At 62.0% G+C, this 57,671-nt stretch carries 53 protein-coding genes and 1 pseudogene (1 of these 54 cut by a window edge); 28 read left to right on the plus strand and 26 right to left on the minus strand.

What is annotated here, in order from left to right; genetic code table 11:
* Positions 1–85: 85 nt before the first annotated feature.
* On the minus strand, positions 86–1,009 hold the full coding sequence (locus BH95_RS26745) for a DNA processing protein DprA (protein ID WP_052047799.1): 924 nt from the start codon (positions 1,007–1,009) through the stop codon (positions 86–88).
* Positions 1,010–1,296: 287 nt separating this feature from the next.
* On the opposite strand from BH95_RS26745, the gene BH95_RS26750 reads away from it, so the two are divergent.
* Together BH95_RS26750 and BH95_RS26755 are read left to right on the plus strand one after the other, a co-directional pair.
* Positions 1,297–1,824, plus strand: coding sequence for a hypothetical protein (locus BH95_RS26750; protein WP_015586057.1), 528 nt, complete (start codon positions 1,297–1,299; stop codon positions 1,822–1,824).
* A gap of 40 nt (positions 1,825–1,864) precedes the next feature.
* A complete protein-coding gene (locus BH95_RS26755; protein WP_072692241.1) occupies positions 1,865–2,866 on the plus strand; it encodes a hypothetical protein in 1,002 nt (333 codons plus the stop codon).
* A 13-nt stretch (positions 2,867–2,879) separates the two neighbouring features.
* Here the strand turns inward: BH95_RS26755 and BH95_RS28000 are convergent, their stop codons facing one another.
* From BH95_RS28000 to BH95_RS26805, 10 genes are all read right to left on the minus strand, one after another.
* A complete protein-coding gene (locus tag BH95_RS28000; protein ID WP_015586059.1) occupies positions 2,880–3,500 on the minus strand; it encodes a DUF2637 domain-containing protein in 621 nt (206 codons plus the stop codon).
* Positions 3,500–4,384, minus strand: a complete 885-nt coding sequence (locus BH95_RS26765) for a CPBP family intramembrane glutamic endopeptidase (protein WP_015586060.1) — start codon at positions 4,382–4,384, stop codon at positions 3,500–3,502. The genes BH95_RS28000 and BH95_RS26765 overlap by 1 nt, the downstream gene beginning before the upstream one ends.
* Before the next feature lie 100 nt (positions 4,385–4,484).
* Complete coding sequence (locus tag BH95_RS26770; RefSeq protein WP_037185687.1) at positions 4,485–5,123, minus strand: hypothetical protein; 639 nt, start codon at positions 5,121–5,123, stop codon at positions 4,485–4,487.
* Positions 5,124–5,129: 6 nt separating this feature from the next.
* Positions 5,130–5,255: a hypothetical protein gene (locus tag BH95_RS29870; protein ID WP_254924250.1), complete on the minus strand. Its 126-nt coding sequence runs from the start codon at positions 5,253–5,255 to the stop codon at positions 5,130–5,132.
* A gap of 103 nt (positions 5,256–5,358) precedes the next feature.
* A complete protein-coding gene (locus BH95_RS26780; RefSeq protein ID WP_015586063.1) occupies positions 5,359–6,009 on the minus strand; it encodes a helix-turn-helix domain-containing protein in 651 nt (216 codons plus the stop codon).
* 3 nt (positions 6,010–6,012) lie between these two features.
* Complete coding sequence (locus BH95_RS26785) at positions 6,013–11,385, minus strand: telomere-binding protein (protein WP_032364989.1); 5,373 nt, start codon at positions 11,383–11,385, stop codon at positions 6,013–6,015.
* Between the two features lie 223 nt (positions 11,386–11,608).
* Positions 11,609–11,779, minus strand: a complete 171-nt coding sequence (locus tag BH95_RS28940; protein ID WP_015586065.1) for a hypothetical protein — start codon at positions 11,777–11,779, stop codon at positions 11,609–11,611.
* Between the two features lie 460 nt (positions 11,780–12,239).
* Positions 12,240–12,959, minus strand: a complete 720-nt coding sequence (locus BH95_RS26795; protein WP_015586066.1) for a hypothetical protein — start codon at positions 12,957–12,959, stop codon at positions 12,240–12,242.
* Positions 12,956–13,870: a ParA family protein gene (locus tag BH95_RS26800; protein ID WP_015586067.1), complete on the minus strand. Its 915-nt coding sequence runs from the start codon at positions 13,868–13,870 to the stop codon at positions 12,956–12,958. Before BH95_RS26800 ends, BH95_RS26795 begins: the two co-directional genes overlap by 4 nt.
* Positions 13,871–14,747: 877 nt before the next feature.
* A complete protein-coding gene (locus tag BH95_RS26805; RefSeq protein WP_015586069.1) occupies positions 14,748–15,446 on the minus strand; it encodes a hypothetical protein in 699 nt (232 codons plus the stop codon).
* Between the two features lie 689 nt (positions 15,447–16,135).
* On the opposite strand from BH95_RS26805, the gene BH95_RS26810 reads away from it, so the two are divergent.
* The 15 genes from BH95_RS26810 (at position 16,136) to BH95_RS26880 (ending at position 31,461) form a co-directional block, all read left to right on the plus strand.
* The gene (locus tag BH95_RS26810) at positions 16,136–16,696 is read left to right on the plus strand and encodes a hypothetical protein (protein ID WP_139278540.1); all 561 of its coding nucleotides are present in this window, start codon (positions 16,136–16,138) and stop codon (positions 16,694–16,696) included.
* 168 nt (positions 16,697–16,864) lie between these two features.
* Positions 16,865–17,413, plus strand: a complete 549-nt coding sequence (locus tag BH95_RS26815) for an SAF domain-containing protein (protein ID WP_230591630.1) — start codon at positions 16,865–16,867, stop codon at positions 17,411–17,413.
* A 3-nt stretch (positions 17,414–17,416) separates the two neighbouring features.
* Complete coding sequence (locus BH95_RS26820) at positions 17,417–18,241, plus strand: hypothetical protein (protein ID WP_015586073.1); 825 nt, start codon at positions 17,417–17,419, stop codon at positions 18,239–18,241.
* A gap of 32 nt (positions 18,242–18,273) precedes the next feature.
* Positions 18,274–19,902: a CpaF family protein gene (locus BH95_RS26825; protein ID WP_015586074.1), complete on the plus strand. Its 1,629-nt coding sequence runs from the start codon at positions 18,274–18,276 to the stop codon at positions 19,900–19,902.
* On the plus strand, positions 19,902–20,780 hold the full coding sequence (locus BH95_RS26830; protein WP_052047795.1) for a type II secretion system F family protein: 879 nt from the start codon (positions 19,902–19,904) through the stop codon (positions 20,778–20,780). Before BH95_RS26825 ends, BH95_RS26830 begins: the two co-directional genes overlap by 1 nt.
* Entirely contained in the window at positions 20,777–21,700 is a 924-nt protein-coding gene (locus tag BH95_RS26835; protein ID WP_032364991.1) for a type II secretion system F family protein, read from the plus strand. The genes BH95_RS26830 and BH95_RS26835 overlap by 4 nt, the downstream gene beginning before the upstream one ends.
* A gap of 169 nt (positions 21,701–21,869) precedes the next feature.
* Positions 21,870–22,100, plus strand: coding sequence for a hypothetical protein (locus BH95_RS26840; protein ID WP_015586077.1), 231 nt, complete (start codon positions 21,870–21,872; stop codon positions 22,098–22,100).
* A 38-nt stretch (positions 22,101–22,138) separates the two neighbouring features.
* Complete coding sequence (locus BH95_RS26845) at positions 22,139–22,564, plus strand: type II secretion system protein (protein WP_015586078.1); 426 nt, start codon at positions 22,139–22,141, stop codon at positions 22,562–22,564.
* On the plus strand, positions 22,561–23,019 hold the full coding sequence (locus BH95_RS26850) for a TadE family protein (RefSeq protein ID WP_015586079.1): 459 nt from the start codon (positions 22,561–22,563) through the stop codon (positions 23,017–23,019). Before BH95_RS26845 ends, BH95_RS26850 begins: the two co-directional genes overlap by 4 nt.
* A complete protein-coding gene (locus tag BH95_RS26855; protein ID WP_015586080.1) occupies positions 23,019–23,486 on the plus strand; it encodes a pilus assembly protein TadG-related protein in 468 nt (155 codons plus the stop codon). The genes BH95_RS26850 and BH95_RS26855 overlap by 1 nt, the downstream gene beginning before the upstream one ends.
* Before the next feature lie 124 nt (positions 23,487–23,610).
* Positions 23,611–27,273, plus strand: a complete 3,663-nt coding sequence (locus tag BH95_RS29875) for a LysM peptidoglycan-binding domain-containing protein (protein WP_015586082.1) — start codon at positions 23,611–23,613, stop codon at positions 27,271–27,273.
* Positions 27,274–27,388: 115 nt separating this feature from the next.
* A complete protein-coding gene (locus tag BH95_RS26865) occupies positions 27,389–28,012 on the plus strand; it encodes a hypothetical protein (protein WP_015586083.1) in 624 nt (207 codons plus the stop codon).
* A 1,060-nt stretch (positions 28,013–29,072) separates the two neighbouring features.
* Positions 29,073–30,587 (plus strand): hypothetical protein, encoded by a 1,515-nt coding sequence (locus BH95_RS26870; protein WP_015586085.1) that lies wholly within the window; start codon positions 29,073–29,075, stop codon positions 30,585–30,587.
* 46 nt (positions 30,588–30,633) lie between these two features.
* Positions 30,634–31,263, plus strand: a complete 630-nt coding sequence (locus BH95_RS26875) for a hypothetical protein (RefSeq protein WP_139278539.1) — start codon at positions 30,634–30,636, stop codon at positions 31,261–31,263.
* Between the two features lie 9 nt (positions 31,264–31,272).
* Entirely contained in the window at positions 31,273–31,461 is a 189-nt protein-coding gene (locus BH95_RS26880) for a hypothetical protein (RefSeq protein WP_015586087.1), read from the plus strand.
* A 636-nt stretch (positions 31,462–32,097) separates the two neighbouring features.
* Here the strand turns inward: BH95_RS26880 and bcmE are convergent.
* Positions 32,098–33,366 carry a thiamine pyridinylase gene (gene bcmE / locus BH95_RS26885; protein ID WP_032364993.1) on the minus strand — a complete coding sequence of 423 codons (1,269 nt, stop codon included), beginning with the start codon at positions 33,364–33,366 and terminating at the stop codon, positions 32,098–32,100.
* A 241-nt stretch (positions 33,367–33,607) separates the two neighbouring features.
* A pseudogene (locus BH95_RS26890) lies at positions 33,608–34,314 on the minus strand (transposase); the annotation flags it as partial.
* 110 nt (positions 34,315–34,424) lie between these two features.
* Between BH95_RS26890 and BH95_RS26895 the strand changes: the two are divergent.
* Positions 34,425–36,053: a hypothetical protein gene (locus BH95_RS26895; RefSeq protein ID WP_052049375.1), complete on the plus strand. Its 1,629-nt coding sequence runs from the start codon at positions 34,425–34,427 to the stop codon at positions 36,051–36,053.
* A gap of 34 nt (positions 36,054–36,087) precedes the next feature.
* On the opposite strand, the gene BH95_RS26900 is transcribed toward BH95_RS26895, so the two are convergent.
* Complete coding sequence (locus tag BH95_RS26900; protein ID WP_015586093.1) at positions 36,088–36,387, minus strand: hypothetical protein; 300 nt, start codon at positions 36,385–36,387, stop codon at positions 36,088–36,090.
* A 64-nt stretch (positions 36,388–36,451) separates the two neighbouring features.
* Between BH95_RS26900 and BH95_RS26905 the strand changes: the two genes are divergently transcribed.
* The 3 genes from BH95_RS26905 to BH95_RS26915 all read left to right on the plus strand — a co-directional run bounded on the left by BH95_RS26905 (position 36,452) and on the right by BH95_RS26915 (position 37,734).
* Positions 36,452–36,994: a hypothetical protein gene (locus BH95_RS26905; RefSeq protein ID WP_015586094.1), complete on the plus strand. Its 543-nt coding sequence runs from the start codon at positions 36,452–36,454 to the stop codon at positions 36,992–36,994.
* Between the two features lie 177 nt (positions 36,995–37,171).
* On the plus strand, positions 37,172–37,459 hold the full coding sequence (locus tag BH95_RS26910) for a type II toxin-antitoxin system Phd/YefM family antitoxin (RefSeq protein ID WP_230591632.1): 288 nt from the start codon (positions 37,172–37,174) through the stop codon (positions 37,457–37,459).
* Complete coding sequence (locus tag BH95_RS26915) at positions 37,456–37,734, plus strand: type II toxin-antitoxin system RelE family toxin (protein WP_015586096.1); 279 nt, start codon at positions 37,456–37,458, stop codon at positions 37,732–37,734. The genes BH95_RS26910 and BH95_RS26915 overlap by 4 nt, the downstream gene beginning before the upstream one ends.
* A gap of 21 nt (positions 37,735–37,755) precedes the next feature.
* Here BH95_RS26915 and BH95_RS26920 read toward each other — a convergent pair whose 3' ends face one another.
* Positions 37,756–38,376, minus strand: coding sequence for a hypothetical protein (locus tag BH95_RS26920; RefSeq protein ID WP_032364994.1), 621 nt, complete (start codon positions 38,374–38,376; stop codon positions 37,756–37,758).
* Positions 38,377–38,689: 313 nt separating this feature from the next.
* Here BH95_RS26920 and BH95_RS26925 point away from each other — a divergent pair, with 313 nt between their 5' ends.
* The 4 genes from BH95_RS26925 (at position 38,690) to BH95_RS26940 (ending at position 41,969) form a co-directional block, all read left to right on the plus strand.
* A complete protein-coding gene (locus BH95_RS26925; protein ID WP_015586098.1) occupies positions 38,690–39,193 on the plus strand; it encodes a hypothetical protein in 504 nt (167 codons plus the stop codon).
* Positions 39,190–39,819, plus strand: coding sequence for an RES family NAD+ phosphorylase (locus tag BH95_RS26930; protein ID WP_015586099.1), 630 nt, complete (start codon positions 39,190–39,192; stop codon positions 39,817–39,819). The genes BH95_RS26925 and BH95_RS26930 overlap by 4 nt, the downstream gene beginning before the upstream one ends.
* A 63-nt stretch (positions 39,820–39,882) precedes the next feature.
* Positions 39,883–40,953: an ATPase AAA gene (locus BH95_RS26935; protein ID WP_015586100.1), complete on the plus strand. Its 1,071-nt coding sequence runs from the start codon at positions 39,883–39,885 to the stop codon at positions 40,951–40,953.
* The gene (locus tag BH95_RS26940) at positions 40,950–41,969 is read left to right on the plus strand and encodes an ATP-binding protein (protein WP_032364995.1); all 1,020 of its coding nucleotides are present in this window, start codon (positions 40,950–40,952) and stop codon (positions 41,967–41,969) included. Before BH95_RS26935 ends, BH95_RS26940 begins: the two co-directional genes overlap by 4 nt.
* 325 nt (positions 41,970–42,294) lie before the next feature.
* Here the strand turns inward: BH95_RS26940 and istB are convergent, their stop codons facing one another.
* Both istB and istA read right to left on the minus strand, forming a co-directional pair.
* On the minus strand, positions 42,295–43,050 hold the full coding sequence (istB, locus tag BH95_RS26945) for an IS21-like element helper ATPase IstB (protein WP_032407552.1): 756 nt from the start codon (positions 43,048–43,050) through the stop codon (positions 42,295–42,297).
* A 58-nt stretch (positions 43,051–43,108) separates the two neighbouring features.
* Positions 43,109–44,653 (minus strand): IS21 family transposase, encoded by a 1,545-nt coding sequence (gene istA, locus BH95_RS26950; RefSeq protein ID WP_037185688.1) that lies wholly within the window; start codon positions 44,651–44,653, stop codon positions 43,109–43,111.
* 875 nt (positions 44,654–45,528) lie between these two features.
* Between istA and BH95_RS28005 the strand changes: the two genes are divergently transcribed.
* Positions 45,529–46,158 (plus strand): TetR/AcrR family transcriptional regulator, encoded by a 630-nt coding sequence (locus BH95_RS28005; RefSeq protein ID WP_015586103.1) that lies wholly within the window; start codon positions 45,529–45,531, stop codon positions 46,156–46,158.
* 351 nt (positions 46,159–46,509) lie between these two features.
* Here the strand turns inward: BH95_RS28005 and BH95_RS29730 are convergent, their stop codons facing one another.
* A complete protein-coding gene (locus BH95_RS29730) occupies positions 46,510–46,875 on the minus strand; it encodes a histone-like nucleoid-structuring protein Lsr2 (RefSeq protein ID WP_015586104.1) in 366 nt (121 codons plus the stop codon).
* A 38-nt stretch (positions 46,876–46,913) separates the two neighbouring features.
* Positions 46,914–47,525, minus strand: coding sequence for a hypothetical protein (locus BH95_RS29735; RefSeq protein ID WP_230620873.1), 612 nt, complete (start codon positions 47,523–47,525; stop codon positions 46,914–46,916).
* Positions 47,526–47,844: 319 nt separating this feature from the next.
* On the opposite strand from BH95_RS29735, the gene BH95_RS28945 reads away from it, so the two are divergent.
* The gene (locus tag BH95_RS28945) at positions 47,845–48,009 is read left to right on the plus strand and encodes a hypothetical protein (protein ID WP_155289035.1); all 165 of its coding nucleotides are present in this window, start codon (positions 47,845–47,847) and stop codon (positions 48,007–48,009) included.
* Positions 48,010–48,110: 101 nt separating this feature from the next.
* Positions 48,111–48,578, plus strand: coding sequence for a hypothetical protein (locus tag BH95_RS26970; protein ID WP_139278538.1), 468 nt, complete (start codon positions 48,111–48,113; stop codon positions 48,576–48,578).
* A gap of 842 nt (positions 48,579–49,420) precedes the next feature.
* Here the strand turns inward: BH95_RS26970 and BH95_RS26980 are convergent.
* The 7 genes from BH95_RS26980 to BH95_RS27015 form a co-directional block, all read right to left on the minus strand.
* Complete coding sequence (locus tag BH95_RS26980; protein ID WP_015586110.1) at positions 49,421–50,419, minus strand: aldo/keto reductase; 999 nt, start codon at positions 50,417–50,419, stop codon at positions 49,421–49,423.
* The gene (locus BH95_RS26990; RefSeq protein WP_015586111.1) at positions 50,416–52,077 is read right to left on the minus strand and encodes an FAD-dependent monooxygenase; all 1,662 of its coding nucleotides are present in this window, start codon (positions 52,075–52,077) and stop codon (positions 50,416–50,418) included. Before BH95_RS26990 ends, BH95_RS26980 begins: the two co-directional genes overlap by 4 nt.
* Positions 52,074–53,717: an MFS transporter gene (locus tag BH95_RS26995; RefSeq protein ID WP_015586112.1), complete on the minus strand. Its 1,644-nt coding sequence runs from the start codon at positions 53,715–53,717 to the stop codon at positions 52,074–52,076. Before BH95_RS26995 ends, BH95_RS26990 begins: the two co-directional genes overlap by 4 nt.
* Positions 53,714–54,415 (minus strand): HAD family hydrolase, encoded by a 702-nt coding sequence (locus tag BH95_RS27000; protein WP_052047793.1) that lies wholly within the window; start codon positions 54,413–54,415, stop codon positions 53,714–53,716. The genes BH95_RS26995 and BH95_RS27000 overlap by 4 nt, the downstream gene beginning before the upstream one ends.
* A 2-nt stretch (positions 54,416–54,417) precedes the next feature.
* Positions 54,418–55,389 (minus strand): ScbA/BarX family gamma-butyrolactone biosynthesis protein, encoded by a 972-nt coding sequence (locus BH95_RS27005; RefSeq protein WP_015586114.1) that lies wholly within the window; start codon positions 55,387–55,389, stop codon positions 54,418–54,420.
* Positions 55,390–55,660: 271 nt separating this feature from the next.
* Complete coding sequence (locus BH95_RS27010) at positions 55,661–56,743, minus strand: alpha/beta hydrolase (RefSeq protein WP_015586115.1); 1,083 nt, start codon at positions 56,741–56,743, stop codon at positions 55,661–55,663.
* 55 nt (positions 56,744–56,798) lie between these two features.
* On the minus strand, positions 56,799–57,671 hold the end of the coding sequence (locus BH95_RS27015) for an MMPL family transporter (RefSeq protein ID WP_052069823.1). Its footprint extends 1,329 nt past the window's final position; only the last 873 of its 2,202 coding nucleotides appear in the window; its start codon lies beyond the right edge, outside the window; it ends in the stop codon at positions 56,799–56,801.

The following is a 57,671-nucleotide window of genomic DNA, read 5'->3' on the forward strand; positions in this document are numbered from 1 at the left end:
CTCCTCGGGAGCGGAGTCGGCTTCCGAGGCCCATCTAGGGCTCACGTCCATACCCGACCACACTTTCGGATCGGTGTCGAGCCGATCAGGAGACGTTCGGATCAGCACACACGCCAGCAGCCGACATTGCAAGACGCGCCACACCGTCGATGATCAACGTATGGCATCCGTTCGACGCTGCGGAGGTGACCGGCCCTGGTACCGCGTACACCGCCCGCCCGAGCCTGTGCACTTCCCTGGCCACAGACAGTGCACGTCCGCGTGACCCGGCCTCGGGCACCACTACCGCATCGGAGAGAGCCGCCAGCAGCGCGCCACTCCCGTTGAATCGTTCTCGTCGAGGCTCTGCACCGAACGAGTACTCGCTCACCACCACACCCTGTTCCGCGACGCGCTCGAGCAACCGAGCGTGACCGGACGGATACGCCCGATCCAAGCCGCACGGCATTACCGCTACCGGTCCTGCACCGACCCCCAACGCTGCCCGCAACACCGCTCCCTCGATCCCGAACCCGCTGCCCGACAGGACCGCCACCCCACGCATCGCCAGATCCCCGGCAAATTCCGACGCGACATGCTCGCCGTAAGCGGTCGCAGCCCGGGTGCCGGTGAGCGCCACCGCCGACACATCAGCACCGGGCAGCGCGCCCTGTCCACGAACCCACAGAGCGACCGGAGTCGATCCCTCCAGCCATCCGGCCATCCGCAGCCGCTGCGGCCACTCAGCGTCCGCAGGAGTGACCAATCGTGCTCCCAGCGTTGCCGCCGTCTCGAGGTCTGCCTCGGCACCTGAGTAGTCCCACGAGCGAGCCGTCGCACGCAACAAGTCCTCCGACACCTCCCGATGCCGCACAGCCTCGGCTGCAGCCTCCACGCCCGATAAGGACACCGCCAGATGCACCAACGAGCCCTGCCCCCGCGCCACGTGAGCGAGATACGCCCACGCAACACGCTCACGCCACACCATCTCGCTACCCGACACCGCGTTCTCGCTCGACACACCGCTCACGACGAAACCCTCCCAGGGCTAACACAAGGGCAGATGGTCAGTCCGCCCGATCAACAGAACAACTCGAACCTACCCCGACACACCGACAAAAACAGCACCTGACAAGCGAAAATGTCCCCGGCGCACCCGGTGCCGGGGACAGCGGGTGCGCCGGGCGGTAAGTTCACGAAGCGGCCAAAAGAGCAGACCGAAGTGTCCTGTTCGAGTGATACAAATACCGGAGCAGATCTCACGGGCCGCCGACGAAAAACGCACCAACCGCGACGTTCGAGAGGGAAGCTGCACACATGACCGAGCCCGAGCCATGGCGTCGAAGCAAGACGCCGGCCCCGCTCCCCTCGAATTCCGCCGACGCCCGAGCGATCAGCGAACTGACGGACCCGGAACTGGCTGCGATCATTCGTGACAACCTCCTGCCGCGCTCGAACACCGCCGGCGATACAGCCAATTGGCGTGCATTCTGGAACACCCTCACTTTCGATCCGCAGCTCAACGATCGCGCAAACGCGATCATCGATGTCTACGTCGAGCAAGCAGCAGCAGCGCTCGATACCGGCGAACTCGACGACGCCCAATACAAACGTGCCGGCAAGTTCCACGACCTGTGTATCCACGCCCTCGACAGGCTCGACAAGGTGGTCGACGACCCCCTGGCCTGGGCTGGTGCGCGAGCTGCCGGATTCAATCCACGCTCTCGTGAGGTCATCAACACCCTCGTGCAGGCCATCGCCGATCACCGAGACGACGGCGACGACGCCAAGCTCTGGGCGATTCTCGCCGAAGTTCGTTTGGATCCAGGCCATCGACGCCGGTAAGCGCTCCGCTCAACATGGCCGCCCGCGGAGCCTCTGACCGATGAGCTTCTGGGATTCACTTGCGGCCGGCCTCTCGGAGGAGCCGCCGCGACGGGTGATCGTGTCGACCAGAACGCTCAGGTCGGCGATCGAGGACACCTTGATCTATGGGTTCTCGCGAGCCGCCCTCGAAGTGGTCCTACCCGACGAACTCGACCTGACGTGGGCAGGTACAGGTACCCCGGTTGAGGCCGACACCAAGCGGTCGCTGATCGATGGTTACCTCGTAGGATTCGAGATCCCCCAGCTCGTCGCACTGGCGCGTCGCGTGCTTGCAGAATGCGACGTCGCGGACCACGGGCTCGCGGTGCTGATCGCAGAGTACGAAAAGGGCTCCAGCGGTGTCGATTCTCCCGCAAAGAACCTCATTTTCGCGGCCAATGGTCCCAAACCGGAGATGGTGCTCCGCGACGCGGTCAGCAACGACATCCTGATCACCAAGAATGCTGAGTTCTGCCTGGTCTACGACAGACCGATAACCGAGGCCGGCCTGTCCTTTCAGGAGCTGATTCAGTGGTGGCGTGAGCACCAAGCAATGGCAGACACGGACGATCGCGATGTCGGGCGGTCACTGTACAAACGGCTGCGAGAGAGCCTCGGTAAGAACGAACCCGAGCGGATGGTCTTGGACGTCTACTCACGTCGATACGGAGAGCACGGCTTCGGTATTCCCGCTCTGATCCCGCAGGTCTACCTCCACTACGACCCGTACACCAAGTATCAACGCAAGGGCAGCAGTCCCCTCGAACGCCAACGCATGGACTTCTTGCTGCTCTTCAGTGCAAGAAAACGCGTCGTCATCGAGGTCGACGGTCGTCAGCACTACGCCAACGAAGACGGCCGCGCCAGCACGCAGCTGTACGCCGAGATGGTCACCGAAGACCGACGTCTCCGGCTAGCGGGATACGAGGTCTATCGGTTCGGGGGCAAAGAGTTCGAGAGCCCCGACGCGCCGTCGATGCTCGCAGCATTCTTCGACGAACTGAGCTCGCGAATGAAGTAGACCGACGGGGAACTCATGCCGGGGCGAGGTATCGATCCTCCTCAGAGCCGATCTGGAGTTCGTCCTCGGCGGCTGCGATGACTGCGTCGACGACCTCAATGGGTAGCCCGGTCTTGGTGGCCACTGCAGCGTGCTCGTGGCCTTCGCTGGCCAGTTTCAGGACGTGGACACACAGAACGGCTGTTTCGGCCTCTGTGGAGCTGTTCGGGGCCGAGTGACGCTGGTCGGTGCTGTCGTCTACAGCTGATGCTTCGAGTCGGACCAGCTGGATCATCAGGTGCGTGGTGACCAGCAGCACCAGCGGCGGCGCAGCAGCGGCCAGCGCGGCCACGGTGAAGGTCGAGCTGTAGTCCACCATCGAGACGTGCACGATGTTGCCGGCCGTCGATGCGATCGACCCGAGAATCAGCAAGGCCCACGCGAACCAGCGGTGTGAGGCGTCGACGACGAGCATGAGTGTTGCGAGGATTACCATTCCGTCGAGCACCAGTGGCAGAACCCATCCCAGTGTTGCCGGGTATCCGCTGGCAGTAGCGAGCTGCCACAACGATATTCCGCTCTTTGTGAAGGCGCTGATACCGATCACCGCATTGCCGATCACCGCGCAACGTTTGATGGTTGTCAGATTCCTCATCAATGTCCTTCGCTGGTGGTGATCGAAAAGTGGCCGGCCGCTGCCGTCGGGCGTGCTAGATCGGCGTGCTTGAGGGTGGGTGTGTTCGACAGTCGGTAAATCGACCACAGGGCGGTGAATGCGATACACCCGCCGATCACTATCTGAGCCGCGGTGTAGTCACCATTGTTCGCAATGACGAATGCATTCCAAGCTGTATGGGCCAGAACGAGTCCCGTGAGACTGCGGAGTCGATAGTAGACGTAGACGGCCACAGCGCCCCATACGAACGCCGACAACGCTTGCCCTGTTCCCTGGTACAGATGGATGGAGGCTCGAAACAGAGCTGAGCTCGCGATGACGATGCCGAGCATCCACGGCTGGACGCGCCAGACCAGTCCGACGACCCCGAAGAGCAACAAGACCGGAAGCGCACTGAAGAACGGTTCCTCGGCCAAGCCGGCGACGAGAAGGTGCGCACTGTTCCACCATTGTGCCGGGTTGCCGTAGTCACTGGTGCGCGAAAGGTTTTCGGCATCCTCGGGGGACAGCAACGAGGCCATGCACAGGCCGATGGGGAACAATCCTGCACTCATCAGCGTCCGCGCTCGCCACGTCCCAGGGAAGCTGTTCGGTTCGGTCTCGTTCGGTTCGATGAACCGGCGCACCGCCGCGACGAGAGCGAGACCGGCAACTGCGGCGAAGAAGAGAATTAGGAAGCCAATTTGAGCGCCGGGCATCGTCGGCGGGGTCGACTCGGTGACTACCTCGGATCCGGTACCGAGATGCCTCTGAACCGAGACTAATGCCTCGAAAGGCCAACACACGACTAGGTAGGCGGCAGCAAGCCCGAGCGGAACAGCAGCGATATACAGGCTTGAGTTCCAGTTGTTGTTGCGATTCATCGCGATTCACTCTTTCTTTGACATTCTCTCGTCGCGGCGACACAGGACAGTCATGGGTGCGGATACGAGTACTGAGCGTGGGTACGGCGGTCGAGGCTGATCAGTTGTCGAGTAGGCCCGCACCGCGGGCAATAGCGGGTAGGTCGATCGGTGGTGCCCATGCGGCCCACACGCGGGTTCGGCCGAGCTCGACGACACGGTCGTCCGGATAGAGCCGCCATGGGCCGACGCGGTCGAGCAGTTCACCGACGAGGGCGTCGGCGTGGAAACGGGTGGGAACGGTGACGAAGTCATCGAGCGGGCCCCGCTTATGTAGTGCCGCGACGGGGCGTGGTGCGCCTCTGGCGATCGCTACCTGCCGCAGGTCCGGAGAGCCGTGGGGACGGAGGATCGCCACGACATGGGGGTCCAGCCATCGTCGCTCTCGCCATTCCTTGCGGACACCGCGGCCACGGGGAAGATCGAGCCCGGTCAAGACAGTTCGTGCATTGTCGAGGGTCTGCTGTTCGACACGTCGGATTTCAGGAAGGGGAAATTGAAGTTGCTGCAACCGGCGGACGGGAATGGCCGCTCGAGCGCGAGGTGAGCCCTGCAGCCAACGCTGAACGGTACGGCGAGTCACCCCGAATGCCGCTGCGACATAGTCGATATCGACACCATCGTTGACCAAGGGGCCGTAGCACGCGGTGAATGCGACCTCGAGCTGTCGTTTGGTCCACCGCGGCCGCTTCGGGTTCATGTCGCTCTAATGGAGTGGTCCGAGAAAGACGCCGTATCCCATTTTGGCCTGCACAGCCATGCTGACGAGGATCAGACCCGCCAACGCAGAAACGACGCGGGTCTTCCACTGCTGAGACTTGGTCTCGAACATGTCTTTCTGATCCCTCCTGCAGAGCGCTGCCGTGCGCGATTCCACCGATACCGTAGCGGTTGCACCGGACACTCCGAACACCTGAACTCGCAGACTCTTATGGTCAGACCGGGTCGATGGAGATGTTGTCGATGCTCTCGAAGGTCCATCCGTCGACGTACCGATCGCTGGCGTAGCCGCTGAGCCACTTCGAGAGCGCTTTGTCGCCGCCGCGTTCGTACGCCGACCACATCGACTCGACATCGGATGGCGACATACCACTCTGATCCGGGGGGATCTGGATGGAACGATTGCGAATGTAGAACCCTCCCCCACCGGCGACGCCTTGTCGGCCCTTGATCTGTACGCGCGCACCGTATTTGGCGATCGACTTGCCCTGTTTGCTCTCTCGGACAGCTTTGATGGCGGCGCGCCGGCCCTGTTGCGTCGTCGCTGCCTGCCGCGACTTGGTGGTGAGCTTGCTCAGAGTCTCGGCCTTCGGCTTCGAGATTCGCTGGCGTCCCTCGGCGGCAACCCAGCGTTCCACCGTACGACGTGAGACTCCGAGATCGCGCGCAGCTGCGGCAGTGTTCACCCCGCCCCGAGTGCCCGGGCCGTACGCGGCGAGGAGCATCCCACGCATGTCAGGGGTGGTGCCGGCCTTGCCGGAGACATCGGCACCACGCCTGCCCGTCAAGCCCTGGAACAGTGAGCTGCGTCGGCGTTCGTCTGCTTCCAGGTTCTCTTTGAAGCCAGCATGCTTGCGCCCGGCCATTGGCTATTCCCCCTTGCCTGTCGTGGCATCCCAGTTCATCGTCAGCGCTTCCTTGCCCTTGTAGCGGCCACCGACGAGGAACTCGAGATGATCGCCGAGTCGAGCGGAGCCCTCCCACTTGTATTGGCCGAACCCTCGACCGAGCTGCTTGTCCTCCCCAGGCCAGGACGCGATCGGATCCGGATCGTTGCTGGTGTAGAGAACCGTGTCGTTCGTGATGGCCACCGGCCACCGGTCGGAGACGGTGCCGATCTTGACGATGCGACGAGTGATGTTCGCCCGCGCTTTGGCGATGATGTGATGGCGTCGCTCAGGCGAGAAACCTGCTCGTCCGGTCATATGAACCGAGGACCCCATCTGGCCGATCGTGCGCGTGTAGACGCCCTTGAGCAGATCTCTGGCCAACTGAGCGTCGACGTCGTCGACGTCCAAAGCTGTTCGTGCGTCCCGGATTCGCTCGTACCACGGATCGAGTACTCGGCCATGTTCGTTCCACACGTAGGCCTCGACAGGTTCGAGCTCGTAGCCGAGTTCTCCGGCGACCTGCAGACTCGGTGTGGTCACCCACAGCAGGCCCGGCCGGCCGCCGAGAGGCATCAATGGATGTGGGATGCGCCAGTCCCCTGCCTCGGGAACCTCTACCCGCCAATAGCCCGGCAGCTTCTTGTCGAACGCTCGCCCGTCTGGATGATGAGTGGCCGATCCGATCGGCATCTCCAAACCGGCGATTCCCGCAGCATGCGAGCCTCCTCGGTCGTACGCGTGGACGTAGATCATCGATGTCTCGTCGCTGGTCGGTTTGCGGGACCATGCGTAATCGTCCTCGAGGGAGCTGATGGTGGCCGGGCCGACGGGAGTCTGTGCCCCGAACATCCGCTCGCGGTCCTTGAATCGAGTCGAGATCATCAGGTCGAAACCTGTGGACTGCGGGGTGATCACCCACGGCATCTTCAACGCGCTGGCGAACAGCGACAATCGACGCGCGAGTTTGCTCGGGGACGGTCGGTCTCCGAGAATAGGGATATCGCGTGGATCGGCGTTCATGCCGGCAGCCAGGACGACCCACACACCGCGGTGCTCGCCCTGGGTGCGCCACACACGGGTCCACGCACCGAGCCGGTCACCGGGCTTGCCCAGGGTCCAACCGTCGGCGATTGCATCTGTGACGAACGCTGTGCCGGCAGTGGCCTCGCCGACGTCTTTGCGTCGCTGCGACGGATCGTCGCTCAGCGTGCTCAGATCCACCCCGAACTTCTCGGTCATCGCCGCGGTCACCCAGATCTGTCCCGGTTCGCTCTGCCACGACGAAGTCTGAGTGCCCAGACGCAGCTCCTGCACCAGCGCGGCGACATGACCGACGTGAGAGATGTTCTGTGGCAAATTGATTCGACTTCCGTCGGGCATCCAAATGCCATCGACGTCCAGGACGGCGGCAGGGGCAGCGAACGGGTTGGCCGCGGTCTTCGCGGGAGCTGAACGCCGAGGCTGCGTGGTCTCGAGCGGCGCACTGGGTTGCGCAACCGTAGGAGCACTCGACTCGGCGGCCTCGGAAGCAGCTCGACGAGCAGGTTCGTTCGACGGCCGCGGGCCAGTGGAGGCGGGTGCAGGCGGCTTCGCTGCGGCTGCGGTATCGGCAACCAGTGCAGCGCGGGAGGCAGCTGTGCTTCCGAACCAGCACTGCGCGTGCAGAACGTGGCCATCGAAGCGAAGGCCCGAGCCCACTCCGCACTTCACGCACGGGACGCTCGGCGAAATATGTTCTGCCACAGCGATATGGCCCTCGGCATCGGGGTAGCTTCCCACTGGAATGTCCTCCTGTTCGGAGTTGTCAGACGTAGCTTCCGCGTCGTTGGCACGAGAGCTGCCCGTCGTCGATGAGGTGTCGCTGTTCGATACCGAGAACAACGTCGCGAGGTCGGCCACTGCGGAGGTCGAACCCGGAACGTCGCTCGGTGTCGTACCGTCCGGTGCATCGTCGGGTCCGCCATCAGCGTCGAAGATGCCGATCTGACCGTCGTCGGGGCCGTCGCCGAGGATCGCCCACAGACGGAGAGCGGTCATCCGCTGCCGCCGTTCCTCACAATGGATGGTGCGTTGGACGGTGTAACGGGGTGTCTTGCCTGCGCGTTCCTCGGCGATCAGAACTCCCTCGTCGTAGAGGGCCCGCAGCGCCGTGCCTCGATCGATCTGTGGAGCATCGGACATCGTCGATGCCGCGGCTTTCAGAACCTGTTCGAGGGCAGTCGATTCGATCAACAGCTGCGCTTCACCGTCGCGTGGTCCGGGGTCGGTGAGCACGTACCCCAACCGGATCCCGCGTGCGTCTTCGCGGTACTTCTTGACGTCCTGATAGTCCGAGACCAACGTCCGTCGCCACCCCAACCGGCCGGCGAGCGGGCGGTCGGGTGCTTCACCGGTACGAACGTCGTCGACGTAGGCCAACCCGGTACGCAGTGCGTGCGCAAGGAGCTCGCGCACCCGCGCCCCGGTACGTGAAGGCAGATCGGGATCGGCCGCAGCGACGACCGCGTCGTGCAATCCGCCGTCGACGACGTCGAGAACTTGCTCGACCTCATCGGCATCGAGCGCGCCGACATCGAGCAGAAAAGCGGTGAACGCCTGCCACCCTGCCCACACTGCACCGACCGCTTCGGCCTGGCGCACGGTCTCACCCTGCTCACGTAAGCCCTCGGCGTAGTGCGCGCCCTCGTTGAAGACCTTTTCCCGCAGTTCCTCGAGGCGGGGGCACAACCACTGCAGGAACGAGGCCATCAGCAGGGCGCGTCCATGTCGAGACTGCTCACTGTCGAGTCGAATCAGCTCGTCGAGTTCGATCTCGTCGGACTGCAACGGCACCACCAACATGCGCTGAGCGCCGGACCCTGGTCGAGGCATGACCTCGGAGGTCACCATCGCGGACGATCGGGGGGCGGTGCCGTCGAGGATGCTCAACCCGTCGCGACTGGAACGGCTCCGTTGTTCGCCGTTGTGGACCATGCGCGCGAACTCTTCGAGCGCTTTCTGTGCAGCCCCCCAGTCTCGTGTGGGAGCGACATCATCGGCCCAGTACAGCGCATCTTTCGACGAATTCAGTTTGATGCGAAGCGCATTGAGAGTGTCACCGTTACCTGACATCGACGATGCCGGCCGCCGACGATCCCACAGCTCACCGAAGTGATGCATCGCGATCGACGCGATCGAGGTCTTGTACGAACCGGGCGAACCAATGAGCGAAAGAACCCAGGGGTTGGGTCCCAAGGCCGCGCGAAAGACGTGCCCGAGCAACGGAGCAGCGATTCGCACCGGCAGACGCGTCAGCATCGATCCCGAATCGACCATGAAGGCATCACGCAATCGAGGTGCATCGGCGATCGGGCACGGCAGGTCGTAACGCGAGAGCGGTCCACTGAGCAGAACCGGCGCAACACGGGCACCGGCAGCACTGATAGCGCCACCCGCGTGCACGTAGAACCACTCGTCGTTTCGGTCCTTACGCCAACCGGTGGAACGGAATCGAACCGTCCGGGCAATCGTCACTCCACCCGCCACTTTCAGGGCGTCGCGAAGTTTGGCGATTCCAGAGGGTTTGGAGTCGTACGTCGGCGGCCCGGGAAGAGAATCCGCCCAGGTGCAGTCCCGATAGTCCTGTGCGTCCACCCGCATACGCATGAACTCGCCCGTATCGGGATGGGTGTACCCGATGACGACAGCGGAAAGCTGTTCGGGCGACGGCGGATTGGCTTCCCGCTGCCCGACGATATCTTCGCGTCCGAGCAGGGTCGGTGCGTCGACGTCGAGGCCGTCGTCCTGCGATTCGAGGTATTCCATCTCCACGATCCGAGCATCGATGCTGAGCACCATTTTGGCGGTCTGCTCGCCATCTCGGTTGGTGACGATTTCGACGAGGCTTCCCTCTACGACCCGATACGTCGGTGCAGATATCTGAGCGCCGCGGGTGGCCGCCCCGACCAGGTGCAGTCGGGGTCCGTCAGGGAGCGGATGTGTCGATTCACCGGCGTCGATGTGGCTGGATCCGGTCGCCGGCGGCACCGCGTCGTGCTCGTCCTCGTCGTGCAGCAGCGGTGGAATCGGAGTGCGCGAAATATCGTGTGCGGCACGGGCAGCCGTGCGGGCAGTACGCCACACAGCGGTAGCGGCATCGACCGCTTCTTGCGACCACTTCGTGCCCTCAGCGGCAGCGAAACTACGCACCGCATCGACGGCTTCGCTCAACGGCTCGAACAGGCGCTCCGCCTCGACGGCCCAGCGCCCAGCGAGGCGGATCTCGTCTGCGCACTCATCCTGGTGACCTGATACTCGCCCGCGCTCGGCACGCGCAGCCGCTTCCTGAGCCGCCTTTTCGACCTCGGCGGCCTTGCCGCGCAGCTTGGCCAGCGCAGCATGTGCCGCAACCTCACCGACATGGACGGGAATCAACCCGTTCCACATATCGTCCGGATCCCACAGCTGGGCCTCGACGTGATCTGTGAAGTCTGATTTGTCATCTGTTGTGCCGGGTAGCAGCAGTTGTACCTCGGCATCAACTGCGCCGAGCAGCGACGCCAGTTCGATGCCGCGCTCGTATCCTGCGGCGTCACGATCGAGCACAACGCGCACTGCGGCACCGGCGAACACCTCGGCGAGCTGTGGCGGAAAGTTCAGGCCACCCTGGGCATTCGTGGTCGCGCACAGACCGAGACGCATCGCGGTCTCGACATCCTTTTCGCCCTCGAGCAGCCACACCGGCTGGCCGGCCGACAGCGCCGCTTGCAGCTGCGGCATCGCGAACAGGACCGGAGTGAACACCGCAGGCTTACGTTTGACGTACGTGCGATTCGGACCGACGAACAACTGCCGGAATCGTTTGTGTTTGACGCCGCACGAGGTGCACTCCTCGCGGATGACCTCCTGCACCAATACGCTGTCGGCATCGGTGTAGGGATAGCGCGCAACTTCCGACCAAGAGTGCTCGACCTCGGGCTCCGGCATCGGACCGGCAATCCGAGCAGGCAGACGCCCCAGACGCCCACGTCGTTTGCCCGCTGCCCGTTGCTGCGGGGATCTACCGACACGCGGTGCGCTCGGATCCCGACTCGGCAAGGGTTCGTCGAACAGATCGGACACACCGATATCGAGACGCTCGGCGATTTCTGCGGCCGTCGCTGAGCAGCCATGGCACCGCAGCAGCACCATTCCAGAACCGTGGTGGCCCGGAGTCCAGGTGACAGACAGCGAAGCGTGACGGTCGTCGTGAACGGGGCATCTCGCCTGAAACTGGGTACTCGATGTGGCTTTGAAGCCGCCGAGCTGCTCGAGGCGTGGACGGATGTTGTCCATCGACCACATGTGGCCGCGGTTGGGAGTCGGTGACGTCACGACTCACCGCCGACACGTAGATGTACGACGCGCGCTGGGTTCGGAGCGCAAATCACGGCGAGGCAGGGGTACTGAGCTATGATGTCAATACACCTCCTGTCGTGTTCGTGGTTGTTCCCGGTGGGTGGTTGGAGCGGAGCGATTCGCTCACTTGTGAATCCGGAAGACCCCCCTTCTCGCCGCCAAGCACGAGGGGGGTTTTTCACTGTCTAGGGGTAGGTCATCACGCGCCCAGCTTGTACTGTGCGGGATCGATTCGATCTTGGATGTAATGCGGCATGGGTAGATCATGGTGCAGCGCCATGACATAGACGTAGTAGTCGCTGAGGTCGAGGCCAAGGGCGTCGGCCTCGTTTTTGTAATGCGCATACTGCGTGTCGGGCGTGCGCACCATTGCGGGTATGCGAGGGCCCTTCGACTCTCTCCCAGGTTTGCTTCCAGCCATGCGATCACATTAAACGGATTCGGTAACAGAAACAGGGAGGCCGCGACATCCGGTGTGTCGCCTGCCTGTCGTGCCACGTTCACATGTTCCTCCGCACCTCGTCCGTACCCGCCCTCGCACCACACATGACAGGTAGATCCGTCTCGATCTACCTCTGTGACAGAAGTGGCGAAATCTCTCGACATTGTCTCTGCGGCACCGGACACGACGAACACCCCAGCTCGTCGAACCGACCCGCTGCGCAAGCCCCTTCATCGATATACGCGTGACCTTGGCTCTTTTATGTGGGGAGCATGGGGAGCATGGAGATAAGGGCAGCTCAAAGGCAAAAAAACGCTCCCCACCGGAGTGGGGAGCATGGTGGGGAGCACGGTGGGGAGCCAGGAGCAAGACGCTCTGGCCCGGCGGATCAAGAGATCAGATAGTCCTCAACGACCGCAGCAATCAGCGCGCTTCGTGAGGGGATGAGCGGACTTGCTTCTACCTGCTCGTCTATCCATCGGGTCTGGGCTACCCACAGATGTGGACGCACCTCCACTCCCCCGCTCGCGACCTTCGGGCGGGCCAGACGCGGCATGCCACCGCGTGGCGATTCGACGGCGCGAGGGGCGAAGAGGCGAACCAAGGTTTCCGGGGTGTGCGCGGCGAAGGCATCCTCGACGATCTCGCCGTAGGACTTCTTCTCCCGCTGAGATCGCGTCTTCCAGGCCTCTTTGACCGTCGCGGGAACGTAGACCGCGATCGGGCGCACATCTTCATCACCGACAATCGCAGCCAACGGCTCCGCTGTAGCGGTGTCGGCCCCGGTTTCGGGTGTGGTGGCTACGTCCTCGGTTGCGGCAGTGCTGCCCCCGGAGGGCGAGGCAGATGTAGCAACCTCGGTCGGAGGCTCTGGTGCAGGTGCTGCAGGAGCATCCGGTGCAGATGTCACGTCCGGAGCCTGTACGTGCGGCTCGTCGACGGCTCTTTCGGCAGCCACGTCGGTCGAGCGTGGTTCCACTGCGGCAGGCCTGGCGAGGGAACCCGTTCCATTGCGAGGGAAAATGTTGGCGAGGCCAGATCCACGGGGAGCGGGCTTGTCGAATTGGTCCGCCAGGCTGGGTCGCTTCTTGCGATCAGTGGTGCTCATGCGGGTGCTACCTCTTCTGCGTGATCGGCTTCGGCAGCAAGCTCGGCCAAGCGTTGCAAGACCTCAGCTGCTAGGGCCTCGTAGTCATCCGCCAACCCGGTTGCATCCCGAGAGAGCAGAAGGCTGGGTGGTTTCACCTTGTCCCTCAGCGCTTTCAACCGAGCCTTCTTTGCGCTAGCAGTAGCGCCTTCGAGTTCGTGAGCTAGGAGCCCATGCCGCCGCGCGTCGGCAGCGGCGCTCTCCATGTAGCGGATTGTCGTGCCGAAGATGGGGGCAATGGTGTCAGGAATGGCTTGCGTAATACTTTCCCTCACCTGGTCCTGGAGCCGTTGTGACCTACTGCCGACCGCAAACAGAAGCATGCCAGCCAATCTCAGTTGCGGATTGTGCTCCCGGGCACGCGCGAAGCGCTCGGCGACGCGGTCGAGGCCGTCGAGGCTGCCATCGTCGGCGCGAGTAGGGATGAGAACGGACGACGTGCAGTACAGCACCGCATCACCGATGATCACGTCGCCTGGCGGGGTATCGAAGAGAACAATGTCGTAGTCGGGAACGATCGGGGCAAGGACTTTGTGGAGGATCTGCCCCAGCGATTCGCCCCCGCGGCTGAGCCTGGAGAGCATCATGCCAGCAACGTCGACGAGCGCAGGACCAGCGGGAATGACGTCTAGACCGGGTCGGACGTCTTTGATGATCGGGGGTTGTCCGCCTGACATCAACGACATCAGAAGTTCTTCACCGGACTGCTTTTCGTAACCGAAATCGCGGGCCAGGTTGCCCTGAGGGTCGAACTCCCCGACGAGAACACGGTAGCCGGCAGCGGCGAACAGGCCTGCGAGGTTGGCAACAACCGTCGTCTTGCCCACTCCCCCTTTACCTTGGGTGACTGCGAGGGAATTTGATATTGCCATCGATAGAACCTTCCTTCCAGAGTCCTGGATCCGCGTGCATCTATTCGAGCGCTGCCGTGGAGAAGCGTGACCGGGAGGCGTTCACGGTGCCGAATCGGTACGTGCGAGCGGCTCGACTTGTCCCGCACGCTCTTGTGCGGGCGGATGCGCAGGTTGTCGTGCGTGGTTGTGTGCGCGAGAGTACGCCCAGTCACGCACGTCAGTCAACACGGTCTAAGTCGCGTAACACCATGCGTATCAATGCTCGCACTCTTACGCGGCAAAACACGCGCAATAAAACATGTAGTGCTGCGCCCTAGTAACAGCGTACCAATACGCACGTTAAGTCGCATATCAACACCCTTGTTAACACGTGAAGAAACACGGGCATTGATGTGCTGACCAAAACGGTATTTAACCCGCGTGTTGACGTGCGGAGTTCTACCCGGTATTGCATGCGTAGTATTACGCGTATTAACCAACGGTGTAACAAGCGTATTTGTACGCCCTCAAACACGCGGTTTAGTACGCGATGAAACCAACGCTTTACTGCGCGAGGAGTACTACGAAGTGCTACGCCCATTGTGTTGGGATGATTGCCCGGTAGACGGTAACGGAGGTAGGGGAGCAGAGCACTGGGATGATGAACGGGATCGAGAGTGGGTAGTTATGTCGGATCAACAAAGCGTCGATATGTGCGAATCAGCGTGCGATTCGAGCTGCGATCATGGCCGCGACTCCCAATCCGCAGGCTCTGCTGGCTTCGCGAAGGCTCAAGCGAAGTGTTGAGGGGAGAGGTATCGGTAGGGGAGTGCGAGGATTGCTACGTAGTTCGACGCGAGCCTGGCACGAATTTCACATAAGACGCCAGGTCAACGGGGGACTGTTCGCGTTCCAATCAGCGTAGATCCGAATAGCTCTGACGCAGTCGGCGGCGGGGATCGCCAGGCTCTCCGCGGGTCGTTCGCTGTTCGGCTATCCGTTGTTCCAGACCGATCTTCGACGCCATTTGGGTGGCCCACAGCAGGGTGGCGTCAGGGACTGATTCTGAGAGTTCAACGGTGAGATCTACAAGGGTGTCTTCGAGCAGTGTCTCGGCGGCTCGGTAGAGGCTCCACAGGTGGCTCAATTCCCAACTAAGAATGAGGGGATTTCCGAACATCATGCGCTCACAGGAACGTTGAATGCGCCGGACTTGAGGGTTGCTCAGAGCTGTCGGATCGTGCGGGTCGGCCCAGGTCGCAAGGTAGCTGCTCTGCTCGCATGTCCACGGCAACAGCAGGAGCGCATCAGTCGCGAAAGTCCAGCTCTGCGTGTCGAGAACGTGTTGTGACTGTTTGAGGGCGCGGCCCAGGGCTCGCTGGCAGGTCGTGGTGTAGTCGGCGAGCGCTAGCCGACATCGCTCCAGTTGTGCCAGGTCGTGCACTGTGTGGAACTGGTCCTGTCCACGAGTGAATTCGGTGGCAACGAGCGCGGCCTCGGTGTCCCACCAGCGAAACTGGGACTGACGATGGAACTCGCGGTGCCATCGTAGGTCGTCGAGCGTTCGGGCTGCGACGCCGCTGCCTGGCGCGGTGGCGGTGTCGGAGAAGCTCATCGTTCAATGGTTGCAGGTAAATGGTGGTGTGTCACCACCCCTCTGGCATCAGTTCTATGACTGTGCCCACGGCCGAAGAGGTAGATGTGGTGGTTTTCCTGGTGAGCTCTGCATGGCGATCGGTTCAAGATCGTCGGTGAACGACGCTGCGTTGAAGAAACATTGGCGGCAGATTGTGGACACACATGAAAGCCATCAAATCAAATAGCACTGAGTCACGAGAACCACATCAGTCCGACATGAGTGTCAAACGATAACAAAATCGTGTTGTGATCACGTGGCAGTGATCATAATCCAACTTGTCTTGGAGTCAAGAGGCAGCGCCGAGTGCAGTTCGGTTGAGAGTCAGTCAACGGCCCGTAGAAGTTGCAGAGGACATTGCTTGCGGCACGGACCGTCAGGGGTCGGTGCCGCGCCGCGTTTGCTTCGGAACTGAACGAGTGCGCGATCGACTACCTTGTTACTGAAATGTTATGTACCGCGTGTTGATCACCACTGTTGTTGAGGTGGAGATAGCCTTTGTCCTGGTGGGGAGGGGATGGGGTCCTCTTGCGGGACGAACACGGGGTTCGTTTTGCAGGGTTCGGTTCGGATCGACGCTGTTCGCGGTGTCCGGGAGACCCGGTATATCTCGTACGTCGCACTCAAGCCTGCGACTCAGGTACACGGGGACATCGGAAGGATCGTGAGTGAGGACCGACAGCGCTGAGAGTGCGAACGTGCCGACATCTCCGCCTGCGCGACAGTCGCTCGGGGCAGCCTTCATGCCACCGCCGCCGGCCGGATCGATAAGTGCTATGTCAGCGGAGGTGGTGCAGTTGAGTTCAAACGAGGAGGAGACATCCTCTGGTGCAGCTGAATTGGGGCACGACGACACGATTGTGCCGTCGACGGTTCATCTTGCTGTCGGGGTTGCACACGGTCTGGCGAAGGAGAGCAAACGGACAGGGAGAACCCACGGCGAGGTGGTCATCACTGCTATCGAGGATGTCCACAGCGATCTCGAAAGCCTTCTGTTTCCGGGAGGCAAGGTCGGCGGAGGTCTGTTCCGCGCCAGGGGAGTAGGTGGGAAGCCGTCTGAGGGTAAGGCGGAGAAGAAGGGAGTCACGGTCGGGTTGTACGCCGATGACTGGGTGATCATCGATCAACTGAAAGACCAGTTCAAGGCCCGTTCCCGCAGCCACCTCATCGGAACTGCCCTCAAAGCACATCTCGGCCTCGACGCCACGACACAAACGGAAAGTGACTGAGCTATGCCCATGTTCGGCAATCTCAAAGAAAAGACATCGACCGCCACAGTGGGGGAGCCGCGCAGCGCAAGAGAGGCATCTCCTAAGCCGGGCCATGACTTCACCGAAGTCGTATCCACCACCAAAGTGCGCCGTCGACGGTCGTACTGGATCGCGGGAGTCGCCTTGATGACCGTCGCAATCGTAGGAGCGGTCTTTTTGGTGAACGCCATGCGCGCCACCACGACAATTCTGGTGCTCGCCCGCGACGTGCCACAGGGGGAGACGATCACCACCGACGACCTCAAAACCGCAGAGGTCAACAGCGATGCGACCATCGCGACCGTTCCTGCCACAGACAAAGCATCGGTCGTGGGCCAGAGCGCAGCAGTTCCGCTCCTGAGCGGATCGGCACTGAACCCATCGTCGTTCACCAACGCCGTAATCCCCAGCGGGGACAACACTTTGGTCGGCATCACCGTCGCAATCGGCAAACTTCCCGCAGAGCCACTGCTCGCAGGCGACAACGTCCGGATCGTCGACACTCCCCGAGATCAAGACGATTCCCCGGTGCAGGGTCCGGTCACCGCGAACGCACAGGTCGTTGCCGTGAAGGACATCCCCGAGACCGGACAGACGACAGTGGACGTTCTGGTCAAGAAAGACGAGGCCAGCTGGATCGCCGCCCGAGCCGCCACCAACCGCGTCGCCATCGTCCTCGACTCCCGGGAGCGCTGAGCCATGCTCGTCACCCTGACCTCGATCTCCGGCTCGCCAGGCGTCTCGACGACCGGCCTGGGCATCGCTCTCACCGCAGACTCCCGCAAGCTGCTGTACATCGAGGCCGATCCGATCGGATCGTCCCCGACGCTGGCCGGGTACTTTCACGCGCGCCGCCGGCACGACCGATCGATCATCCAACTGGTCGAGCCGAACAGGCACGGCCGAATAGGCCCAGCCTTCCAGCACCAAATAGTTAGAATCGGGCCGTTCGATCCAGAGGAGCCGACCAAGGCGCAAGGATGGTTCGTCCCCGGCCTGGTCAATGCAGCTCAAACGGAATCGATGAAGTCGACGTGGGGCCCGTTGGGGGCACATCTGGCGTTGTTGTCGAAACAGGGCGGCGGTGACCTGCTCGTCGACGCCGGTCGCCTCAATCTACGGTCCGGACATCAAGACCTGATCCGTCACAGTGACGTTATCGCCATAATGCTCAGACCGACCAGGACCGCAGTGGCAGCGGTTCGTGCTGGCTTGGGCCCACTACAGCAGCATCTGGAGAATACGAAGTCGCCGGCCAGCATCGGCCTCATTGTCAGGGGTACCGAGCCCTACAGCGCAGCCGAGACCGCCGCGGCGACCGGCCTCGACGTCATCGCAGTCCTTCCCGAATCACCGGTACACGCGCAAGTTTTTTCCGAAGGTGCCTCGCTCAGTAATTGGCGGCGACGTCGATCAAGCTATCTACGCGCAATCGACGGAACCTGGCAAAAGATCGAGCGCTTCCACGAAACGCACCAGCCCGTATGGATCGCCAACTCGCCATACAGCTCACAGCCCGCGTAACGAGCCGACAAGGCCAAAGGGAGAACACCCGCATGACCAACAACGCCCCCGACTTCGACTACGACGAGCGACCAGCCCTACCCGACCTACCGATGTTTGCCGCCGATCCGATCATCCTCGACGATGGCGACAACGAGATAACTCGTTACAGGAGCGGGCAATACGGCTCCTCATCTGCAGGTCTGCTCGCCGCAGCCGGCAAGGACGGTCGCCACTCCCACCCGGAACCCGAGCGACTCGAGACGGTCCCGTTCACATCGCCATCACCATTTCCAGCTGAGCGGTCGGACGTCGCGAGGACCAACCACCAATTGGTCAAGCAACTGACCAAAGAAGCATCCGAAATCCTCTCTCTCCGTAAGACCCAACGAGCAGATCAGGCCCTCAACCCTGAGCTGGGCGTCACTGCCATGACCCCGGACGAGGAGCGTGAGTCGGGCAGGCAGATCGTCATAGATCTCGTCAGCAAAGAAGTGCAGTCCGCGATCGACACCGGTCACGAACAGCTGAGCGTCCAAGAGGAACAGACGCTGGTCAAAGCGGTCTTCGACACGCTGTTCGGACTCGGCCCACTTCAGCCGCTCGTCGACGACCCGAACGTCGAGAACATCCTCATCAACGGCGACAGCGTCATTGTGATGTACCCCGACGGGAGTCTGCAGGCACGACCGCCGATCGCGGACAGCGACGAAGAGCTCTACGACTGGCTCACCAACCTCGCGCAGCGCGCACCCGGTGGTGGACGACCGTTCTCGCAGGTCAACCCCAACCTCCGCCTCAATCTGCCCGGCGACATCCGCTTGTCCGCGATGGGCTACTCGGTCCGCCATCCCAGTATCGCCATCCGCATGCACCGCCACAAGGATGTGACCATCGACAAGATGGTCGAAATGGGTGTTATGCCCCAACTGTTGTCCGAGATCCTCAGCGCCGCAGTCATCGGTGGTGCCTCCATCGTGATCTCCGGGCCCATGGGATCAGGTAAAACAACCAACCTTCGTGCGCTCGCCAACTGCCTTCCCCTGCAAACACGGATCGGCACAGCAGAGACAGAGTACGAACTGTTCCTCGACAAACTCGACGGTCGCAGACCGTATGTTGTTGCAGCCGAGGCAATCACCGGCGGCGGCGAACGAAACGAGCTGACCGGAGCGCTACGCGGCGCGACGACGCTGTCCGACATCCTTTACCAGTTCGTGCGAATGCAGCTCGACCGTGTCATCGTCGGAGAGGTAGCCGGCGGCGAGATCATCGACATGTTCAAAGCAATGCAGATGGCCAAAGGCTCCCTGAGTACCACGCACGCCGAGCATGCCGCCGGCGCGATCGACCGCCTCGTCACCTGCGCCCTCGAAGCAGGAGTGCCGGTCGAGTACGCCTACCGCCAAGTGGCACACCACATCAATCTGATCATTCAGCTGCAGACGGACTACGAATTTACCGACACCGGCGAGAGGCGTCAGGTCCGATTCGTCAGCGAGGTCATCCATATCGAGGCCGGCGAAAACGCCATGCCCGCAGTAACCAAAATTTACGAAGGAAAGCCGGGCGGGACCGGCGAATACGGAACTTTGCCCCCAGCTTTGCTCCGCAAGCTCTACGCAGGCGGTTTCAGTCCGAACCAAATCCCCATCAACACGATCACAGGTGGTGGGCTCTGATGTACACGTTCACGGCCGTCGGTATCGTCCTTGTCTTTGCCGCCGGGATGTGGTTTTTTGCCAACGGAATTCGCGATCGCCGCGACCCGACTGCGCCGACACGCCACCGCACCTCACGTGCGCGGATTGCCCGGCGGACAAAATTACTCCTCGCCATCGGAACTGCCGTCGGCCTTGCTGCATGGCTCCTCAGTGGATGGTTCGTACTCTTCCCCATCATTCCGATCGCAGCAGTAGGCGTCCCCTACCTACTCGGATCGTCAGCCGCCGCCGACGACATCGAACGCCTCAATGCCCTCGAAGAATGGGTGCGCAACCTGACTGGAGTGCTCGCAGCAGGATCCGGCCTCGAACAGGCCATCATCGCAACGCACAGGGGAATGCCTCAAGCATTGCGTCCGGAAATTACGAGCCTCATCACGCGCCTGCGTGGCAATGTGTCGATCGACGAAGCGTTGCTTCGGTTCGCAGACGATCTCGACGATTCCACCGGCGACTACGTGGTCGGTGCACTGCGGCAGGCAGCTCGCCTGCGCGGCTCCGGACTCACCGCAGCCTTGAAGCGACTTTCAGAATCGGTGGCAGAGAACGTGCGCAACCGCAGAACGGCCGAAGCGGAACGGCAAGGGCCCCGCACGACCGCTCGCGGGGTCACCGTCATCACCGTCGTTGTCATCGTTGGGTTGTTCCTGTTCACCAACTACATGGACCCGTACAAACAGCCCCTCCTCCAGCCCGTTCTGTTCCTCGAATTCATCGGTTTCGGCCTGGTGCTCGGGTGGATGAAGCGATACACCTTGCCAGTGAAATACCCCAGGTTCATCGGCACCAAGGACCGCGACGCAGCAAACACCGCACGTGAGAGGAGCGCAGTATGAACAACTTCGAGCTCTGGGCGATCGCCCTTGCCGCTCTCGCCGCTCTCGGCTTGATCCTCCTCGTTCTCCGCATACTGCCGGCCGACCCAGCACTCGGCGATGCCATGGAACGACTGTCCGGTGCAGCCCCGGACCCGTACACCGTCGACACCCGCGGCGGTGACGACCTCACCGGTTCGGATGCCCTGTCCTACAAGGTCGGTGCCCGCTTCTACCCGCGGCTGCGATCGCAGGCGTGGTTCAGGATCCCGACCGCGGACCTGGCGATCCTCCGAGAAACTCCACAAAAGTTCATCGGAGACAAAATCCTTTCCGCTGCAATAGGTCTGATCATCGCGCCGATTTCGATCGCACTCCTGGCGCTGTTCGGCATGGCAGTGCCCCTGACTTTTCCCGTAGCCGGTTCCCTCGTCCTGGCGCTGGTGGGATTCTTCGCGCCCGACGCCGACGTCAAGACTCGCGCCGCTAGTGCCCGACTCGAATTCACCCGAGCATTGGCGGCGTTCATCGACTTCGTTTCGTTGAACCGAAGTGGCGGCGTCGCTGCATTCCAAAGTCTCGAACGCGCTGCCGCAGTGGGCGATAGCTGGGTGTTTCTACGTCTGGATGCCGAGCTTCAGAAAGCGTCCCTCGCCGGACAGGCACCATGGGCTGCTCTGTCCAATCTTGCAGCCGAACTGGCGCTGCCGGAGTTGGGAGATCTCGCGGACATCATGACCTATACCGGCGACCAGGGAGCGAGCGTGGCCGACACTCTTGCCGCGCGGGCCGGAGCGCTCCGCAGTGCCCTGCTCTCGAAAGAACAAGGCGAAGCAGGAGCCAAAACGAAGAAGATGGACGCACCTCTCGGCACCTTGGCCGTGCTGTTCATGATCATGCTGATCGTGCCGGCCGGAGTGAACATCATGGGCGGCGTCTAGACCGAACAACCCGAATGCGTTGTCATTCAACGATCAACTACCAAGTTTGAGCTGTGCAAACACCGATCCGTGCACTTCACCTGCTCGAAGTGTCCGGTCTTGGCGATAGTCTGACCGGCATCCAGAACCGTCATAACCAGGGCTTTTACATATCGAAGGGAAACGTCACATGGCAGCATCGCGCACAATCGCAAACCGGATCGCAGCAACCACCGCAACACTGTTCGCATTGGCACTGTTCTCCTATACCCGGATGACCGAGCGCGCCGGCGGACGCAAAAGCGACAAGGGCTACAGCATGGAGACCGTCGTCATCACCGCCGGCCTCGTCATCCTCGCCATCGCTATCGTCGCCGGAATCACCGTGGTTGCACAGCGCTACCTCAACCGAATCCAGTAACCCCACCACTCGCCCAACGAGACAGGGGAGGACCAGCGTTGCTCACCGACACACATGTACCACTACGCGAATGGCTCACCCGCATACGTCGAGACGACCGCGGCGCAGCCCTCGAAACAGTCGTGGTATTCGGCGTCGTCCTACTGCTCTTCCTCATCGCAATCCAGGCAGCTCTCTACGCTCACGCACGGACCGTAGCGATTTCGACCGGTGAAGAAGCTCTACGACAAGCGCGATCGCAATTCGGCAGCGCTGCGGCCGGAACAGCGGCGGGCTACGCCTTCGCATCCACCGCCGGCCCGACGACCCTTCGAGCACCCGTCATTGTCGTCAACCGAGGCTTGCGAGAAGCAACTGTCCAGATCACCGGACAACCCATCCGCCTCATCCCCTTCTTCTCCCTCGACATCAATGTCAGCGAGACGCTTCCCGTTGAACGAGTCACTGCCCCAGGAACCAGATGAACACCGCGAACAAACTGCGCCAGCTGGCAGCCGCAGCCAGAGCCGACGACCGAGGATCGGCCCTGCAGACTGTCATCGTCGCCCCCGCCACACTGTTCCTGATCGCACTGATCGTCACCTTCGGCGTTCTCGCGCAAGCGCACCAGAAAGTAGTCCACGCCGCGAACGAGGCCGCGCGTACCGCCTCCATCGCGCGAACGGCGTTCTCCGCAGCCCCCGATGCGCAAGCAGCCGCGCGAAACGACCTGGCAGCACGAGGGCTCACCTGTTCCGCTCTCAACGTCAACACCGACCTCGGCGGATTCAGAACTCGCCCCGGCGTCACGGCTTCCGTCTCGGCCACCGTCACGTGCGTCATCTCCCTCGACGCACTCGGATTCCCGCAAGTCATGGGCTCACGGACCATCACAGCAACCGCGACTTCACCCGTCGACACCTACCGGGAGCGCGCCTGATGACCGAAGCACTACGCCGGGCGGTGGCCGCCTGCACACGGCGAGACGCGCACAACGACGCCGGAACCATCGCCATGTGGAGCGTCATCACAGCCATGGCGTTGCTGATCATGATGGGTCTCGTCGTCGACGGCGGCGGCAAAGTTTACGCCAAGCAGCGCGCCGAGCAAGTCGCTGAAGAAGCAGCCCGCGGGGCAGGACAAGCCATCATCGAACCACTCGCAGTCCGCGGTACCAACGTCGTCGTCAACCCGCTGACAGCCCAAGCCAAAGCCACCAAATACCTTGCCGCAGCAGGAATCCCCGGCGTCGTCGTGCAGACCGGACCGACAACACTGCTGATCACCACCACAACGACCTACCAACCCCGTGTCCTCGGTTTGATCGGCGTCGGGCCACAGCAGATCATCGGAACAGCCACCGTCAACCTGAACCGCACCAACCTCGGAATCCCCGGCACACCATGACCAATCGACCGCAGAGCAGACGAGTCGCAGAACTCCACGAGAAGACGGAGGACGTGATTCGACAGCTCGCGGCGCAACGCTGCACGACCCCGGCCACCCTGCAGCCATCGGAAAGGACACCCGCATGACCACCATCCGACGGCGCTTGACTGGTTTGCTCTACCTGATCGTCCTACTCGTCCTCGTCGTCGGAATTCCGCTCGCACTGTGGACATTCCGCGGCAACCCAATACCGACGACGCTGCCCGATCTCGACCAGATCAAAACAGCTCTGACCACCCAAGACGACGGATCACTCTTCCTCGGATTCGTGACCTGGATCGGCTGGCTCGCCTGGGCCACCTTCACCTTCAGCACCGTCATCGAACTCGTCGCAGCACTACGCGGCATCAAAGCACCTCAACTCCGAGGCCTCGGCTTCCAGCAGCGAAGCGCCTCCGTTCTCATAGGCGGAGCGCTCATGCTGGTAACAGCGGGCACCGCCACAGCCCAACCCCTCACCGCCACAGCACTACCGCTCTTCGACGCCCCTGCCCACTCGGCACCGATCCAAGTAACGCAACAAAGCCAACCGCATCCAGCAGAAGCCCCCGCCCGCCCCATCAACGGGGAAACCATCACGGTGCAGCAGGGCGACAGCCTATGGAAACTCGCAGAACGCCACCTTGGCGATGGCTTTCGATACACCGAGATCAAGCAACTCAACGCCGACGTCCTGACCGTCGACGGATGGCTGCAACCAGGATGGAAACTTCAGCTCCCCGCCGCCGCACCCACAACCGTCGACGGGGCCTACACAGTTCGAGAAGGCGACAGTCTCTGGAGCATCGCCGAGCAACATCTGGGTGACGGACACCGCTACAAAGAAATCATCAACGCCGACGGAACTGCACCGTCGACAATCATCCACGTCGGCCAGCAGCTCACCGTCAACGATCAAACCGCCGAGACCGTCACGCCCGAACCGGGTCCGGTTGCTTCCCCCGACCCGGCCCCGGTTGCTGCCGCTCCTGTACCTGCTGCTGTGCCCGAACCGACCGTCGCTCCTGAACCGGCCCCGGTCGCTGCCGCTCCCGAACCGGCTCCGGCTGCCGCTCCTGAACCGGCCCCCGCAGCAGCGCCTGAACTGTCCTCCGCTGCACCTCTCCTGGGTGGCACCGACGTTCCGGAACAAGCGGAGATGGTTCCGGGCGGTGACGAACAGGCTCAGGCAGAAGCGCAGGCCGCTGCCGCCGCCGCTGCGAAGATTTTCGGCATCGAACTCAACAGCGCTTCGTCACAGCTACCTGCTCCGACAGCGGCGGCTCCTGAGCCAGCGCCTGCTCCAGCAGCCCCTGAGCAGGCAGAGGCCCCCGCCCCGTCGGCGGTTCCTGAGCCAGCGCCTGCTCCGGTGGCCGCCCCTGAGCCAGCAGAGGCTCCCGCCCCGGTGGCAGCTTCCGAACCTGCTGCTGAGTCCGCGGGCGCAGATGTTGTGGCACCCGGGCCGGCACCCGCTCAAATGCCTGCTCCAGCGCAGACGTCGTCACCCAGTCCTGCTGCAGCTCCCGCCCCGACTCAGCCAGCCACCCAGATCCCACTGAATACATCGACGACAGACCCGGTATATATCGCCGCCACTGCGCAGCCAAGCGATGTCTCCGAGGATCAGAACAGCACATTGTGGCTCGGTATCTCAGCCCTAGCGGCCATCGGACTGGCTGGGGCCTTCGGGCTGCGCCGGCACCGTCAACAGCACGATCGCCGCAGAGGCGAGACCCTCCCTCAAACCTGGGGCGCTGCAGCAGTTGTGGAAGAACAGATTCATTCTGCAGCGGACAACAACGTCCTCACGCGGCTCGACGAAGCACTGAGGACTATCGCCGAACACGCTCGGACACAGGGCAACGCACTGCCGGCATTACTCGGCGCATTCATCGGTCCCGATGCGGTGGAGCTAGTAATCCTTGATGACTCCGTACTGCCGGACCAGTGGCTCAGATCAGAGACCGGCACCTGGACCCTCCCCGCCGACGTCCGGATCGCCCCAGCACCCACCACAATCAGCCCGTACCCCACGCTCGTGACACTCGGTTCCACAGACGACCGAACCCAAGTTCTTCTCAACCTGGAAGAACTCGGCTACCTCGGCGTCTCAGCTTCACCAGAGCACGCCCGCGGCACTCTCCAGGCCCTGGCCCTCGAACTCGTCGAATCCCCGCTCGCCGACAATCTGCACCTGACGCTGATCGGTTTCGGACAGGAGCTCCCCGAACTGTTCGGCAACGGTCGAATCGAGCACACCGACCAACCAGGCGAAGTGCTGGCCAGACTCGCCCGACAAGCCGAACGTGACCAAGACACCCTCGTCGAACAACACATCGACAGCATTGCAGCGGCCCGTTCGATCTACGACACAAGCGAAATGACCGCCCCCGAAGTAGTTCTCATCGCGAGTCAGTTGACGGCCGACCAACAGCAATCACTCGATCAGATCCTGGCCGCCACACCGCGCGTGGCGTTCGCTGCCGCCAGCACCGCCAGCACCGCCAGCGAGAACACCCAGGCCGCGTGGACACTCGACATCGTCGACCGCAACACCGCAAGCCTTGTCAAACGAGACACCGACGGCGGCTTCGCATTCCAGCCAGCATTTCTCGAGCCGGACCAATATGAAGGCATTACCGCCTACCTCGCGACCGCCACACAGCCAGCTATCCCCACAGAGTCGTCCATGCACGACCCCTGGGCTGCAGCCGAAATCGACGCACACCTCACCGACGCCGAAAGCGCTGAGACCTTCCTCGACTCCGTCACCACGATCGACCCCACCGACCAGCTGCTGCTGAACGGAACTACCGCATCGGAGACCGCCCCCGACGTCACAAACGTTCCGACCTACAGCCCGGACGCCGCGCAGTGGACATCCCCAGAAGCGATCAGGTACGACGACCAGGCCCCACCCATCGCTCCTGTCGCTGGTGACGTACCGGCCCCGGGACATCTCTGGCTCCATCTTCTCGGGAAACCAGCAGTCACCACCCCGACCGGGGAGCCACCCAAGGACGGCCGTGAAGTACTCCTAACCGAGATCGCCGCTCTTCTCTCCATCCACCCGGGAATCAAACACGACTCCATCGACAAAAAGATCTGGCCTGCAGACAATTTCGACAAACTCCCTCTGGAGGATCAGCCGAAAAAGAAGGCGACACGACGCCAGAACTACCTCTCGAGACTGCGAAATTGGTTGGGAGAGACAGAGAACGGTGAGCAGGCATTTCCGAAGCACGGCGACCGCACCGGCCGCACCGGCTACCGACTGCACCCCGATGTCCGATCGGACTGGGACTACTGGCAACAACTGATCGACACCACTCCGGCCGCCGCCACCGATGCGGAATTGCGGACGGCTGCAGAACTGGTAAACGATCAACCATTCGCCGGGACACGGTCAGACCGTTACGGGTGGGCACGAAACCTACAGCAGCACATGATCTCGACCCTCGCGGATGCCCTCGAAGAGCTCGCCACCAGACAAATAAAGACCGGAGATCTTTCCGCCGCGCTCACCACCGCAAACCGCGGCGTCACCGTCGAACCGTTCCGAGAAGGTCTCTGGAGACTGGCGATCATCGCTACCCACGGGAGCGACGAGATCAGCAAGACCCAGGAGCTGATCGACCAACTGCTCGCGAACCTCGCCGACATCGATGTCGACCCAGAACCCGAAACCGACGAACTCTTGCGCGCCCTCGCGCAATTCCACAATGGCGGCAACGCCCTCTACCGGATCGGAGCAATAGCCAGTTGATAGCAGTCGCGTCAATCGAGGTGTCTGAAGTGTCCGGTAAGCACGTTACGGTCCAAACAGCCGCACCATTATCGTTATCGCAGTACAACGCACAGAACAACGTAGGGGGTCCACGATGATCAGCACACGACGTCGCACAGGCGCGGCAATCCTCGCAGTAGCAGCCGCTGCAAGCATCAGCGTCGCATGCGGGAGCGGTGACATTGAGGCGACCCCCGTAACGACCACCACGCAGCCGGTCCTCACGGGACCAGAGGGCGTCGAAAAGTCCCCGGAACAACAGGCGACCGAGCAGGCAACAGCAAAGGTGAATGAGTTCTTCGCCGTTCTCGCGAAGGTCGAGAGCGATCCTGCTGTAGACATCAACATGCTGGACTCTGTTGCGAGTGGAAAGATCCTCGATCAGTTGAAGGCAAACGTGAACCTGCGCCGATCTCAAGGAATTGTCTCCACGGGTGCTGCGACTGTCGCAGATGCATTCGTGACGGAACTGCAGGCACCAAAGGATGCTGACGGGAACCCAATTAAGGAAGAAGCGTCGGCAACATTGCGAGTCTGCATCGACAGCTCGAACTATGACCAGATCCGTCCGGACGGCACGAGTGTGCTCCCTCCTGACCGAGTCCGGCGGGAGCTGGGCAAGCCGACTCTGGAGAACGTGGCGTGGCCAGATTCATCAGGCTGGCGCATTGTTTCCGATGCAGTGACTTCTTCGGGTACCCCATGCGACGCACCATGATCGACGGTTTGGCAAGTAGGCAACTGGAATCCATAAGGGCGGTGGGTCATGCGTAAGCCGCTTGGGGTTATCGCATCAGTGCTTCTAGTTGGAGTGTTCAACGCGAACCCAGTATTTGCGCAGCCGGGGATCGGCACCGGAACTGGCGGTGCCTTCGGCGGAGGCTTGGGTGGTTCGACAGTTGTGGTCGAAGGTACGTACACGAGTGTGCCGTCAGGGGGTGGAACGACTGGATCCGCGCCAGCTGCTGTGGGCGGGGGAGGTGGTGGGAGCGCCGCGCCGTCCGGACCGCCGCTCGAGTTCGTTCCGTCGACTGACGCCGCCAATATGACGCTTGTTCGAAATGCTGATAGTGGTGCCCCGATGGCAGTGAACGTCGTTAATGATGACGGCACAACATGGTCCTGCGAAGCGGCCGGTCCGTGTGTTCAAATTCCGGACGTTGGGGTGCCGGCTACGCCTCCGGTGGTCGACGTTATGACCGTTGTCGGCCAAGCGGTTACGGCAATGCAGTTGGATCCGCCCGGAATAGGCATCACCCCGAACCCCGCAAACACAGGTGCTGTCGGCCTGGTTGGTCTACCCGGCTGGTTCTGGGTCGCTGACCCACGGGAATCGACAGTCGGCCCCGTGACCAGAACTGCAGCAGGACCGGGTGTCATAGTTTCTGCTACAGGGGTCAATACGTCCGTGGTCGTCAATTGGGGGGACGGATCCGTGCCGTCGGTGTGCCCAGGTGCGTTACTGCCCTTCACGCCGTATACCGATGTTGCACAAGGGCTTCCAAGTCCGACGTGCGGCAATATCGTTTATCACAAGACGTCCACTACCGAGCCCGGTGGGACATTCAAGGTCTCCGCGACATCGAATTGGCTCGTCACGTGGACAGCGACGACACCCAACGGGACGGTCGGTGGAGTCATACCCACGCCGCTGACTTCGCGTACTGAAGTTCGGATTGGTGAACTGCAGGTCCTGGTCACAAATTAGAGCCGTGCGCCCCCGCTCCTCGGGTGCGAAATTGAGTCACTCCAGGCTTACCGGTTTGTAGGCTGGTGGAATGCCTGAACGGTTGACTGTCAACGTCACGATGCCACCGGAATTGGCTGGGGGGCAAGTGCAGGCCTACCTGGAAGAGTTGGGGTTCGAGGTCGCCCACACGTCCGCGCCCGATGTGTGGGCGTTAACCGAGCCGGCTGCCAGCATGGACTGTGTCGATTTTATGACCGTTCGCACCCTGTCGGGTTCGGAAGCGGACGTCGATGACGAGCTCGTCGACCTCCCGCAAGACCCTTACGTCTCCAGGCTGGACCATGGGCGAGTCGTTGAGGAGCGCCTTCGCGCGATCAGACAGATGAGCGCGGGTGCGGTGGGATCGTTCCTGTACGGACTCCAGCTACCTGTCATCACCGCCAGCGATCGAGCCTTGTCCGCGGCAGTACAGGACGCGAGTAGGGAGTTGGCCGGAACTTCGGACGACGATGACGAGCATCCGTTCGACCGGCATGCTGTCCACGTTGTTCGCTATGGCAACGCCACGCACCGTCGGATCAGGTTTCCTGGTTTCGTGTTACGTCTGAATCAGGACCCCGAACTTCTCGACGACATACGACGCGGGCCGATCGACGTCGATGAGACCATTTTCGCGTCGGGATCGTCGATCCTGAGCAGTGTCTTGATTCCCGCGAGCCATCTCGGTCCGTTGTTGGCCGCACGGTCTCCATGGGTATGGGCGTTTCAAGCGAACAGGGTGTCGGGTGCGGTGATTTTCACTCTCGGCACAGATATTGTCGGGAGGTCTCCTGTTCCGTACGAAGCGCATCAGGTACTTCCCCGATCACCAGTGGGTCGCCTTCCCCAGCGGCAGGAGCCGCCGGCACCGGAGGCGTGGGGTGCGGCCGTCGCTTGGTGGGTTGCTCAGATGAACTCTGTTCTCGGGCATCTCCTGAACCCATGCCTGTTCGCAGATGCTGACGGTGACTACCTCCCCTATGCGCAGCAGAACCGGTTGATGGAATTTGCGGATCTTCTGCAACGAGTTACCTCGACGCTGCTATCGCTGCACGACGACTACGCAGCCGGAGTTCTGATGTGGTCAGCAATGGACCTGATCGAGGCGACCTGGCTTTCATGGGATCTCACGGCACTGTGCAAGCCCTCGGTTGCGGCGAAAGCGCTGCAGCAAGTTCGAGAACGTATGCCTGCTGATGTTCAGTCCGTCCTGCTTCCGTACGCGGCTTTTGGTGTGGAAGCGTTGACCGAAGTGGGGGACGGGTTCTTCATCAAGAATTACCGTAGGTCGGAGAAGGTAATTCTGAAGCTGCCCGGTGGAGCGGACAAATCCCTGTCACTCGATGACGCAGTGAGTCAGTTCATGCGTTTGCGCAGGAACACTACACACGGGTTCGACAAACCTGATCCCGTCCGTGACCGACTTTTCGCGCAACACAACGGCCGGCTGCCGGCGACACTGATGTACCTGCCGCTGCTGTACTTGATGTACATCATGTCCGATCCTGATGACCTGAGACGTCGTCTGCTCCGTCGATCCGCTCGAAGACGCAGGACGCAGTGAGAGGTGTTCACACACGTTGCCGGTGGTGTGCTGAGACAATATTGCGGTGAGTGTCATGGTGCGCCGGCTGATGGGTGCGGTGTGGCCGACGAGGTTCGGCGCAGCCGAAATTGATGTCGAAAAGGGGGCGCTAGCAGTGGAATCGAACGACCGGGGTGGGCGCGAAAATGCTTCACCGGACTCCGCTGCTGGCGAAGAGATGGCGTCCGAGCTCAACCCGGTGAGTGTCGAGCTGAATCCGGCGGCAATCGAGATGGTGCACGCGAGCATCGAACGGACGCTGGATTCTCAGGAACGCCGAGTGACGAGCATCGATCAGCGCGGGGGTGTGCTGCTGGGATTCGCGGGCATTCTGGTGGGGATCGTGTTGCGCAATCCCGCGGGGATCGGTGTGTGGGAGGTTGCGGGTGCTGCCCTGGCCGGTGCGGCGGCAATCATGGCGGCATTCGTGATTGCACCCAATACCGCGTCGGGGCTCAATCCGGAAGTGGTGTTGGAGGAGTATTCGACAGTCGATGAGACGACGGGCCGGTTCGAGATCGCGTCGACACTGGTGTCGATTTATCAGGTGACAGAGATGCGGCTTCGGAGCAAGCTGATGCGGTTGCGGATCACGACGGGTCTGTTGGCTGGATCTGTGCTGGTGTTGCTCGTGACGGCTATCATTCGGATGTAGGAGGACATCATGGCTACGGTGAACGAGCAGCAGAAACCTGATCGACCGGTGGGCTCGGCGAGCCCGGCGACGGCGTCGCGGCGTCGCAAGGTGGCCTTGCGTCCCAATCCTCGGCTGGTGGGCAACTACGAGGGCAGTTCCCGCACGATCGACGAAGTGCGACGCCAGATAGAGAAGCAGCAGGGGGCGTCGGCGTGACGGCCTCGAAAGATCAGAATCCGCCGGCGGGGTCGTCGGCTCCACGTGCCAGCGCGCGCCCTGTGGTGGTGGTCCCGACATCGGCTGCGGGTGATCGCACCATTGTTCGGGCAGCACCCAACGAGAGAGCTATCCGCAGCATCACTGCGGGGGCTGCACCTCAAAATGTGCGGTCCGCTGTCCGCCGCGAGCACTAATTTCGCGCGCACGCCTTTGCGCTGTGTCGTAGATGATCCAAAATTGGGCTAGCAGACGGTGCCAAACGTGTTCGTCCAGGTCGCCGATCTGCAGCGTCGACTGTGTCTGCTCCCGATCACGCTTGGCCGTTACCTGGGCAGCTGTGGTGATCGATGCAGCAGCGGGGGAGGGCTTACGATGCGGCCACCGACCCGCGTCGAGTGCTCGATGTAGTAGTCGAGCATCGGGTGAAACTCGGCAGGGTAATCCCTTAGCCAAAAGCTTGCACGGTGTTCGACGAATTTCGACGCAAACCCCGCGACACTCAGACAGCGGTGGTGTGGGCAACCGGACCGCATGTATGGATCTCATAGCGATACTCCATTGCCGCGTGTCCGAACGGCGAGGACCAAACGTGGCACAACCAGCCATTGCTTACGACTTTGCGACGGACTCCTGTCACGGGCGGCGAAGTAGCCCTGCAGGTGTGGAAGCGTACGCGGGGTCGTTGAACACGGCGCTGTCTTCGCCGACATGCTCCGCAACGCCAGCGGGGGGTGGCCCGAGGATTTCAGTTTTGATGCAGCCTTTGGTCGAGTCGAGCCAGGTACGGGAATCGGCCCCAAGTCGAAATGGATGGGCCATGTCGTTGGAAATGATGTTGCGCATGATGTTGTACACCGCCGAATTGGGTTGCCGGGCCAGGAGCTGATTCATCAGCGATTGCCGGGTGGGCACCAGGTATTGCGGTTTCTTTCCTGTTGGGGACATGCACTCGAGCATCACGTTGGTCGATGCAATCAACTTCACGAGCTGGATAGCCGTTGCTCGCTTTTCCTGGGCGATGGCCACATTGACGGAAAGTGCGTCGGTATAAAGCGGTATCCCCACTTTTTCGATAGGTTCGGAGCTCAGCGGCATGACTGAATAGGTCGAGGCGTCGACGTTGTCGATGAAGTGGAAGATTTCGGTCAAGCCTACGAAGGCTCGACCGATCCGCTGGTTCCATTTCGTGATTCGGTCGTAGCCCGAGTCGGGATATGTCGCCTGGGCGTACCCGGCGATGTTTCGCAGCACCTGCATGTCGGCGAGGCCTTGCTGATCGAGTCCTGGACAGGGGGGAAGGGCGGGAGTGAGCGGAAACTGGCCCGACTCCTCCATGACGGCCTGCTCGTACATGCACGCGACGGTCGTTCCCCCAGTAAAATCCAACAGCATGCCTTGACCCTGCGCGGGCCAGACTGCTTTCGGATCCCCGTCGCCGAGGATTTTGTGTAATTCTTCGACAGTCATCCCCGGCGCACCCAGTGCTGCGTCAGTGAGACGGCGAATCAAAATTTGCATGCACCCTAAATACGGTATTCCTTGATACTCCGAGGATTCCGTTTTCAGCGATGCGAGAGACCACGGGTAAAAGTCTGCGGTGCCGTCGATATCGAACTCGACACAGAACTGACGCATGTGATCAGCGAAGATGCAGTCGTAGGCAAAAACGTCCACAGTGGACGGCGGATCGCCTTTGTAACAGTCGTAGGTGTAGACGAAATTGAGAGCGACATCCGGTTGGACGCTGTGCCACGCGGCTCTGATGGTGGACTCGAACCATTTCGGTTCGGGCGTGTACGGGTACAAGGCGACGTTCAACGTGGATGCGTCGCTGGCTGGAGGTGGCTGGTTGGTGGGGCCGGAATCCTTGTTCAAACTGCGTCCGAACTCGGTACTGGTCACTGCACACTTCCCGTCATCACACTGTCTGCAGGGGAACGGCGATTGCCTCATACAGTCGCATGATTTTCCGAAAGTGGCAAGGATCACATTTACTTACCCTCGATCCACGGACTGAGGTGACCCACTGTGGTCGATGACCGAATTGTGGGGTCGGGACTGGTTGGGCGTGTTTCGTCCGCTGGTCTACCCAGCATTTCCACGATTGTCGTTGCTCGGGCCGAGTCGGCGGGTCGGGTGAGGATCAGGCGGGTGTGGGTGGGCTGATGCCAATGATGTTGCGCCATAATTGAAGCCACGCATCGAGCCACGGCCAGTGTCGCGGCAGGTGCAGTGTGGGTGTGCGTTGTGGCCGCACGAAACGCGCGGCAATGTTGACGATTTGCGCCGTAGCGTTATTCCGCGAGCTTTCGCGTGACGCCCGCCGGAGACGGTTCCGGCGGCGCGCAGCAGGTTGTGGGCGATCGCTGCGCACTGCACCCAGGCAGAGCTCGCGCCAAACGATCCTGACGGCATGTGCGCGAGCGGTCCGTCGATCAGATCCGAGAACACAGTCTCGATGACCGCGTGTGCACGGTGGACGACATCTGCGGTCGTCGTCGGCAGGGTGCTGTTGGTAAAAAACGGGTGATACCGCCACACCGGAAACAATGCATCGCGGTAGCGGGCGTCTTTGACCCGCCGCACGATCAACCGTGCAGAAACAGGATACGCGGTGGAAGAGAAAGCGGTGAACGATGTTTCGGCGACCTCGGCGTCGGAGATCCAGCCGTCGGTGTCGGGGTCGCGGACCGCTCCCGGGTAGCGCACGGGCGTCCACGCGGTGTCAGGGATGGAGGCGATCGCTCGTTGGACGATTCGGTTCTTGATCAGTACGAACGAGAACTTGATGCAGGCGCGTACGACGCGGCTGTTGCCGTAGGCGGAGTCGCCGCGGACCATGATTTTCCCGCTGGCGAGACTGGATGTCGCAGCTCAGCCCTAGTCATCCGGGCGAGCACGGGTGGCCCATTCTAAGTCGACTCTCAGCCCGGTCGCCTGCCCTCCGTACGATCAAGGGGGTGCTGACCGATCCACTGCCGAATTCCGGCTCACTTGAGCGCTATGAGGCTTTGCCCACGATTCTCCAGCTGAGGAGCTACCTCTCGGAGATCCAGGCGGAGCCGACCGAGTGGATCTCGGTTCTACGGAATCGAGGGAGCGGAATCAAGTACAGCTCGCTTCAACCTCTTCTGGTGGCGACATCGGACCAGCGCAAATTCCTCGCCACTACCGATTGGTCCATCAACGACCTCGGCGAGCCCAGTTACAGCTCTGATCGCCTCCCGGCCTTCCGCGACGGCTTGACCTCCAACCCTGATGGCTACGACCTTCATCTGTTCGTCAACGTGTCCTGGGTGCCATCGGCAACCACAGAACCCGTTATCGAATTCACGCCGTCGTTCGTATGGTGGTTGGGCCTGATCACGCGATCGAACGAGACAATGTATCGAACTAATCACGCGGGCCGCGATGAGGAGGTCGTCGAGATCGTCAGACCGAATCCTGGTGAATACGAGGTTCGAGTCAATGCACGGCACCTCCGAAAGTATCTCGCGGCCCGGAGCATGAGCCTGGTGATCCAGCACGCCCATTCTCGGGCTGACGACAGCGTGCATGAAGCTCGGATCGACCTTGAGATTCGCACCAAAGACGCAGCGTTCGCCTACACGGCGTGGGACGCGTATCGGGGGCCTGGTTTCGTAGCGCAGTTGGTTGGGAAACAGGCAGTTTTGCCGTTCGCGTCCGCTGGCGAGCACCCCGACGATCTGCAAAGGCCTGAGCGGTTTCAATCGTTCATCGTTGACATCGACCCCTCGACCGGCGACGAGGTTCGTTTGAGTTGCGAGCGCGATGAAGCGAACTACCTCACCCCAGTCTTCTTCGACACGGATGTTCTGACCCGATACCGCGACAACCCAGACCGCTACACGGTGCTGCGGACCGATGTCTCGTGCCACGGTCGGTGGGCCATCGATGTCGACATCAACGGTGCCAACCTCGTCCAGGTGTGGCTGGGACACCTCATCCGGCTACCCGAGACCGAGCGAGAGCACTGGCTCACACACAACGTCCCGCCGAACGGTGGAATAACCATCACACGTAGCGTGCGGGACCTAGCGGGCCAGTGGGTAGAGGACGAACGCCCTGACCCTGCTCGGCTGAGACGAGCTAAGGCAGAACTCATCGAGGCGTTCACTGGCTACTTCGGTGAGTCGTTGTACAAGCAACTCGGCCCGGCTGACCTCCGTGCGTTCGATGCCTTGGCATTGTGTACCAATCCAACCGAAGGCCAAAGCGACAACGGTGTCATGGTTCTGTCGAAAGGGATCGTGGATGCACTCGATGTCAAGACTCTTCGAGAGTCCTCGGGCGCGGACACGAATAGTCCTTCGCTTGCCTGCCTACAGCTACTCGTCGAGAACTTGGGTGCCGACCCGAATGGTCTCGTCGGACCCCTACGCCAGCTTCAGGGAATCCGATCGGCAGGCTCGGCCCACATGAAGGGCACGAAATTTACGACTGCGCTGTCGGCCGCAGGACTGAATTCTCTTCAGCCGGACAAACAATTCGAGACAATCGTAGATCGGGTTACGATGGCTCTGCAGGGCTTGTCCGAGCTGTTCCGAAGGACGCCCCCGCAAGTGTGATGGTGCCGGTCATTTTGTTCCAGTCTCGCTCTGATCATGGGTTCGCATTGATCTCACCCCACGCGTCTAACGCGTGTTGGTAGGTCGCCACAGCACCCGATTCAGTCGGAGCATCGCAGAGCGCGATCGCAGCCCTGGCAAGCGACGCGAGCGCAAGATCTCCCAGATCCAAGATCGCGTCGTCGCCATGACTGAGCAGAGTAAGCATCGTGGTAGCCATCATCTTCGGATGTTCCAGGACTTCAGCGGGCTGAGGCTGGCCCAACTCGATCAAGGCCAGCGCTTCGAGAAACATCGGTACAGCGAACGCCACCCTCGGATTGATTGCGCTCATAGCGTGAAGGTTAGCAATCGGCCGAATACCGGATGTTCTGGAGAATCTCTGAGACGGTGGAGGTATGACATCGAAACGTACCTCCGCCGGCGACAAACGCGCCCGCAAGGTCCAGCAACGTCGAAAGCGACTTGCACAGCAAGGGGTCTCACGTGAGCAGCACGCTGCGCTGGTGCTCGAGCGCAGCGGTGATCCCTCGTTCGTGCAACGGCGCACCAACGCCGACGGTGGGCGCACTCTGTCGTGGAGCAAGGACATGGTGGGTGGTGCGGAGCTCAACGACTCTCTCGAAGAGCAGCGACAGGCGTTTCGGGACAAGTTCGGCCGAGATCTCGGGCCGAACGATCCATTGTTCTTCGACCCAGCTGCTGACACGCCGCAGGAGATCAGTGAGGAGAACTTGTTGGCGGACGTGGACTCCCTGATCGACAAGGCCCGCGAAGCAGGGGAGAACCCCGCCTACTTCCAAGCATGGCGCGACACCGGGTTCTTGCTCACCGAACACAACATGCATCTGTTCTCCGCGTCGGATATCGACGAATGGAACGCGGCGCTCGAACGGCATTGGGACGAAGCGGCATTCGGGCCGTTCGACGATGCATCTTAGGACCTACGGCATGTTCGGGCGGCTGCAGCGAGTCCGAGAGCGGTGGTGAAATTCCCACGCCGCTGACCGCGCGCACTGAAGTCGGATGGGCGAACTTCGGGTTTTGGTCACCAGTTAGTGCTGTGTCGCGTCGAACGGCAATTGCACCCTCGCACTATTTGCGCTCTAATTATGTACATGACTACTTTGCCGGTCGCGGATGCGCGTGCGCGTCTGTCCAAGATTGTGGACGATGCAGAACAAACCCACGCCCGGTATGAGATCACCCGTAATGGGCACCGGGCTGCTGTGTTGCTCGCTGCCGACGATTTCGATGCGCTGCAGGAGACCATTGCAGTGCTATCGGATCAGGAACTGCTGACATCTCATCTTCGGGGCGTGGCGGAGCTGCCTGAGGGTGACAGTCTCGATGCGAAGGAGTTGGCCGAGGTCATGCGGGTCGCTGGCCGGTCTACCCGCGCGTGAGTGAGCCTGAAGCGCCGTATCGGCTTGTGATTGCTCGATCAGCGTCTCGCGCTATCAGTCACACTCTTCCCGAGAAGGTCGCCGCTGCGGTGTACGAGTTCATCACCGGAGCATTGCTGGAGAATCCGCAGCGGGTCGGGAAGCCCCTGGCCCCGCCGCTTTCGCCCGCCTACAGCGCCCGCAGAGGCACCTACCGGGTTCTCTATCTGATCGACGCCGGGCAGCGCATCGTGCAGGTCACCGCGATCTCACACCGGTCAGATGCCTACCGCTGAGAAGATTGCGTAGCTACCGGATTATGTTGCGGAGATCAAGCCTCGTAGGCGTAAGGCTTCCACCAATGGTGGGTGGGTCGCGGTCTCCATCCAACCAGATTTTCGGTCCGCCTTGCTGCCGAGTGAGTCGGATACTGCGCTTCGCAGAATTCGGAGGGCATCTTCGATCGCCTCGCGATCGGCGTGATCGCGATCGAACCAACTCATGTCCGCGCCGATGACTCGTTCGTACTGCACCAGGGCACCATCCTTGTTCACTCCCGCTGTCTCCATCAGATCTAGTGAACCGATCGAGAAGACCAGAGCCCGAGTGATCGTTGTCGGCATTCCGCGCCGGTTTGCTTGGTAGACGGTCGGATCGACAATCCGGCCCATTGCCGGAATCCACAACACTAGGTGTCCTGTCCACCATGTGTCCGACTCCCATTTCGGTGTGCGGCTTCCCAGCTCCACCCACTGCTCGTCCGACCACGCCACCTGCCCGTACACGACCAACGGCTCAGCCTCGATCCCGTAGTCACGCAATGCCGGAATCAGGCAACGCACCGCAGCAATGCAGGTGCCGGAAAAACCGCCCTCGGTGTAGGCCTGCCAAATCTGGCAATGCCGGTCGATGATCTGCACTTCTGCCGGTGCAGTCACGCCAGGATTCGCAGGGGGACGGATCCCCGCTACCGGTGGTGTGACGTACCCGGCCCGCTGCGCCCATTCTGGCAATGCAGCGGCTCCCGGACCGCTACGCGATCGCCCTGACCCCTTGCCTGCACCCTTGCGTTTCTTGCTCACCGGTGACATTTAGACGCTCCCAACCCACCTCGACTCTCTGCCCCGTCGCAGGAGTTTCGCGTCCCGACCGTACCGGCCAGGTACGACACTTCCCGCACGCTAACGATCACATCCCTGTATTCAGGTTGACATGGTTGACATGACGCGAACAGCCGGGGATGATCAGGGTATGTCCACTGTCGAGAAGGATTTCGAGGTCATGGCGCACCGGCTGGTCGAGGCCAGTGGCGCGCCGGACGAGCGTGATCTGGCGTATGCAATAGCGGGCCTCGGCGGCATCGTCAACGGCCTCAAGGCGCGTCGCGCGTGGAGTGAGCACGTAGGGGAAATCTTGACCCCCAGTCAGGCCCTCGACGTTGCGGGTTGGACGCGTGCTGCCTTGAGCAAGGCTGTGAAAGAGAACCGCGTTCTTCGGTTGACCGGCAGCAACGGCAAATACGGCTACGCCGCCGCAGGCTTCACCGATGCCCAACCGGCGAAGCCGATTCTCGGCATCCAAGAGGTGCTGCGTGTGTGGGCGGGGCAGGACCCGCGTGGATGGTTGGCGGTCGCGTGGCTGACTACCGAACAGCCAGAGCTCGACGGCCGTACACCTCGGCAAGCACTTCTCGACGGGGACGTTCCTACGGCTGCTCGCGCTGCCCGGGCTGCGGTCAGTCGGCTTGCGGCGTGAGCGCTGAACGCGCCGTCGTTCATCTGTTCGAGCCCAAGCCCGTCGGTGAATTGGCGGAGCGATTTCCGTCGTGCGTCTACCCGGCTGGGGCCGAGCTGTTTCGATCGCATCAGGCCAGTCTGGGACCGTGGTGGTACTCATCGAATGGCGGCGGCAGGTTCGACCTCGAAGCCCCTGATGGGACTTGCTACCTGGCCGAAGACGAAGTGGTCACTCTCCTGGAGATTTTCGGTGGCCAACAGGTCGTGCCGAGATACGAGGTCGATGCGCGTGCAGCGTCGACGATCACGTTGGATGCTGATATCAGGCTCGCTGATCTGACTGCGAACACCGGTGTCGCGCTCGGAGTCACGGCAGAAATCTTTACTACCGCCGACTATCCGCTGACGCAGCGGTGGGCGGCCGCGTTACGGGAGGCCGGGTTCGAGGGTCTGCGGTACTGGGCCCGCCACGACCTCGAACATGCCCGGCGGTGCATTGCACTGTTCGGGCAAGCGGGGGTGGCAGGCGAGGAGCATCGTCATACCGTCCAGGCCACGGTCACCCTGTCTGAGCGAGCGGACCTGCTGGAGCGGTGGCGTGAAGAAACTGGTGTCGCGATCTTGGACGTACCAGATCTGTTGTAGCGATCGTGGTCAACCGCCCGCAAGGTATTGCTAACGAAACTTACAGTAAGTACTGTAAGTCTCATGAAGATCAGCGCACGTCCTCTGCTCGACAATTCCGTCGACGCCGAACTGTTCGTCGGCCGGCGAGACGAACTCGCCGCGATATGGGACGGATTGAACGCTGAGCTCAACGTTCTGGTGACGGGGGACCGCGGCACAGGCCGAACGTCGCTGCTTAGACAGCTGCAGCTCGACAGCCGAGAGCCGTTCACCGGTGCCCGCCGCGAAGGCGACTTCCCGATGAGCTTCGTTCGGGTCGAGGGGATCTCGGACGGCCGTGACGTGCTCGCCCGCGTCGTAGAACAGGTCACCGGCGAACCGGCAGTCGACAGTGACGGGCCCGACGTCTTGCTGCGGCGATTGAGTGACTTTCGCCTGCAGTTCATCGACGCCACGCTTCGGAGGTGGGCAGCAGAAAGCGACGACGGCACTGCTCCGCTTGGGACGCGGCTGTATCCGGTGATCATCGTCGACGACGTCACCGCATCGGCCGGGCACGCACTGTTCGGGCGGTACCGCGATGAGGTGTGGGCGACGGGATACCTGTGGGCGGTGTCGGTGCGTGAAAGTGACCGTCAAGGTCTCCTGACTCCGCCTGCAGATGCATTCTTCGAGAAGATCGTCGACGTACCCCCGCTCTCGAGAACGGAAAGCATCAAGTTGATCACTCGCCGCGCGGGAATCGACATGGAACCGCAAGCCAGCACCCTCGCTGATGCGGTAGGGCGAAACCCCCGAGATCTGGTAAGTGCTCTGCGGGGATTCCTGCAGGACCCCGGGTCGTACGAGGACAACTACCTGGCCCTCGCCGATAGAGACAATGCGCTCTGGGCTTTGGGTCGCCCAGCGTCGATGCTGGCGGCCGAAATGAAGGTGCGGGGCCCGGTCAGCGCATCGGATGAAGACTTGCTGGCCGCGTTGGGGTGGACGCGTCCTCGTGCTGTACAAGTCTTCAAGCAACTTTACGAGAAGGGGCTGGTCCGGAGCAGCGAAGTCTCGTCAGGTCCCGGGCGGCCGCGGCGGGTGTACGAGTTGACTCCGCCGGCGGAATGGCTGCGGACCGAACACGCTGATCCGGAGGACCAGAAATGAGTGACGCCCTACTGCGTCAATTGCGGGACTCGAAGGCCTTCGACCCGTCGCCGGATCCGGATCGTATGTGGCAGGTCCATGTGCCGTTCGACGTCCTCACTGGCCCCGTGAGTGGTGACTACGAGCAGCGCTTCATGGACGCTGTTCGGCGGCGTGAGCGTGTGGCTCTGATCGGTGCCAGTGGCTCGGGTAAGTCCTCGATCACCGAGTACGTGATGGACGCTCTTCACTCCGAAAACGTTGCAGCACTGAGGATCAGGATGGGATTTCAGACCGACTCCCTCGTCTCCGATCCGGCTGAATTCCCGCGTCTGTTGGTCAACACCATCGCCAAACAGCTCGACGAGAACCGGGCAGTCCAGAAGATTGCTCGGGAAATGCGTGGAGGTTCCCCACATCGACCGGTCAAATTCTCGGTTGGTCTCCCATGGTTGGCCGGCAATCTCGCGATCGAGCTCGGCAGCGTGGTGAACGAACCATCGCAAGGTGAGGATGTCGTGGATCAGGCCATCAGGGTCCTGGAACTGATTTCGCGCAGTGGCTTGATTCCGACGCTCGTGCTCGATGACACGGACCAGTGGATACGTCGTCCAGGTATCGGCGTCGATCCGGAGCCGCGGATCGCAATGTTCTTCGGCTTGACTCTGAGGATGATCGCCGAGCGACTTCCGGCAGCATGTGTCGTCGCCGTCCATAACGACTACATCGACAGCCCCCACTACAAACAGGCTCGCGAATACCTGAACACGCGAATCACCCTGCCCGCCTTAGCTAATTCAGCCGCGCTGGGGTCGATCATCGGTAGGCGGGCCCGCCAGGCCGCGGGAAATCCGAATCTCGGCGCGGTCGACGTCATCGACGCTGACGCCCTCCAGCATCTCTTCGACCACTACGGGGCCGGTCGCAGTGTCCGCCGGGAGCTGGTCGTATTGCAGGATGCGTTGGTACGAGCGTGTTCTGCAGTAAGTGAGACCATCGCCGCAGCTCACGTCGTCGCTGCGATCGCTGCAGGCTAGGACACGACTACCGTCGTAGGTAGTTCGCAAAATGCATCGCCTGAACTGCAATTCGGGTTTACCAACCCCTTTGCAGCTTCAGTAGTAGGTGTGAAACTGCTTGGCCCTGTCCACCGCATCGAGGACCTCAGCGTCGAGGCCTTGAGCTTCTCGTTCGATCGCGTTTACCCGTCGCTTCATGCCTGCTCTGGCGAGCCACGGCGACCACATCAGTCGACTGAGCTGCGCTGCTGTCGACGGTCGCGTAATTCCCCAGGGGTCGTTGTCACGTAATTCCCCAGGTCCGGAGCTGCTGTGGTGAGGATATCGGTGACGGGCTCGGTTGTCAGGTGGTCTTGGTGCCGGGTCGTTTGCGGGGTCGATACGACGGTCCGTCCATGAGGACTTGGTGGCTGGTGTTGATGAGCCTGTCGAGGAGGGATTCGGCGACGACGGGGTTGGGGAAGAGTGGGTACCAGTCTTTCGGGGCTCTGTTGCTGGTCAGGATCAGGGGTTTGCCGGCGATGGCGCGGTCGGAGACCAGGTCGTAGAGGTCATCGGATTGTGTGGTGGTGTGCTCTCGCATCGCGAAGTCGTCGATGATGAGCACGTTGGGACGGGTGTATTCGCGCATGCGTTGTCCTATGGTGCGGTCGGCGTGGCCGCCCGCGAGGTCGGCGAGCATGCGTGAGCATTTGACGAACCGGATGTCCCCTCCGCGTCGGGCTACCTGATGGCCGAGCGCCTGTGCGACATGGGTTTTCCCGACACCGACGGGCCCGTAGAGGATGACCGATTCCCCGGCGTCGAGCCACCGCAACGCGGCGAGGTCGCGGAGCATCGCAGCAGGGAGTTTCGGGCTGACGGTGAAGTCGAAGTCCTCGAAAGTGTTGGCCTGCTCGAACTTCGCTCGGCGCACTCGTCGGGTGAGGGCGGCGGATTCTCGGCGTGCGATTTCGTCTTCGCAGAGCACTTGCAGGAACTCGAGGTGTCCGAGTTGCCCGTCTCGGGTTTGCGCGAGCCGAGCGTCGAGGGTGTCGAGCATGCCGGTGAGTTTCAATGTCTTGAGTGCGGTCCGCAGGGATGGGTCGTGAATGGTCATAGTGATGTCCTTGGATTCGAATGTGGTTGTGGTGCAGCGTGAATAGATGCTGTCGAGTTCAGGCGCTCTGTTGAGTGTCGAACGCGTCGGGTCCGCGGAGTAGGGCCGGCGGCGCAGGTACCGAGGGGTGATCGTCGGTCTGCTCTCCTCGTTCGGTGCCGGCGACGAGGAGTCCTTTGATGGTGCGGTAGTGCACGTCGTCGAGTTCGAGTGCCCGGGTGCAGGCCGCATCGAGTCGGGTGTCGGGGTATTTCTCGCGGAGTCGGATGATCGCCTGGATGGCGCGCAGGCGGTGGATGGCGTTGACCGTCGACAGCTCCTCGATGACTTTCGTTGCCCCGGAACCGATCTGCTCGGCTTGGCTGCGGCACCACGTGACGGTGCGCAACGTGTGTGCGACTTTGTGCGGTGGGTAGTGCTCGAAATTCGTCGACCGCCCACTCAGATGAAGAACGTGAGTGGCAGCGACAGTATCGTCGTGAAAGACCTGGACCATGTCTCCGGCGGTGCGGACGGTGACCTTCTGCCCGAGCAGTCGCCACGGCACCGAGTAGAACGCTGCGCCTGCTTTGACGTGGCAGTCCGGTGCGACAGTGCCGATCGAATATCGGACGGTCTCGAACGGGCGCACGGGGAGCGGGGCGAGGGCGGATTGTTCGATCGCCTCGAACATCGCCGACGGCGTCACGCCGTCGAGCCCGCGGTGTCGATGTTGCCCGTATACCTCGCTTGCCCAATGCAATGCCGCGGTCTGCATCTGTACGAGTGAGGTGAAGTCGCGGCCCGCCCAGAACGAGTCACGAATGTAGGGCATGGGCCGCTCGACGCGGGGTTTGTCCTTGGGTTTGCGGGCCCGGGCGGGATCGATGAGGGTGCCGTAGAAGCTCGCCAGCTCCTGATAGGCGGGGTTGATCATCGGGTCATAGAGATCGGGTCGCTCCACACCGGTTTTGAGGTTGTCGCACACCAGCCGGGCCGGGACGCCGCCGAAGAACTCGAATGCAGCGACGTGCGAGGCGTTCCACGATGTCTGGTCCATCCGGAAGACAGGTTGGACGAACATCTTTCGTGAGCACGCGAGGATCATCACGAATGCCCACACGGTCACTCGTCGGCCGAGGTTCGGGTCGAACCACATGCCGAGTTTGCCGTAGTCGATCTGTGCTTCGCTGCCCGGTTCGACGGCCCCGCGTGGGACGGTGACTTTCTCTTCGAGCCGTTGCTCGGCGAATGCCGTTGCGATGTAACGTCGTACGGTCGATTCGGAGACATCGACGTGGTGATCATCGCGAAGACGCTGCGCGATGGTAGCGACGGTGACCGGCACATCGAGTTGTTCGGTGATCCACTCGTGGTGCGGTGCGATGTGTTCCCACGTCAAGGCGCGGGCCGCGGGATCGGTCAATGCGGGGAACCACTGGCCGATGCGTTCACGCCAGAGCTGTTCGTCGAACACCTCTGCCGGTGCCGGTTCGATACCGTCGCGCACTGCTGGTTGGAGGTACTTGCGGATGGTTTTGCGGTCGATGCCCAGCGCCTGATGGATCTCGACTTGGGATCGGCCGGCGTTCCAGTGTCGGAACATCTCGATGAGATCGTTCACGGTGAATGACTTCCTTGCCACCTCAGGCCCCTTCCACGAGCCCTTGGCAGGACCACGTGTCAGGAGCGAACCTGAGCAGCACCCGAACCCCGCACCGACACGCCCCAGGGTGGGGAATTACGTGACAGCGGGTGAGGAATTACGTGACGGACAACCCCTCACACCTGGGGAATTACATGACCGCTGACACGCTGCTGACAAGCGCACACATCGCCCCAGCGCAGTGTTGATTCCCCCGGCTTCTTCCTGACCGTCTTTCTGCTTTACGTCGTCGTCGCTCGTCAGGCGCGCCACAGTGGCCAGTTGGATGTACAAACGCAGTGGCCGTCGCGGAACCCGTGCAATGATCGCGGCCGTCTCAAGCTCGCGGACACTGTCCTTGAAGTGCTGAAACGACGGATCAGTGGACGACGACCCTGCCCATCGGGTGCGTTCGGTGCTCGCCAAGTGCCGGAGAACCTCGCTACGCAGTTGACGGCGTTGCTGACTGCCGATCAGGTACTGGCCCGCAAAGGATCCGATACCGAGAGCTCCGATAATCGAGGCCACACCACTGATATCCATTTCGTAACAGTATTCGGATCCAGAACTTGGGGTCGGTTGACGCAACGTGAGTGGTGAAAAAGGAGAGATTTTTCCGTACCTATTGCGCCTCACGCGGCAGCAGATGTTCCGACTCCCGAATATTTGCCGGTGCTCGAAGTGTCCACCTCCGCAGGCATAATCGTGGACTGTTGGAGCCGATCGACTTTGGAATGGCGAAATTCCTCGCCTAGGGACGGTAGTGCTTCGGTCGCCGACAGATGGTCGGATCCGCGCGTGCGAATCGGAGTAGAAGGCAGTCCTATGTGGCGATGGACCGGAGAGAGTGTGACATGACGGTTGCCGATCAGAAGGTTTCGGAGCGGGAGAATGCCGAGCATCGCGCGCGTCCTCCGCAGAAACGTGCGCAACGGACCCGTGACGCGTTGATTACCGGTGCGGCTCGAACCATCGCATGTGGGGGAAGCGGCGTCACGGTCAACGACCTGATACAGGCTGCAGGGGTGACCAAAGGGGGCATGTACTTCCACTTCCCATCGAAGGACGCTGTTGTTCATGCAGTGGTCGACCAGGCTGCTCGACAATGCGAGTTCCTCCGGGCGCATCGCCCGTCTACAGGAGACACTGTGGCCGATGTTCAGGACTTGCTCGGCGGCTACTTCACTCATGCGAAACGGTATTGGTCTCTGAGGGCAGCAGCGGTGTTGTGGACCGACCTCCACTACGAGGACGTCGCACGGGCCGCGACCTACCACCCTCTCAGGGCCGCGGTCCTGGCCCTTCTGACCAGCAACGGCAGGCTGCCGACGATATCGGTGGACACTGCCGATGCTGTCATGGCCATCGTGTGCGGCGTGACGACCACCGCCGGGCCGGGGGGCTTCGGTGACGGCGGCGATCTCGACACCGTCCTGCGGTTGACGGGGCCCGTGATCGCGGCTGCCGGTGCAGTGGCGGTATGAACAGCGGTGGCGGGGACTCCGGGAAGCCTTGATCTCCGCCGGTTACCCGCGGCCGGTAGTGGGCGACGAGCCGGGCCAGCTCACGTTGTCGTGGGGCACCGGTGTCGGCGTACGAGAGATGTGTGTGAGCCCTTCAGGGGTGGTCGCCCGGACACCGGACGCGGTCTTTGCCTTGGGCCTGTTACGTCAGTCGGCAGCAGACTGGGTATCGCCGCTGCACCCGCTGATCGCAGAGCCGATCGTGCGCACATCCGAATCGCCCTTTCGGGTAGTCGAGCCGGTGACCAACATCGTTCGGAGCGCGTCGGTGATCCGGCGTTCGATGACGTGCCAGGTGAGTTTCCTGGGCTGTCAGTGTGCGGCGTTGTACGCCTCTTCGATGTCGGTGGGGATGCGGCCTCGATCGCCGATCTCGTGACCGTTGTCCGCCGCCCACTGCCGAATTGCGCGAGTCTGCGCCGGGTCACGCTTGGCCGGTGTCCCGGCTGTCGAAGGCGTCGACGCGGTTGCGGGGAAGGGTTTACGTTTGCGTCCGCCAACCCGCGCGGCGTGCTTGATGTAGTAGTCGAGCTTTCTGTGAAACTCGCTGGCGTTCTTTGCTTTCAAGTCGATCACGTACTCGACGCCCTGGACCGCGAACTCGATCGTTTCACCGGAGTCGTCGATGACCGATCCGTCGATGTCGTCGACCAATTGAATCGTTTCTAGCTTGGCCACAGTGAAGAAACCCTCTCGCAAAAATGTATGGAAGACAGCTAAGTGAGCGTATAACGGGTCTGCGTGGTCGTGACAACTGTGGGTGCGGCGCGCGTGGTTCGGATGCAGGATCGAGAGAGTGCGATTATGGGCAGCGCTCCATTCGTGGTCGGCGATGAAGCCCAAGTTACTAGTCGGGCGATGACGTCGACGCCGTCGAATGTCTGGTTGTGCTGTTCTGACGACCGTTCGATCAGGGAAATGAGGCGGACCAGCCCTTCCGCGTATCGGGCCAGGGTCCGCGGCGAGAGGTCGTAAAATCGGTACACCCATATCGTCCCGGAAGTGGCCTCGTTGAGAACGCGCGCGGCCGTGCGCGGATCGATGACAACGCTGCCGCCTACATCAGAGGGGTCGTATTCGCCCGTGTCGGCGGGTCCTTCGACATTCTGCGCGTAGTAGCCCACAACGTTGGTCGCGTCTGTGTAGCGGTACCTCTTCGCTTTCAGTGCGCGGAGCAGGAAGCCCTCGTAGATGTAGTTGTCACCACGCTTGGTGGGGTAGACCGTGCCGTCGTTGTATCCCTGATACGCACTACGCTGATCATCAGCGACATCGACGCCGCCGAACCCCCTGATCAGGATTAACGGTCGGCATTTTATTTCGCCCATCTGAACCTCCACGAGTGTTCGTCGCAGCAGGCACATGCCCCCGCTGTAACTCGTCGTCCTTGACTCAAATCGACGGGTGGAGATACCTGAGGTGCAACCGCGAACCCGCTGAGCTGGTCGTTGCGGCCAGGCCGCTTCTGATGGTCCTCGTGTTGGGGGGCGATGTCACTGGTAGTTAGGGCTGACAACCGTTTGAACGGCAGACCCGTTGGCCTGCGGATGAGAATTCGAGCTGTTCGTGGTGTCCGGTCCTGACGCTAGTGTGCATCGACAGAGACAGCCAACAGGGGCCTTGGCCTATCGGTGGGGGTGAATGATCATGCGAGACAAGAGCGGTGGAGATGTGAACGTCGACGGAAGCGGGGACGCCGTAGGACACGTCGTGGACAGGTTCGCCGCGGTGATGACCGAATTCGACGTCGATACTGCCGGCGTGGGTGTGCCGTGTATCGATTCGGTGTGGCAGGGGGAGTTGCGGGGATGAGGGGCCGGCAGCTCGTCGTTGTTGACGTCCACACCACGGGGCCGTCGTTCGAGGCTCACGAGGCCTTCGAGCTCGCCGCGATCGACGGTGCATCCGGGAGGGTGTGGGATCTCGCGCTGCCTTTGACATCGGCACAGCTCGAACGGGCGGATTCAACATTCCTGCAGCTCAGCGGATACCACCGTCGACGGCTGGTGGAAAAGGCGCAGCATGACGCGTTGACCATTGGAACGGAGCTCGCGGCGCTCAGTGATGTGTTGGCTGGAAACACGCTCGGCGGCGCAGATCCGGAGATCCATGCGGCATTTTTGAGCAAGGTCTTTCACCGGCATGGTGTCCGGTCGCGTTGGCACCACCTGCCCGCAGATATCGCGGCGTTGACCGCCGGTGCCCATGGGATCCCCGCAACCAACATTCCGCGGCTGGAGGTGTGCTGCGAATTGTGGAATGTGCAGCTCGCGGAATTTCCTTCGGCGCTGGATCGGGCGCACGCTGTCGCCGATTGCTTCGCGGCGTTCGACCGCAGAAGCGGACGGGAATCGGTGTCGGCAACGCTCAGAGGCGAGTAGGTGTTGAAGCAGCCGCTTATTGCGCTGGGCCACACCTGAGCCCCGCAGTTCTGTCTCGGTAGTCACGCTATCGCAGGCGGCGAATCCAGACGAATGGTATTCTACGAGTTAATACTCGTATTTGATGGCAGCGGCCGTCACCGTTGGACGTGGGGATCTGATGGATCTGTTCATCGATGTCATAGCCTCAATCGCTTCCTGGTGTGCTCCGATGGTTCTGCTCGTGGCTGCCGCAATCCTCTTGGTGGAATCCGGCTTGCTCGTCGGGTTTCTCCTCCCGGGTACTGGCACGGTTCTGGCGGTCGGTGCTCTCGTGGGGCTGGGCGAACTTGATCCCGTCGTGACGGCGATCGTCCTGATCGCTTCGTCGACAGCAGGGGCTCAGCTGGCCTTTCGGTCCATCAGGCGTGGATCGTGTCGCGCTGATATCGCCGGCGCAGGCCGCTTTGCGCGCCTGATCAACAGGGTGCTTGCTCGGGCACGTCAGTTGTTTTCGGGGGATGCGCGCGTCGGGACAGTGACCACGCATTTCGTCGGAGGCGCGAGGACCTTGGGGCCACGTCTCGCTGCGGGTTCCTCGTTGTCGTTCTCGAGGTTCGCGGTGTTGAATATCGTCGCCGCAACCGTGTGGGTCACTCTTCTGTTGACCACGGGAAGCGTGTTGGGAGCCAACCCCGCGTGGATCCCCTGGGCCACTGGCGCTTTCGTCGTGGCCGTAGTTGGAGTCATCGCAATTCGGGCATTTCGGCGCAGTGACGCTCCGGTTCCCGGCGGCACAATTCCCGCCCGTCGATCTGATCGACGGGGCGGGAATGCGGCTGTGCCGTGCAGTTGTGCCCGTGTCATTCGCGGCCGGCTGATACCCAACTCATGTCGGGTGCTCGGGTTCCGGTGACGGCGTCGGCGAGGGTGTCGAGGACGGCGAGCTGGTCCGCGGTGAGTTCGATGTGCACCGAGCCCGCGTTTTCGGTGACCCGATCCGCATTCCGAGTGCCGGGTATCGGAACGACGGGCAGCGCGAACTGTGTACCTTTCACCCGTAGCCACGCCAATGCGATCTGGGCGGGCGTGGATCCGTGCTGTGACGCGATGTCTGTCAATGGGGCGAGGGCGTCGGTGTTCGTTTCGAATGCGTCGAGTTGAAAGCGGGGTAGATACCGCCGAAAGTCGTTGTCGCCGAGCTGTTCCTGTTTCACTTTTCCGGTGAGCATTCCGCGTCCCAGTGGGGAGTAGGGAACGAATCCGATGCCGAGTCGAGCTGCGGTCGGGACGATGGCGTTCTCGACGTCGCGGCTGAACAAGCTCCATTCGGACTGGACCGCGGCGAGCGGATGGGTCCGGTGCGCTCGTTCTAGTTCGGGGGCGGTTACTTCCGATACTCCGATGTGCCGGACTTTTCCGTCGGCGATGAGCTCGGCCATCGCTCCGATGGTGTCGTCGATCGGGATGTGTGGGTCGACCCGGTGAAGGTAGTAGAGGTCGACGACGTCCACGTCGAGGCGACGCAGGCTGTTGTCGATGCACTGGCGGACGTAAGCCCTGTCTCCGCGGCTTCTGCGGCCGGGTTCGGTTACGGAGGTATCGATACCGAATTTGGTGGCGACGGTGACCTCGTCGCGACGGTCGGCGAGGAGTCTGCCGATCAGTTCCTCGTTGGTCCCGAGGCCGTACACATCTGCGGTGTCGATGAAGTCGATGCCGAGGTTGACGGCGTGATGCAGGGTCTTCAGTGCTTGGTCGGGGTCGGATTCGCCGTACATCGAGGTCAATGCCATGCCGCCGAATCCGAGTGCGGATACTTCGAGGCCTGTTCCGAGGTTCACGTGTGGGAAGTCGGTCATGATGCTGTCTCCTTGGAGGCGCTCGTTTCGGGTCGACCGCGTTCGACTGCCTGTGTGTCCGCGGGTCCGGCCACTGCGGTGAGGTAGGTCCGTATGGCTGCAGGGTTCTGCAGCGAGCCGGTCATGCCCACTATGCGGTCGGGACGCACGACAGCGACACCGCCCTGTCCGAGCTCGCTCGAAACGATCTCGTGGGTGTCGATCACGGTGGGAGTTGCGCTCAGAAGTGTGGTGGGGGAGTGGACCACGACCACGACGTGCAGCCGCGACCCCCACGAGTCGAGGATGGCATGTAAGGCCCGGAGTTCGTCGATACTGGTGATGGTGGCCAGCGCCAGGACTCGTCGGTCATCGAGGAGGTCGGGCAGCAACTTGTCGACCTCTCCGTCGAACTGGACGGGATGCGGGGGCAGGAACTTGCCCGGCGAGATGGTTCGACCGCGCCCGCCCCCGCGGGCCACTGACGGGCCGTAGGCCGTATCGATCTGCGCCAGTTGAGGAACGACACGCCGGGTGAGGAGCCCTGTCGCCGAGAGGATTCCGAGGATTCGGTCGCGGATCCACCGCGAAACGGCAGCACGAGTTGTCCACAGTTTCGTCTGAAGATCGGTCATCGCGGCGACCGATTCTGCGACGGGTCGTCGTTCGAGTTCATATGTTTCGAGTAGTGCTGCATCGGCTCCGTCGACCGCTACTGCTGCAAGTTTCCACGCGAGATTCGCCGCGTCCTGTATTCCGGTGTTCATACCTTGACCTCCCGCAGGACTGTGAATATGTGCAGCGTCGCCGGCAAGGATGAATCGGCCCGACACGTAGCGCGAGGACAGTCTCCGGTGTACTCGAAAGTCGCTCTGCCAAAGCACATTACTGACCCGGAAGCGGCCGAGGCCGCGTTGGCCGAGCATGATGTTGGCGCGATCGGTGATCTGAGTCGGCGGTATGAGCGCAGGGGAAGCGGACTGACGGTGTCCGAGAAATACCCGGTGTCCACCACCTGGGAGCGGGACGACGACCGTCACCCCGTCCGGGTGGAGATGGTACTGAGCCTCCCCGACCGACCCATCGGTTTCTAGGGTGCCGTCCACCAGCAGAAAAGCGTCGTCGTAGCTGTCGCCGTCGAAGTCGATGGCCGCTGTTTTCCGCACGGTGCTGTGTGCACCGTCGGTGCCCACGATCCACTCTGCTGTTGTGGTGAAGCGGATTCCGCTCGGACCGACCAATGACGCCCTCGCCCCGTCGCTGGGCCCGGCAGGGTCCGGATCGAGGGCACCGAGGAACTTGTGCCGCCAGCGGACCGTACCTCCCAGCGCCTGGTAGAGCTCGAGGAGAGCTGCCTCGACGAGGGGCTGCGGAAGGGACAGTGGTTTGTGCAGGCCGGGCTGGTCGAGGCCGGTGAAGTCGACGTGGCCGATCTGTGACCCTTTCGACCAGTACGACGCTCGGTCGAGAGTGACGCCGGCATCGAATACCGCGGGATCGACACCGAGGATGCGCAGGCTCTCCTGGGCGGCACTCCAGAGTACGAGGGCTTTCGGTTCGGTCGAGGGCCCCGACTTGCCGTCGATAATCATGTGGTCGACGTTCCTGCGGGCGAGCTCGCAAGCAAGCGTCAGACCTGTGGGGCCCGCGCCGACGATGAGGACGGTGTGCTCGGTCATGTCCGGACTCCTGACGGGCGAGGCGGGGCGAGGCTGGATTGTTCGGCCGAGATCACGTCCTCGTATCCGGTGGACGGCGCGTCGCGGGGTAGGGGAGAGGCCGCTGCGTGCGGGTCTGCTGCCGCGGGGTCGACGAGGAAGTCCTTGCGTCTGATGAGGGTGAATGCCGCGATCGCACCGATGAGGGTGACGATTCCCGCGATCGTCGTGACCTGATGCAGCGCCGAGATGAACGCGATTTCTGCTGCCACCCCAACGTCCTGCCCGGTCTCTTGCAGCGCCGCGACGGCCCCGGAGGCCACGGCGTCGACGGTGGCGTCGAGCTGGGCCGGAGTCAGGGCGGATCCGTACGCGGTGTCGAGTTCGGATTCGATGGTGCGATGAGCCAAAGCTCCGAGTACCGCCACGCCCAATGCCGCACCGACCTGCTGGAATGTCTCGTTGATCCCAGCTCCCATCCCTGAGTCTTCGGCCCGAACGAGAGCCACTGCCGCGCTCGCACGGGGTGGATTGTGTAGTCCCATACCGAGTCCCGCGATCACAAACCCCGGTAACAACGCCGTCCAGCTGTCACCGACGTCCGCGAATCGAAACAACAGAAACCCGATTCCTGTGCACAACAGCGAGATTCCGATCAGAATCGATGTCGAGATCCGGGCGCTCAGTATTCCGCCCACGGCACCGGATATCAGCAGGACGCCGGTAAGCGGCAGGAACCTCAATCCGGTCTCGATAGCCGAGTAGCCCAGCACGCCTTGCATCCACAGCACCGAGAACAAGATGGTGGCCGTGACGGCGAAGTTGATCGCAAACGTTGCCGCGGACAGGCCGTTGAAGGAACGGTTTCCGAACAGGACCATGTCGAGCATGGGATTGCGGACGCGGCGCTCGACCACAGCGAAGCCGAGGAGGGCGAGCACACCGACCGCCAACGCTACCGCGGTACGTGGGTCGGTCCATCCCACGACGGGTGCCCGGATGATTGCAAAGATCAACGCGAACAGACCTGCGGAGAACAGTGCCAGACCGAGGGGGTCGAGACCGCGGCGCGCGGTCGATGTCTGGTGGTCCCGGACTTTCAGAGCGACGACGGCCAGAATGATCAGTCCCACAGGGATATTGAGGTAGAACACCCATCGCCAGTCCACTTCGGTGAGGATGCCTCCGATCAACGGTCCCGCAGCGATGGCGATGCCCGAGGTGGCCCCGAAGATGCCGAAGGCGGTTCCTCGTTGGCGGCCGTGGAACGTCGCTGCGATCATCGCTGGGCCGACGGCGTACATGATGGCCGCGCCGAGGCCTTGAACTCCACGTGCTGCGTTGAGCAGAGTTGCTGACCCAGCGAGACCGCAAGCCACGGACGCGAGGGTGAAGGCCAGCGCGCCGACGGCGAAGATCCGGGTGCGGCCCAGTCTGTCCGCGATCGAGCCGGCGGTGAGCAGAAACGCGGCCAGTGCCAGGGCGTAGGCGTCGATCACCCATTGCAACTGCTCGAAGCTGGCCGAGAGGTCTCGTTGTATCGCGGGCAGTGCGACGTTGACGACGGTGAGGTCCAAGAACAGCATGAATGTTCCGAGGCAGACCGCTGTCAGCGTCCACCAGCGTTCGGGGGCCGACTGCAGCGGTTCGGGGGTGCTCATGCGGACTCCTCGAGGAGCGCGTCCGCGGTGGGTTGCGCGGCCGGCTGCTGGCGTCCGAACCAGGCGTCGATTGCCTCGATGGCTCCCGCGGTGTCGGTGAAGTGATGTATCTGCATTCCGTGCGCTCGGGCGGCTTGGCAATTGCGTAGGTCGTCGTCGACGAACAGGCATCGAGCGGCAGGGACGCCGAGTCGTTCGGTCGTCCGGCGGTAGATTTCGGGTTCGGGTTTGCGGACACCTTCGTTCGCGGAGACGACCTCGACGCTGAACAGGCCTGTGGGGACGATTCCTCGCCACTCGGGTTCCCATTCTCGGACGTTGTTGGTCAACAGTCCCAGAGTTCGTCCTTCGGATTTCAGCGTGTGCAAGTAGTCGAGAAGTTCCGAGTTGGGGACCCGGCCGGAGAACCATGCCGGCCGGAACTGTGACAGGTCGATAGCGCGTCCGGTCATGGTTTCCAGTGCCGATCCGACTCGGTCGAGGAAGGCCGCTTCGGTGATTTCGCCGCGTTCGAGCGGGGCCATGATCGTTTCGTCCGGGTCATCGTGCGCGGTGAACAGGGCACCCATCAGGTCCTCCGGTTGCACGGACATGTACTCGGTGAACGCCGCGATGGTGTCGGCGATGGGGTTGGTCAGGACGCCGCCGTAGTCGACGACGAGAACGAGGGGACCGGTGTCGATACTGTTGTCGGACATCGTCATCCCACCTCGACCTGCGAGCGGACGATGACGACGTCACCCTGGACGAGTTCGAAAGATGCGACGATCCCAGTCCCGGACTCGGTGGGTGCGGTGTCGATCAAGCGGCAGTAGACAGGAAGCTCGTGTTCGGCGAAGTCGAGGAACTGGATGTCGTAGCGCACCGGGGAACCGACCGACGATTCCGGCAGTGAGTGGGTGTCGAGGACGGCGCACACCGATGCCTGCCTGCACGCTTCGGTCAAGAGCATCCCCGAGACGTGGTCGACCTTGTGATCGGAGAGCGACGGGTGGTTGTTGTCGACGACGACCTCGTACGTCGTGTCGGGGTGTTCGGTGCCGGTGGAGGCGATGACGACGTTCTTCGAGTCCCGCCGGGCAACGCGTGCAGGCGGAAGCGGAACGGCGGCAGAGGTATACGGCTGATCGGGGGTGTTCTTCGCTGCCCGCCCGGCCGCGCGCATCTCGGCGAACATCTGCTTGGGCATGAAGCTCAGGGATCCGACGAATTCGCCGACAGGCACGCCGTCGAGAACGGTCTGGTACCTACCGACTGCCCCGGTCAGGTACCCCTCGACGTGGAACCGCTTCTCGAATTCGACTCGGATGACCAACCGGCCCGGTGTTTCCCCGACCTGGAGGGCAGCGAGGTCGGTCACCGACACCGAGGCCTTGCGGAAGACGAACGCCCAGTCCTTGGGTACTCCGTAGAACTGGTGACTGATCAGGATCGAGGCCTGCCTGCATGCCTCCACGAGGATCATGGGGTCGTACCGGTCGTCGAGTCGGTCGCTGTAGAGGGCATGCCCTCGCGGTAGCTGCGCGGCGACGACGAATCGGTTCTCGCCCGTCGCAGCAGCGTCGGTGAGGAAGACCTCGCTGACAGCTGCGCGGTGGACGAGGCTTCGCGGCACAGTGCGATCGAATGTCAGTTCACTGGCGATATCGAACGGTGGTGTGGTGACAGTCATTTCTTCCCCCAGGAAGGTGGTCGCAGATTTTCTGCTTTGTGCGAAACGCACCGATCGGTACGTGGTTTCAAGTACAGCGCCACGTTTTCGATAAGTCAATTCTTTTCACGTTAATTCCAAATGTTCGGAAAGTGATTCCCGTAACAATATAATTTCAGTTCGAGCGCAGATATACCGCCAGTAATTCGAGCACTATTGTGAGCCTGTGCACACGGTTAAGTGCACAGGCTCGCAATAGTGCGTTCAGCTATTTGATGCCGATCTGATGCGGTCAGTGGGGTTGTCGGGCGTCGAGCCACTGGTCGAGCGAGTCGAAGACGATGGCGGCGTTCCGTGCGTGGCCCATGTAATGGCCTGCGTGAGGAATCGTGATCGCCTTTCTGTCCGATGTTCCGGTGAACGATGCAATATGTTCGTCACCGAATTGCACGCGTGCGTCGTCCTGTCCGTAGAGGCCGAGAACTGGAATGTCTATGCTCGACATTTTGGCCAGGTCGAGAAGAATTCCGGGGCCTTGTGAAAGCATGTCGCCGCACGGGTGTTGGTTCTGATAGGGCGCTGCTGTATCGATTACTTGTTGTTCGGTATCGGCATAGTTTCCTGTCACGAATTCAGTGGTTCCTTGGTCGTAAAAGGTGTAGCCCTTGGCGGCGGGATTGTTTTCCGATGCCGAGCCTCCGGTGAGGCAGCGTGGTGTGGCGGCGAAGAATCTGACGTAGGCCTCGGGTGTCAGTCCGCGATCGGCCCAGTCCATGACGACGAGAGCGTCGACGTCGTCGAAGGTGTAGGCCTCGATCTGGACGATCTGCCCGCCGTTCGACTGGCCGGCGAGGGTGATGTGCCCGAAGGTGGGGGCCGTTCCGGATGCATCCCATTGATAGGTGCCGGTACGCAGCGCTTGGACGATCTGATGGGCCATCGTTGCTTGGGACCCCACGCACATGGCCCCGCCTGCCGGAGCGTCGCTCGTGTCGTATCCGAGTCTGTCGATCGTCAGTGAGGTCTGTCCGCGAGCGGCCATTTCGTAGGTGTGGTGGTATCCCTCGACTGGAAGACGCCAGTACCATTCGCCGGCTGCGATGCCGTGTTCGTAGAGGGTGATGGCGTTGCCGAAACCCTCTGCGGGAGCGGTGAGATGGCCACGGATGGTGTAGGTTCCGCCGTCGGCGGTGCACGGGACGGCTGTGTCGTTGGTGTTGCGGACTGTGAAGGACACCGGTACGTCGATCACGTCCGATCGGGTCGGCTGCGCGGAGGCGATGGCCGTTCCACCGAGAAAGATGGCGGTCGACGCGACGGTTATCGCAATCGCGGCGAGGAGCCGTGAGAGGGGGTGATGGCGGCTGTCGAGCATGGGGTACTCCGATCGGGGCGGGGATGTGGTGGCTGGGAGCGTGCGAGTGCAGTGCTCATACAGGGGTTTTGGGTCTTCCAGGGTCGACTTCGGTACCAGGTGTATCGACGCGTGGAGCATCGGTGATGCCGATGAGCTGGTGCAGGCGTGCCAGTGGGCGCGGTGCCCACCAGTTCCAGCGGCCGGTCAGGGCCATGATGGAGGGGACGAGGATCGCTCGGATGACGGTGGCGTCGATCAGGACCGCCAGTGCCATGCCGATTCCGAGTTGCTGAAGGAAGGTCACCCCGGAAGTGGCGTAGGTGGCGAAGGATGCGGCCAGGATGAGAGCTGCTGCGGTGACGACGGGTGCGGAGCGTGAGATGCCATCGATGATGGATTGGCGATTGTCTCCGGTACGGTCGAATTCTTCTTTGATGCGCGAGAGCAGGAAGACTTCGTAGTCCATCGACAGGCCGTAGGCGATGCAGAACATCAGGATGGGGATGCTCGGCTCGATGGCACCGGTAGGGGTGAAACCCAGCAGCCCAGCAAGATTGCCGTTCTGAAAACCCCACACCAGGACACCGAACATGACCGTCAGTGACAGCAGATTCAGAATGGTGGCTTTGATGGGGGCGATGATCGATCCGGTCATCACGAACAGAATGGCGAAGGTGATCAGTGCAATGAGCACGGCCACGAGCGGGAGCCGGGCGGTGACGCCGTCGGTGTAGTCGTCGAGCATCGCGGGTGAGCCGCCGACGAGTACCTGGCCGGGAGGCTCCACCGACCGTACCGCGGAGACGAATCCGGCTCTGTCGTCCAGTGATTCGCGAGTCGGTACCACCGAGAGGTAGCTGCCTGCGGTGTCGGGAGTGAAACGGACGGCGCCGTTCGGTGGAGCAGTGAGCGCCCTGTCGGGTTCGACGGTGCCCAGTGCGCTGTC

It is taken from the genome of Rhodococcoides fascians A44A (assembly GCF_000760735.1).
Taxonomy (GTDB): domain Bacteria; phylum Actinomycetota; class Actinomycetes; order Mycobacteriales; family Mycobacteriaceae; genus Rhodococcoides; species Rhodococcoides fascians_E.

What these genes read in the sequence shown, in the direction of transcription:
- BH95_RS26750 (WP_015586057.1), top strand. Translation starts at nt 1,297, where the DNA reads ATGACCGAGCCCGAGCCATGGCGTCGAAGCAAGACGCCGGCCCCGCTC.
- BH95_RS26755 (WP_072692241.1), top strand. Translation starts at nt 1,865, where the DNA reads ATGAGCTTCTGGGATTCACTTGCGGCCGGCCTCTCGGAGGAGCCGCCG.
- BH95_RS28000 (WP_015586059.1), bottom strand. Translation starts at nt 3,500, where the DNA reads ATGAGGAATCTGACAACCATCAAACGTTGCGCGGTGATCGGCAATGCG.
- BH95_RS26765 (WP_015586060.1), bottom strand. Translation starts at nt 4,384, where the DNA reads ATGAATCGCAACAACAACTGGAACTCAAGCCTGTATATCGCTGCTGTT.
- BH95_RS26770 (WP_037185687.1), bottom strand. Translation starts at nt 5,123, where the DNA reads ATGAACCCGAAGCGGCCGCGGTGGACCAAACGACAGCTCGAGGTCGCA.
- BH95_RS29870 (WP_254924250.1), bottom strand. Translation starts at nt 5,255, where the DNA reads ATGTTCGAGACCAAGTCTCAGCAGTGGAAGACCCGCGTCGTTTCTGCG.
- BH95_RS26780 (WP_015586063.1), bottom strand. Translation starts at nt 6,009, where the DNA reads ATGGCCGGGCGCAAGCATGCTGGCTTCAAAGAGAACCTGGAAGCAGAC.
- BH95_RS28940 (WP_015586065.1), bottom strand. Translation starts at nt 11,779, where the DNA reads ATGGTGCGCACGCCCGACACGCAGTATGCGCATTACAAAAACGAGGCC.
- BH95_RS26795 (WP_015586066.1), bottom strand. Translation starts at nt 12,959, where the DNA reads ATGAGCACCACTGATCGCAAGAAGCGACCCAGCCTGGCGGACCAATTC.
- BH95_RS26800 (WP_015586067.1), bottom strand. Translation starts at nt 13,870, where the DNA reads ATGGCAATATCAAATTCCCTCGCAGTCACCCAAGGTAAAGGGGGAGTG.
- BH95_RS26805 (WP_015586069.1), bottom strand. Translation starts at nt 15,446, where the DNA reads ATGAGCTTCTCCGACACCGCCACCGCGCCAGGCAGCGGCGTCGCAGCC.
- BH95_RS26815 (WP_230591630.1), top strand. Translation starts at nt 16,865, where the DNA reads ATGACCGTCGCAATCGTAGGAGCGGTCTTTTTGGTGAACGCCATGCGC.
- BH95_RS26820 (WP_015586073.1), top strand. Translation starts at nt 17,417, where the DNA reads ATGCTCGTCACCCTGACCTCGATCTCCGGCTCGCCAGGCGTCTCGACG.
- BH95_RS26825 (WP_015586074.1), top strand. Translation starts at nt 18,274, where the DNA reads ATGACCAACAACGCCCCCGACTTCGACTACGACGAGCGACCAGCCCTA.
- BH95_RS26830 (WP_052047795.1), top strand. Translation starts at nt 19,902, where the DNA reads ATGTACACGTTCACGGCCGTCGGTATCGTCCTTGTCTTTGCCGCCGGG.
- BH95_RS26835 (WP_032364991.1), top strand. Translation starts at nt 20,777, where the DNA reads ATGAACAACTTCGAGCTCTGGGCGATCGCCCTTGCCGCTCTCGCCGCT.
- BH95_RS26840 (WP_015586077.1), top strand. Translation starts at nt 21,870, where the DNA reads ATGGCAGCATCGCGCACAATCGCAAACCGGATCGCAGCAACCACCGCA.
- BH95_RS26850 (WP_015586079.1), top strand. Translation starts at nt 22,561, where the DNA reads ATGAACACCGCGAACAAACTGCGCCAGCTGGCAGCCGCAGCCAGAGCC.
- BH95_RS26855 (WP_015586080.1), top strand. Translation starts at nt 23,019, where the DNA reads ATGACCGAAGCACTACGCCGGGCGGTGGCCGCCTGCACACGGCGAGAC.
- BH95_RS29875 (WP_015586082.1), top strand. Translation starts at nt 23,611, where the DNA reads ATGACCACCATCCGACGGCGCTTGACTGGTTTGCTCTACCTGATCGTC.
- BH95_RS26865 (WP_015586083.1), top strand. Translation starts at nt 27,389, where the DNA reads ATGATCAGCACACGACGTCGCACAGGCGCGGCAATCCTCGCAGTAGCA.
- BH95_RS26870 (WP_015586085.1), top strand. Translation starts at nt 29,073, where the DNA reads ATGCCTGAACGGTTGACTGTCAACGTCACGATGCCACCGGAATTGGCT.
- BH95_RS26880 (WP_015586087.1), top strand. Translation starts at nt 31,273, where the DNA reads ATGGCTACGGTGAACGAGCAGCAGAAACCTGATCGACCGGTGGGCTCG.
- BH95_RS26900 (WP_015586093.1), bottom strand. Translation starts at nt 36,387, where the DNA reads ATGAGCGCAATCAATCCGAGGGTGGCGTTCGCTGTACCGATGTTTCTC.
- BH95_RS26905 (WP_015586094.1), top strand. Translation starts at nt 36,452, where the DNA reads ATGACATCGAAACGTACCTCCGCCGGCGACAAACGCGCCCGCAAGGTC.
- BH95_RS26910 (WP_230591632.1), top strand. Translation starts at nt 37,172, where the DNA reads ATGACTACTTTGCCGGTCGCGGATGCGCGTGCGCGTCTGTCCAAGATT.
- BH95_RS26925 (WP_015586098.1), top strand. Translation starts at nt 38,690, where the DNA reads ATGTCCACTGTCGAGAAGGATTTCGAGGTCATGGCGCACCGGCTGGTC.
- BH95_RS26935 (WP_015586100.1), top strand. Translation starts at nt 39,883, where the DNA reads ATGAAGATCAGCGCACGTCCTCTGCTCGACAATTCCGTCGACGCCGAA.
- BH95_RS26940 (WP_032364995.1), top strand. Translation starts at nt 40,950, where the DNA reads ATGAGTGACGCCCTACTGCGTCAATTGCGGGACTCGAAGGCCTTCGAC.
- istB (WP_032407552.1), bottom strand. Translation starts at nt 43,050, where the DNA reads ATGACCATTCACGACCCATCCCTGCGGACCGCACTCAAGACATTGAAA.
- BH95_RS28005 (WP_015586103.1), top strand. Translation starts at nt 45,529, where the DNA reads ATGACGGTTGCCGATCAGAAGGTTTCGGAGCGGGAGAATGCCGAGCAT.
- BH95_RS29735 (WP_230620873.1), bottom strand. Translation starts at nt 47,525, where the DNA reads ATGGGCGAAATAAAATGCCGACCGTTAATCCTGATCAGGGGGTTCGGC.
- BH95_RS28945 (WP_155289035.1), top strand. Translation starts at nt 47,845, where the DNA reads ATGCGAGACAAGAGCGGTGGAGATGTGAACGTCGACGGAAGCGGGGAC.
- BH95_RS26980 (WP_015586110.1), bottom strand. Translation starts at nt 50,419, where the DNA reads ATGACCGACTTCCCACACGTGAACCTCGGAACAGGCCTCGAAGTATCC.
- BH95_RS26990 (WP_015586111.1), bottom strand. Translation starts at nt 52,077, where the DNA reads ATGACCGAGCACACCGTCCTCATCGTCGGCGCGGGCCCCACAGGTCTG.
- BH95_RS26995 (WP_015586112.1), bottom strand. Translation starts at nt 53,717, where the DNA reads ATGAGCACCCCCGAACCGCTGCAGTCGGCCCCCGAACGCTGGTGGACG.
- BH95_RS27000 (WP_052047793.1), bottom strand. Translation starts at nt 54,415, where the DNA reads ATGTCCGACAACAGTATCGACACCGGTCCCCTCGTTCTCGTCGTCGAC.
- BH95_RS27005 (WP_015586114.1), bottom strand. Translation starts at nt 55,389, where the DNA reads ATGACTGTCACCACACCACCGTTCGATATCGCCAGTGAACTGACATTC.
- BH95_RS27010 (WP_015586115.1), bottom strand. Translation starts at nt 56,743, where the DNA reads ATGCTCGACAGCCGCCATCACCCCCTCTCACGGCTCCTCGCCGCGATT.